Annotated in this window: 42 protein-coding genes and 1 pseudogene (1 of these 43 running past the window's edge); 21 read left to right on the top strand and 22 right to left on the bottom strand. The window is 70.4% G+C overall.

Features of this window, described 5'->3' with window-relative positions:
- On the top strand, positions 1 to 1,693 hold the 3' portion of the coding sequence (locus ACFYX0_RS28865; RefSeq protein WP_388974341.1) for a prolyl oligopeptidase family serine peptidase. 428 nt of this gene lie to the left of the window's left edge; only the last 1,693 of its 2,121 coding nucleotides appear in the window; the start codon falls outside the window, past its left edge; the stop codon is at positions 1,691 to 1,693.
- Positions 1,694 to 1,937: 244 nt separating this feature from the next.
- On the opposite strand, the gene ACFYX0_RS28860 is transcribed toward ACFYX0_RS28865, so the two are convergent.
- From ACFYX0_RS28860 to ACFYX0_RS28840, 5 genes are read right to left on the bottom strand one after another with little or no spacing between them, the layout of a single operon-like run.
- Complete coding sequence (locus ACFYX0_RS28860) at positions 1,938 to 3,041, bottom strand: ABC transporter ATP-binding protein (protein ID WP_388974339.1); 1,104 nt, start codon at positions 3,039 to 3,041, stop codon at positions 1,938 to 1,940.
- Positions 3,028 to 4,008, bottom strand: a complete 981-nt coding sequence (locus ACFYX0_RS28855; RefSeq protein WP_388974337.1) for an ABC transporter ATP-binding protein — start codon at positions 4,006 to 4,008, stop codon at positions 3,028 to 3,030. The genes ACFYX0_RS28860 and ACFYX0_RS28855 overlap by 14 nt, the downstream gene beginning before the upstream one ends.
- Positions 4,009 to 4,016: 8 nt before the next feature.
- A complete protein-coding gene (locus ACFYX0_RS28850; RefSeq protein WP_355909784.1) occupies positions 4,017 to 5,000 on the bottom strand; it encodes an ABC transporter permease in 984 nt (327 codons plus the stop codon).
- A complete protein-coding gene (locus tag ACFYX0_RS28845; RefSeq protein WP_388974335.1) occupies positions 4,993 to 5,916 on the bottom strand; it encodes an ABC transporter permease in 924 nt (307 codons plus the stop codon). Before ACFYX0_RS28845 ends, ACFYX0_RS28850 begins: the two co-directional genes overlap by 8 nt.
- A gap of 33 nt (positions 5,917 to 5,949) precedes the next feature.
- On the bottom strand, positions 5,950 to 7,560 hold the full coding sequence (locus ACFYX0_RS28840) for an ABC transporter substrate-binding protein (protein ID WP_355909778.1): 1,611 nt from the start codon (positions 7,558 to 7,560) through the stop codon (positions 5,950 to 5,952).
- 328 nt (positions 7,561 to 7,888) lie between these two features.
- Between ACFYX0_RS28840 and ACFYX0_RS28835 the strand changes: the two genes are divergently transcribed.
- The 6 genes from ACFYX0_RS28835 (at position 7,889) to ACFYX0_RS28810 (ending at position 14,650) form a co-directional block, all read left to right on the top strand.
- Complete coding sequence (locus tag ACFYX0_RS28835) at positions 7,889 to 8,425, top strand: hypothetical protein (protein WP_355909775.1); 537 nt, start codon at positions 7,889 to 7,891, stop codon at positions 8,423 to 8,425.
- Positions 8,426 to 8,786: 361 nt separating this feature from the next.
- Positions 8,787 to 10,634 carry an ABC transporter substrate-binding protein gene (locus tag ACFYX0_RS28830; RefSeq protein WP_388974333.1) on the top strand — a complete coding sequence of 616 codons (1,848 nt, stop codon included), beginning with the start codon at positions 8,787 to 8,789 and terminating at the stop codon, positions 10,632 to 10,634.
- A gap of 47 nt (positions 10,635 to 10,681) precedes the next feature.
- Positions 10,682 to 11,749: an ABC transporter permease gene (locus ACFYX0_RS28825; RefSeq protein WP_388974331.1), complete on the top strand. Its 1,068-nt coding sequence runs from the start codon at positions 10,682 to 10,684 to the stop codon at positions 11,747 to 11,749.
- Positions 11,746 to 12,669: an ABC transporter permease gene (locus ACFYX0_RS28820; RefSeq protein WP_388974329.1), complete on the top strand. Its 924-nt coding sequence runs from the start codon at positions 11,746 to 11,748 to the stop codon at positions 12,667 to 12,669. The genes ACFYX0_RS28825 and ACFYX0_RS28820 overlap by 4 nt, the downstream gene beginning before the upstream one ends.
- Positions 12,666 to 13,664: an ABC transporter ATP-binding protein gene (locus ACFYX0_RS28815; RefSeq protein WP_388974327.1), complete on the top strand. Its 999-nt coding sequence runs from the start codon at positions 12,666 to 12,668 to the stop codon at positions 13,662 to 13,664. The genes ACFYX0_RS28820 and ACFYX0_RS28815 overlap by 4 nt, the downstream gene beginning before the upstream one ends.
- Complete coding sequence (locus ACFYX0_RS28810) at positions 13,661 to 14,650, top strand: oligopeptide/dipeptide ABC transporter ATP-binding protein (protein WP_388974325.1); 990 nt, start codon at positions 13,661 to 13,663, stop codon at positions 14,648 to 14,650. The genes ACFYX0_RS28815 and ACFYX0_RS28810 overlap by 4 nt, the downstream gene beginning before the upstream one ends.
- Before the next feature lie 204 nt (positions 14,651 to 14,854).
- Here ACFYX0_RS28810 and ACFYX0_RS28805 read toward each other — a convergent pair whose 3' ends face one another.
- The 5 genes from ACFYX0_RS28805 to ACFYX0_RS28785 all read right to left on the bottom strand — a co-directional run bounded on the left by ACFYX0_RS28805 (position 14,855) and on the right by ACFYX0_RS28785 (position 20,687).
- Positions 14,855 to 15,985 (bottom strand): ABC transporter ATP-binding protein, encoded by a 1,131-nt coding sequence (locus ACFYX0_RS28805; protein ID WP_388974323.1) that lies wholly within the window; start codon positions 15,983 to 15,985, stop codon positions 14,855 to 14,857.
- Positions 15,978 to 17,039: an ABC transporter ATP-binding protein gene (locus tag ACFYX0_RS28800; protein WP_388974321.1), complete on the bottom strand. Its 1,062-nt coding sequence runs from the start codon at positions 17,037 to 17,039 to the stop codon at positions 15,978 to 15,980. Before ACFYX0_RS28800 ends, ACFYX0_RS28805 begins: the two co-directional genes overlap by 8 nt.
- A 12-nt stretch (positions 17,040 to 17,051) precedes the next feature.
- Positions 17,052 to 17,990, bottom strand: coding sequence for an ABC transporter permease (locus ACFYX0_RS28795; RefSeq protein ID WP_355909755.1), 939 nt, complete (start codon positions 17,988 to 17,990; stop codon positions 17,052 to 17,054).
- Entirely contained in the window at positions 17,983 to 18,909 is a 927-nt protein-coding gene (locus ACFYX0_RS28790) for an ABC transporter permease (protein ID WP_355909752.1), read from the bottom strand. Before ACFYX0_RS28790 ends, ACFYX0_RS28795 begins: the two co-directional genes overlap by 8 nt.
- Positions 18,910 to 19,061: 152 nt before the next feature.
- A complete protein-coding gene (locus tag ACFYX0_RS28785; RefSeq protein WP_388974319.1) occupies positions 19,062 to 20,687 on the bottom strand; it encodes an ABC transporter substrate-binding protein in 1,626 nt (541 codons plus the stop codon).
- 1,423 nt (positions 20,688 to 22,110) lie between these two features.
- Here ACFYX0_RS28785 and typA point away from each other — a divergent pair.
- Complete coding sequence (typA, locus tag ACFYX0_RS28780; protein ID WP_388974317.1) at positions 22,111 to 24,018, top strand: translational GTPase TypA; 1,908 nt, start codon at positions 22,111 to 22,113, stop codon at positions 24,016 to 24,018.
- Between the two features lie 81 nt (positions 24,019 to 24,099).
- Here the strand turns inward: typA and ACFYX0_RS28775 are convergent, their stop codons facing one another.
- Complete coding sequence (locus ACFYX0_RS28775; protein WP_388974315.1) at positions 24,100 to 26,217, bottom strand: ABC transporter family substrate-binding protein; 2,118 nt, start codon at positions 26,215 to 26,217, stop codon at positions 24,100 to 24,102.
- Between the two features lie 362 nt (positions 26,218 to 26,579).
- Between ACFYX0_RS28775 and ACFYX0_RS28770 the strand changes: the two genes are divergently transcribed.
- Genes ACFYX0_RS28770 through ACFYX0_RS28755 form a run of 4 tightly spaced genes read left to right on the top strand, consistent with a single transcriptional unit; the run spans position 26,580 to position 30,496 of the window.
- The gene (locus tag ACFYX0_RS28770) at positions 26,580 to 26,870 is read left to right on the top strand and encodes a hypothetical protein (RefSeq protein ID WP_311693162.1); all 291 of its coding nucleotides are present in this window, start codon (positions 26,580 to 26,582) and stop codon (positions 26,868 to 26,870) included.
- A 50-nt stretch (positions 26,871 to 26,920) separates the two neighbouring features.
- Positions 26,921 to 27,766, top strand: a complete 846-nt coding sequence (locus ACFYX0_RS28765; protein ID WP_355909739.1) for a hypothetical protein — start codon at positions 26,921 to 26,923, stop codon at positions 27,764 to 27,766.
- A 16-nt stretch (positions 27,767 to 27,782) separates the two neighbouring features.
- On the top strand, positions 27,783 to 29,723 hold the full coding sequence (locus tag ACFYX0_RS28760) for a fumarate reductase/succinate dehydrogenase flavoprotein subunit (RefSeq protein WP_388974313.1): 1,941 nt from the start codon (positions 27,783 to 27,785) through the stop codon (positions 29,721 to 29,723).
- Positions 29,720 to 30,496 (top strand): succinate dehydrogenase/fumarate reductase iron-sulfur subunit, encoded by a 777-nt coding sequence (locus tag ACFYX0_RS28755; RefSeq protein ID WP_355909733.1) that lies wholly within the window; start codon positions 29,720 to 29,722, stop codon positions 30,494 to 30,496. The genes ACFYX0_RS28760 and ACFYX0_RS28755 overlap by 4 nt, the downstream gene beginning before the upstream one ends.
- A 28-nt stretch (positions 30,497 to 30,524) precedes the next feature.
- On the opposite strand, the gene ACFYX0_RS28750 is transcribed toward ACFYX0_RS28755, so the two are convergent.
- Positions 30,525 to 30,830: a hypothetical protein gene (locus ACFYX0_RS28750; protein WP_388974311.1), complete on the bottom strand. Its 306-nt coding sequence runs from the start codon at positions 30,828 to 30,830 to the stop codon at positions 30,525 to 30,527.
- Positions 30,831 to 30,948: 118 nt separating this feature from the next.
- On the opposite strand from ACFYX0_RS28750, the gene ACFYX0_RS28745 reads away from it, so the two are divergent.
- On the top strand, positions 30,949 to 32,622 hold the full coding sequence (locus ACFYX0_RS28745; protein ID WP_388974309.1) for a TPM domain-containing protein: 1,674 nt from the start codon (positions 30,949 to 30,951) through the stop codon (positions 32,620 to 32,622).
- Here ACFYX0_RS28745 and ACFYX0_RS28740 read toward each other — a convergent pair.
- From ACFYX0_RS28740 to ACFYX0_RS28710, 7 genes are all read right to left on the bottom strand, one after another.
- A complete protein-coding gene (locus ACFYX0_RS28740) occupies positions 32,619 to 35,228 on the bottom strand; it encodes a SpoIIE family protein phosphatase (RefSeq protein WP_355909724.1) in 2,610 nt (869 codons plus the stop codon). The two genes, ACFYX0_RS28745 and ACFYX0_RS28740, sit on opposite strands and share 4 nt — an antisense overlap.
- A gap of 191 nt (positions 35,229 to 35,419) precedes the next feature.
- Positions 35,420 to 35,833: an ATP-binding protein gene (locus tag ACFYX0_RS28735; protein ID WP_311700768.1), complete on the bottom strand. Its 414-nt coding sequence runs from the start codon at positions 35,831 to 35,833 to the stop codon at positions 35,420 to 35,422.
- Positions 35,834 to 36,034: 201 nt separating this feature from the next.
- A complete protein-coding gene (locus ACFYX0_RS28730; protein WP_355909718.1) occupies positions 36,035 to 36,430 on the bottom strand; it encodes a (deoxy)nucleoside triphosphate pyrophosphohydrolase in 396 nt (131 codons plus the stop codon).
- A 30-nt stretch (positions 36,431 to 36,460) separates the two neighbouring features.
- Complete coding sequence (locus ACFYX0_RS28725; RefSeq protein WP_355909715.1) at positions 36,461 to 36,664, bottom strand: SPOR domain-containing protein; 204 nt, start codon at positions 36,662 to 36,664, stop codon at positions 36,461 to 36,463.
- 520 nt (positions 36,665 to 37,184) lie between these two features.
- Positions 37,185 to 37,937: a GntR family transcriptional regulator gene (locus ACFYX0_RS28720; RefSeq protein WP_355909712.1), complete on the bottom strand. Its 753-nt coding sequence runs from the start codon at positions 37,935 to 37,937 to the stop codon at positions 37,185 to 37,187.
- Positions 37,938 to 38,084: 147 nt separating this feature from the next.
- The gene (locus ACFYX0_RS28715) at positions 38,085 to 39,263 is read right to left on the bottom strand and encodes a DUF4190 domain-containing protein (protein WP_388974307.1); all 1,179 of its coding nucleotides are present in this window, start codon (positions 39,261 to 39,263) and stop codon (positions 38,085 to 38,087) included.
- An 87-nt stretch (positions 39,264 to 39,350) separates the two neighbouring features.
- The gene (locus tag ACFYX0_RS28710) at positions 39,351 to 40,925 is read right to left on the bottom strand and encodes a S8 family serine peptidase (RefSeq protein WP_388974305.1); all 1,575 of its coding nucleotides are present in this window, start codon (positions 40,923 to 40,925) and stop codon (positions 39,351 to 39,353) included.
- A 160-nt stretch (positions 40,926 to 41,085) separates the two neighbouring features.
- Here ACFYX0_RS28710 and ACFYX0_RS28705 point away from each other — a divergent pair, with 160 nt between their 5' ends.
- Entirely contained in the window at positions 41,086 to 42,231 is a 1,146-nt protein-coding gene (locus ACFYX0_RS28705) for a pyridoxal-phosphate dependent enzyme (protein ID WP_388974303.1), read from the top strand.
- A gap of 23 nt (positions 42,232 to 42,254) precedes the next feature.
- Here ACFYX0_RS28705 and ACFYX0_RS28700 read toward each other — a convergent pair whose 3' ends face one another.
- The gene (locus ACFYX0_RS28700) at positions 42,255 to 44,441 is read right to left on the bottom strand and encodes a DEAD/DEAH box helicase (RefSeq protein WP_388974301.1); all 2,187 of its coding nucleotides are present in this window, start codon (positions 44,439 to 44,441) and stop codon (positions 42,255 to 42,257) included.
- 276 nt (positions 44,442 to 44,717) lie between these two features.
- Here ACFYX0_RS28700 and ACFYX0_RS28695 point away from each other — a divergent pair, with 276 nt between their 5' ends.
- Positions 44,718 to 47,465, top strand: coding sequence for an amino acid permease (locus ACFYX0_RS28695; protein ID WP_388974299.1), 2,748 nt, complete (start codon positions 44,718 to 44,720; stop codon positions 47,463 to 47,465).
- Positions 47,466 to 47,533: 68 nt separating this feature from the next.
- On the opposite strand, the gene ACFYX0_RS28690 is transcribed toward ACFYX0_RS28695, so the two are convergent.
- Positions 47,534 to 48,562 carry an LPXTG cell wall anchor domain-containing protein gene (locus ACFYX0_RS28690; RefSeq protein ID WP_388974297.1) on the bottom strand — a complete coding sequence of 343 codons (1,029 nt, stop codon included), beginning with the start codon at positions 48,560 to 48,562 and terminating at the stop codon, positions 47,534 to 47,536.
- Positions 48,563 to 49,352: 790 nt separating this feature from the next.
- Between ACFYX0_RS28690 and ACFYX0_RS28685 the strand changes: the two genes are divergently transcribed.
- Both ACFYX0_RS28685 and ACFYX0_RS28680 read left to right on the top strand, forming a co-directional pair.
- Positions 49,353 to 49,601 carry a type II toxin-antitoxin system Phd/YefM family antitoxin gene (locus tag ACFYX0_RS28685; RefSeq protein ID WP_388974295.1) on the top strand — a complete coding sequence of 83 codons (249 nt, stop codon included), beginning with the start codon at positions 49,353 to 49,355 and terminating at the stop codon, positions 49,599 to 49,601.
- Entirely contained in the window at positions 49,594 to 49,857 is a 264-nt protein-coding gene (locus ACFYX0_RS28680) for a type II toxin-antitoxin system RelE/ParE family toxin (RefSeq protein ID WP_388974293.1), read from the top strand. The genes ACFYX0_RS28685 and ACFYX0_RS28680 overlap by 8 nt, the downstream gene beginning before the upstream one ends.
- Before the next feature lie 309 nt (positions 49,858 to 50,166).
- Here ACFYX0_RS28680 and ACFYX0_RS28675 read toward each other — a convergent pair whose 3' ends face one another.
- Positions 50,167 to 52,026 carry a phosphatidylglycerol lysyltransferase domain-containing protein gene (locus ACFYX0_RS28675; protein WP_388974291.1) on the bottom strand — a complete coding sequence of 620 codons (1,860 nt, stop codon included), beginning with the start codon at positions 52,024 to 52,026 and terminating at the stop codon, positions 50,167 to 50,169.
- 613 nt (positions 52,027 to 52,639) lie between these two features.
- Here ACFYX0_RS28675 and ACFYX0_RS28670 point away from each other — a divergent pair.
- The 4 genes and pseudogenes from ACFYX0_RS28670 to ACFYX0_RS28655 all read left to right on the top strand — a co-directional run.
- The gene (locus tag ACFYX0_RS28670) at positions 52,640 to 53,473 is read left to right on the top strand and encodes a chitosanase (protein ID WP_388974289.1); all 834 of its coding nucleotides are present in this window, start codon (positions 52,640 to 52,642) and stop codon (positions 53,471 to 53,473) included.
- A 208-nt stretch (positions 53,474 to 53,681) separates the two neighbouring features.
- Complete coding sequence (locus ACFYX0_RS28665; RefSeq protein WP_388974287.1) at positions 53,682 to 54,254, top strand: hypothetical protein; 573 nt, start codon at positions 53,682 to 53,684, stop codon at positions 54,252 to 54,254.
- 214 nt (positions 54,255 to 54,468) lie between these two features.
- Entirely contained in the window at positions 54,469 to 56,541 is a 2,073-nt protein-coding gene (locus ACFYX0_RS28660) for a bifunctional polysaccharide deacetylase/glycosyltransferase family 2 protein (protein WP_388974399.1), read from the top strand.
- Positions 56,542 to 56,689: 148 nt separating this feature from the next.
- Positions 56,690 to 57,243, top strand: a pseudogene (locus ACFYX0_RS28655) (integrase); the annotation flags it as partial.
- Between the last annotated feature and the right edge of the window lie 428 nt (positions 57,244 to 57,671).

Genomic DNA, 57,671 nt, shown 5'->3' with positions numbered 1-57,671 from the left:
ACGGCACATCGCCTACGTGGCCCAGGGCGCCCTGCGCGTCGTCGGGGCCGAGGGCGAGCACGACCGGGCGCTCGCCGAGCCGGAGTCGGAGGGGGTGTCCTACGGGCTCGCGGAGTTCGTCGCGGCCGAGGAGATGAGCCGTGCACGGGGCTTCTGGTGGGCGCCGGAGTCCGATCGGCTGCTGGTGGCGCGCGTGGACGACACGCCGGTGCGCCGCTGGTGGATCTCCGATCCGGCGCAGCCCGCACGGGAGCCGCAGCGGGTGGCGTACCCGGCGGCGGGCACCGACAACGCGGAGGTCCGACTGTTCGTCATCGGCCTCGACGGGGCGCGCACCGAGGTCTCCTGGGACCGGGCGAACTATCCGTATCTGGCGCGAGTGCACTGGTCAGCGGCGGGTGCGCCGCTGATCCTCGTACAGTCCCGCGACCAGCGCGGCCAGCTGTATCTGGCCGTCGACCCGGACTCCGGGGCGACGCGGATGGTGCACGCCGAGGAAGATCCATTTTGGCTGGAACTTTTCGCTGGGGTGCCGTGCTGGACCCCCTCCGGCCGGCTGGTGAGGATCGCCGACGAGGGCGGCGCGCGGGTGCTCGCGGTGGGCGAACGACCCCTGACCGCGGCGCAGTTGCAGCTACGGGCCGTGCTGGATGTGTCGGACGACGATGTACTCGTGTCGGCCTCGGCCGGCGATGAGGCCGAGGATCCGGAGATCGGCGAGATTCATGTGTACCGGGTGAATGAACTCGGTGTGGAGCGTGTGTCGCAGGAGCCCGGTGTGCACTCGGCGGTACGCGCCGGGGGCGTGACCGTGCTCGTCTCCTCGGTTCCGGGGCAGCCGGGCGCCCAGGTACAGGTGCTGCGGGACGGCAAGCGCATCGCGACCGTGGCCTCTCACGCCGAACCTCCCGGTATGTCCCCGCGTGTGACACTCGTTCAGGGGGGCGCACGGCGAATCCCGTGCGCCGTGCTTATGCCTAGGGACTACTCCGGTGACACCTCCCTGCCCGTCCTCCTGGACCCCTACGGCGGCCCGCACGGACAGCGGGTGGTGGCCGCGCACAACCCGCATCTGACCTCGCAATGGTTCGCCGACCAGGGCTTCGCGGTGATCGTCGCGGACGGCCGGGGCACCCCGGGCCGCTCCCCCGCCTGGGAGAAGGCGGTCCGGGACGATCTCGCGGACGTCGTGCTCCAGGACCAGGTCGACGCGCTGCACGCCCTGGCCGCCGACTTCCCGCTCGACCTGTCCCGGGTCGCCATCCGCGGCTGGTCCTTCGGCGGCTATCTGGCGGCCCTCGGCGTGCTGCGCCGCCCTGATGTGTTCCACGCGGCGGTGGTCGGCGCCCCGGTGACCGATCTGCGGCTGTACGACACCCACTACCAGGAACGCTATCTGGGGCACCCGGACGAGCAGCCCGAGGTCTACCGCCACAACTCCCTGATCGACGACGCGGGCCTGGTGGACGCCGCCGACCCGGCCCGCCCGATGATGATCATCCACGGCCTGGCGGACGACAACGTGGTGGTCGCCCACTCCCTGCGGCTGTCCTCCGCCCTGCTGGCCGCGGGTCGCCCGCACGAGGTGCTGCCGCTGTCCGGGGTGACCCATATGACCCCGCAGGAGGAGGTCGCGGAGAACCTGCTGCTGCTCCAGCGGGACTTCCTCAAGCGCGCCCTGGACCTGGGTTGAGCCGCAAAATCCGGCAGATCACCGCAACCATCAATTGAGGCACCACGACGAGGCGCCGGCCACCTCCGCGAGAGCGGCGCCGGTTTAGGCGCAAGAACAACGACGGGCCGGGATCACATGGCGGATCCCGGCCCGTCTACGGCACCCGCACGGCCGTACGCTGTTCACTCTCCTGCGTCCGTATATCGGAACCGCTTCGGTCAAGTTGCCTGCGTGTTAACGAACTTCCTCCGCATTCATGTGCTTATGCGGGTTCCTCGTGCGGCTGGTCCCCCTGCGCCGGAGGCTGTGCGGGCGGCCGGTTGCGGTCCGCCTGCTCCGGCGGCACCACCCGCTTCTCCTCCGCGAAGTGGCAGGCCGAGTCGTGCGCGGCCGGTCCGCCCGCCGCCCGGAACCGGTCGGGGACCGCGAGCGGCGGCACCTCCAGGGCGCACCGCTCCTGGGCCTTCCAGCAGCGGGTGCGGAAGCGGCAGCCGGAGGGGATGTCCGCCGGGGAGGGCACATCGCCGCTGAGGATGATCCGCTCCCGGCGCTCCCGTGCCTCCGGGTCGGGCACCGGCACGGCGGACAGCAGGGCCTGGGTGTAGGGGTGCGTGGGATGCTCGTAGATCTCCGTGTCCCGGCCGGTCTCCACGATCCGTCCGAGGTACATCACCGCGACCCGGTCGGAGATGTGCCGGACCACCGACAGATCATGGGCGATGAACACGTACGACAGCCCGAACTCGCCCTGGAGCCGCTCGAGCAGGTTGACCACCTGCGCCTGGACGGACACGTCGAGCGCGGAGACCGGCTCGTCGGCGACGACGATCTCCGGGCGCAGCGCCAGCGCCCGCGCGATGCCGATGCGCTGGCGCTGGCCGCCGGAGAACTGGTGGGGATAGCGGTTGATGTACTCGGGGTTGAGCCCCACCACGTCCAGCAGTTCCTGCACCCGCCGGCGCCGGTCCCCTCGGGGCGCGGCCTCGGGATGGATCTCGTACGGCTCCCCGATGATGTCGCCCACGGTCATCCGGGGGTTGAGGGAGGTGTACGGGTCCTGGAAGACCATCTGGATGTTGCGCCGCACCGCCTTCAGGGCGCGCCCGGACAGCCGGGTGATGTCCTCGCCCCGGTAGCGGATCGCGCCGGAGGTCGGCCGCTCCAGGGTGACCAGCATCCTGGCGAGCGTCGACTTGCCGCAGCCGGACTCGCCGACGATGCCGAGGGTCTCGCCCCGGCCCAGGGTGAAGTCGACGCCGTCGACGGCGCGGACCGCGCCGATCTGCTTCTTGAAGAGGATCCCCCGGGTGAGCGGATAGTGCTTGACCAGCCCGGTCACCTCCAGGATCGGTTCAGGACCGGCCATCCAGGCACTCCCTCCAGAAGTGGCAGGCGCTTCTGCGGTCCGCGGAGACCTCGTGGAGCGGCGGCACGTCGGTGAGGCACACGTCCCGGGCCAGCGGGCAGCGGGGGTGGAAGGCGCAGCCCGGCGGGATGTCCATCAGGTTCGGCGGCAGGCCCTTGATCGCGTACAGCTCCCGGCCCTTGCGGTCCAGCCGCGGGATGGAGTCGATCAGGCCCCGGGTGTAGGGATGGGCGGGCGCCTTGTAGAGGTCGTGGACGGGCGCGGTCTCCACGATCCGGCCCGCGTACATCACGGCGATGCGGTCGGCGACGTCCGCGACCACGCCGAGGTCGTGGGTGATGAGGACGAGGCCCATGCGGTACTCGCGTTGCAGCTCCGCGAGCAGATCCATGACCTGGGCCTGGACGGTGACGTCCAGGGCGGTGGTGGGCTCGTCAGCGATGATCAGGGCCGGTTCGAGCGCCAGCGCCATGGCGATCATGATGCGCTGGCGCATCCCGCCGGAGAACTGGTGCGGATAGTCGCGCACCCGCTGGGCGGCGGCCGGGATCCGTACCCTCTCCATCAGTTCGACGGCCCGGGCCCGGGCGTCCCTCCGCGACATCCCGCGGTGCACCACGAACATCTCGCCGAGCTGGTCGCCGACGGTGAGCACGGGATTGAGCGCGGACAGCGCGTCCTGGAAGATCATGGCCATGGCCGCGCCGCGGATCCTTCTGCGCTCCTCCTCCTTCAGGGCGAGCAGGTCCTGCCCCCGGAAGAGGACCTGGCCGCCGGTGATCCGGCCGGGCGGCACATCGAGGATGCCCATCACGGCCTGCGCGGTGACGGACTTCCCGGAGCCCGACTCGCCGAGCACCGCGAGGGTCTCCCCCGCGTCGACGCGATAGCTGACGCCGTTCACGGCCCGGGCGATGCCGTCCCGGGTCCGGAACTCCACGTGCAGATCCCGCACTTCGAGCAGCATGACGGCGCTCACCTCAGCTTGGGGTCGAGGGCGTCGCGGACCGCGTCGCCGAGCATGATGAACGCGAGCACGGTGATCGCGAGGGCACCGGAGGGCCACAGCAGCGCGTGCGGGGCGTTGCGGACGTAGGGGGAGGCGGCGGAGATGTCGATCCCCCAGGACACACTGGGCGGTCTCAGCCCCACCCCGAGGTACGACAGGGTCGCCTCCAGCGCGATGTAGGTGCCGAGCGCGATGGTCGCGACGACGATCACCGGGGCGACGGCGTTGGGCGCGATGTGCCGCAGCAGGATCCGGGCGGGGGAGGCGCCGAGCGCGCGGGCGGCCTGGACGTAGTCGTTCTGCCGGGCCGTGATGACCGAGCCGCGGGCGATGCGGGAGATCTGCGGCCAGCCGAGCAGCACCATGAACCCGACGACCGGCCAGACGGAGTTGCTGGTCACGACCGAGAGCAGGACCAAGCCGCCGAGCACGACGGGAATCGCGAAGAAGATGTCGGTGGTGCGGGAGAGGATCGCGTCCCAGCCCCCGCCGAAGAACCCGGCCAGCCCGCCGAGGACCGAGCCGAGGAGCGCGACGCCGAGGGTGGCGCAGACACCGACCGTGACCGAGGTACGGGCGCCGTGGACGGTCCGGGTGTACACGTCGCAGCCCTGCCCGTCGAACCCGAACGGATGCCCGGACTGCGAGCCCTCCTGAGCCTTGGACAGATCGCACTGGAGGGGGTTGCCGGGGGCGATCAGGGACGGCCAGAGCGAGATCAGGACGAGGAAGAGGATCACCAGCGCGGAGGCGAGGAAGACGGGGTTGCGCCGCAGATCGCGCCAGGCGTCGGACCACAGGCTCCGTGGCTTGCCCGCGGGGCCCGCGCCCCCTGGTGCGCCGGGTGGCCGCTCCAGCGTGGTCGCCTCGCTCGCGGCGAGGTCCATGGCGCCGCCCATCCCGGTTCCCGCGACGGCGCCCTCGGGCTCGTAGGGCTGCTGCTCAGGCATAGCGGATCCTCGGGTCGAGTACGGCGTACAGGAGGTCGACGAGCAGGTTGGCGGCCAGGAAGACCAGCACCAGCACGGTCACGAAGCCCACGACGGTCTGGGTGTTGTGGCGAAGGATGCCCTGGTAGAGCTGGTAGCCGACGCCGTGGATGTTGAAGATCCGCTCGGTGACGATGGCTCCGCCCATCAGGGCGCCGACGTCGGTGCCGATGAAGGTGACCACGGGGATGAGCGAGTTGCGCAGCAGATGCCGGGTGATCACCCGGCGGCGCGGCAGTCCCTTGGCGACGGCCGTACGGACGTAGTCGGACCGCCGGTTCTCGGCGATGGACGTCCGGGTCAGCCGGGTGACGTAGGCGAGCGAGACGGAGGCCAGGACGAGGCCGGGAACGATCAGCTCGTCGACGGGTGCCAGGGGGGAGACCGATGGTCTGACCCAGCCCCACTTGACCCCGAGCAGCAGTTGGAGCAGCAGACCGGTGACGAAGGTCGGCACCGAGATCACGACGAGGGTGAGCAGCAGCACCGAGGTGTCCACAGGCCGCCCGCGGCGCATACCGGTGACCACGCCGAGCGCGATCCCGATCAGGACCTCGAAGACGATCGCGACCACGGTCAGCCGGATGGTGACCGGGAAGGCCGTCCCCATCAGCTCGGTGACCGGCTGCCCGTTGAAGGCGGTGCCGAAGTCGCCGGTGAAGACATTGCCCATGTAGGTCGCGTATTGCTGCCACACGGGCTTGTCGAGGCCGAACTCCCGGCGCAGCTGCGCCGCCGTGGCGGGGTCGCACTGCCGCTCGCCGCACAGGCCCGCGATGGGGTCGCCCATCACGTTCACCATCAGGAAGATCAGCAGGGTGGCGCCGAGGAAGACCGGGATCATCTGCAGCAGACGCCGGATGACATACCGTCCCATGGGGCCTCCGGGGGTAGGGCGTGGCCGTGGGGCTCAGCCGACCTTGATCTCGTTGTAGACGGGGACGCTGAAGGGGTTGAGCGCCACGTGGGACAGCCGCTGCGCATAGCCGGCGCTGCCGTTCTGGTACCAGAGCGGGATGGCGGCCATGTTGTCCCGTACGACCCCCTCGGCCGACTGGAACAGCTTCACGGCTCGGGCCCGGTCCGCCTCCGCGTTCGCCTGGTCGACGAGCTTGTCGAAGCGCTTGTCGGACCACTTGCCGTCGTTCGAGGAGGCGCCCGTGTAGTAGAGCGGCTGAAGGAAGTTCTGGATGAGCGGGTAGTCCATCTGCCAGCCGGCCCGGAACGGGCCCGGCATCTTGTGCTGCCCGATCTGGTTGCGGAAGTCGGCGAAGGTGCCGATCGGGTTGCCGACGCACGCCTTGTCGTTGCCGAGGGCGTTGTCGATGGAGTGGCACACGGCGTCCACCCACTCCCCGTGGGAACCGGCGTCCGCGTTGTACGCGATCCTGACCTGGCCGCCGGGCAGTCCGCCGCCCTCCTGGACCAGCTTCTTGGCCTGGGCGGGGTCGTAGGTGCAGGCGCTGCCGCACAGCCCCGCCTGGAAGCCGCCCTCGACGCCGAGCACCGGGGAGGTCCAGTCGGAGGCCGGGGTGCGGGTGTCGTGGAAGATCGTGCGGGTGATCTGGTCGCGGTTGATGGCCATGGACAGGCCCGCGCGGACCTTCTGTGAGCCGGGCTTGTTCCACTGCGGGTCGTAGAACGGGAAGGCGAGGGTCTGGATGATGCCGGCCGGGGTGTTGATGTACCGGCCCTGAAGGTCCGCCTTGACGTTCTTGAGCTGGGCGGCGGGCACGTCGTCGACGAGGTCGAGGTTGCCGGACAGCAGATCGGTGTAGGCGGTGTTGCCGTCCGTGTAGACCTTCAGGTCCACGCCGTTGTTCCGCGCCGGGTCCGGTCCGGGATAGCGGTCCCACTTCCGCAGGGACATCATGAAGCCCCTGGCGTAGGACTTGACCAGGTACGGGCCGTTGCCGACGGGCTGCTTCAGCCAGTCCGCGTGGTGGTCGAAGAACGCCCGGGGCAGCGGGGCGAAGGCCGAGTAGCCGAGGGTGTCCGGGAACGTCGAGAACTTCTGGCTGAGCCTGATGGTGAAGGTACGGGGGCCGGTCACCCTGAGCCCGGAGAGGGTGTCGGCGCTCTGGGTGCCGTTCTCGGGGTGCACCTTGTCGTAGCCGTCGATGTATCCGAAGAAGTACGCGTTCTTCTGGTTGTTCTTCAGGCCGGCGCCGTAGTTCCAGGCGTCGACGAAGGACCTGGCGGTGACTGGCTCGCCGTTGCTGAACGTCCAGCCGTTCCTGACGGTGACCGCGAAGTTCTGCGAGTCGGAGGTCTCGATCTTCTCGGCGAGCATGTTCTCGGCCGCGCCGGTTCTCGGGTTGTAGCGCTTGAGCCCGCGGAAGAGCATGTCGAGGACCTTGCCGCCCTGCACCTCGTTGGTGTTGGCCGGTTCCAGCGGGTTCGGCGGGTCGCTCCAGGAAGCGCTGAGCACCCCGGGGCCACCCTCCACGTCGCCCCCGCCGCAAGCCGCCACCGAGAGGGCCGCCACCATCGCCCATCCGGCGTGCCTGGCTCCGCGCATGGGGTGCCTCCTCGTGACCGACCGCTTCCGACCGGCGCCGTGCCGCTGACGTCGGAGCACTGATCCACTATCGGCCACTACCGGCCCATAACGGACGAGGCACGCAGCCCCCGACCCGTCCGGACCGACCGTCCCCCGTCTGGCGGCATCCGTGCGCGACCCCGCCTCCGGGGGATGCCCTCGTCCGCCCGCCGGTCACGGTACGAAGCTCAAGCGTCACTCAAATAGCTTTCGTCACAGCCGAGTTGGCTGGAAAGATCTGTCGTGTATCGAACAAGGGGGCCGGGCGGAACGCCATGTCACCCCTTCCCTCCACCGAAAGGTGATCATGAAGCGTGCCATGAGTGCGGTCCTGTCGACCGCGCTGCTCAGTGCCGGTGCCGTGGCGATGTCCGCTCCGACGGCGTCCGCGGGCGTCAGGTGCGACGACAACCCCATCTACACCATCGGTGACAAGAAGACGGTGTGGGAGCCGACCAACGTCCACAGCGACTGGGCGAGACCCGGCGTGACCATCAGCTACGCCAAGAACAAGACGGGCAGCTGGTCGGCCACGGGCACCGTGCAGCTCGGCACCGAGGCCGGCGTCATCTTCGCCAAGGCCTCGACCTCGTTCAGCGTCTCGGTCGGCAAGACCTGGTCCAAGTCCGACACCTGGACCTACTCGGCCAAGGTCGAGAACAAGAGGGGCAAGACCAAGGGCCGCCTCATGATGTACCACGAGGCCAAGGGCTTCAGCGTCACCAAGTACCACCTGGAGCCCAACGGCCGCCAGCAGTGCGTCAAGCACAAGATCTGGAAGAAGACGGGCATCATCGCGCCGGCCAAGCGCAACAACAACCTGTGGGGCATCCAGTACGGATGACAGGTGGCCCGACGGGCATGACGTCCGTCGGATCCTTCCCATGAGGGAACCGCTGTACACGGAGGACATCGGTTCCCCGCTCCGCCCCGCCGGACTTCACCGGCGGGGCGTCGTGCTGCCCGGGGGCCGACGGCATGGGAAGTTCCGGCGCCATGCCTCCACCAGCGAGACTTCACCGGTGTGGACCAATGACCGCACACACGTGCGTCAACTCGGCTTTTCCGCAGGCCAGAAGGGGTGCATGCGCCGTTGACGCACGCAGACGGCCGCTGATAGACACACCTTCACCCGCCAGGCCGACCGATTTCGATCAAGCGGTACAGCAAGCCGTCCTGCCCGAGCGATGAGGCGAGGTCGATCGATGAGCACGCACGAACTGCACGACAGCAAACACCCTCGCCCGGCCGGACCACGGCTTCGCGTCCCCCGGGTCCTGGCCGCCGTCCTGACACTCGCGACGGCCCTCGCGACCACCCTCGCTCCCGCGCCGCAGCGGGCCGAGGCGCAGCAGAAGAAGGTCCTCACCGTGGCGGTCGCGCAGAGCGTCGACTCGCTGAACCCGTTCCTCGCGACACGTCTGGTCAGCACGAGCATCCACCGGCTGATGTACGAGTACCTGACCGACTACGACCCCGGGGACGCCCACGCCGTCCCGGGCCTGGCCACCGCGTGGAAGCCGTCGCCGGACAAGCTGACCTGGACGTACACCATCCGCTCCGATGCCAAGTGGTCGGACGGCCGGCAGGTCACCGCCGAGGACGCGGCCTGGACGTTCCAGAAGATGATGACCGACGAGGGCGCCGCCACCGCCAACGGCAGCTTCGTCGGGAACTTCTCGAAGGTCACCGCGCCGAGCCCCACCAAGCTGGTCATCGAACTGAAGAAGCCCCAGGCCACGATGACCGCGCTGGATGTGCCGATCGTCCCCAAGCACATCTGGGAGAAGGTCAAGGACATCTCGAAGTTCACCAACGACAAGACGTTTCCCATCGTCGGCGACGGGCCGTTCGTGCTCACCGGCTACAAGGCCGACAGCTATGTGCGCCTCGAACCCAACAAGACCTTCTGGCGCGGGGCTCCGAAGTTCGACGAGCTGGTCTTCAAGTACTACAAGGACGGTGACGCGGCGGTCGCGGCCCTGCAGAAGGGCGAGGTGTCCTTCGTCAGCGGTCTGACGCCCGCGCAGACCACCGCGCTCCGCGGGCAGTCGGACATCAAGGTGAACGAGGCGCCGGGCCGCCGCTTCTACGCACTGGCCACCAACCCCGGCGCGCAGGCCAGGAACGGCCAGAAGTTCGGCGACGGGGATCCCTCCCTGCTGGACGAGCGCGTACGGCACGCCCTGTTCATGGCGGTCGACCGCAGCACCCTCCTCGACAAGGTCTTCCAGGACCACGCGGTCGAGGGCGAGGGGTACATACCGCCTCGGTTCTCCACGTACTTCTGGAAGCCGTCGGCGGCCCAGGAACTCTCCTACGACCCGGCCAAGGCCGCCCAGCTCCTCGACGAGGCGGGCTACCGGACCAACGGTGACGGCAAGCGCACGGGCAAGAACGGCAAACCGCTCACCTACCGCGTGCTGTGCCACGCCACCGACCCGAACGACAAGGCGGTCGGCCAGTACCTCAAGGAGTGGTGGGGCAAGCTGGGCATCGGGATGACGCTCGACTGCCTGGACAACGTGACCGACCCCTGGCTCGCGGGCAAGTACGACCTCGCGATCGACGGCTGGTCCGTCAACCCCGACCCGGACTTCGTCCTCTCCATCCACACCTGCGCCGCACTCCCCGCGACCCCCAAGGACACCGGCGCGACCGACAACTTCATCTGCGACAAGAAGTACGACGAGCTGTACGCGCAGCAGCTCGCGGAGTACGACCCCGTCAAACGGGCGGACCTCGTCAAGCAGATGGAGGCACGGCTGTACGACCTCGGGTACATGAACGTCATGGCGTATCCGAACGCGATGGAGGCCTACCGCACGGACCAGATCGAGTCGATCACCACCATGCCGGAGAAGAGCGGCAACATCTACGGCCAGGACGGCTACTGGAGTTGGTGGTCGGCGGTTCCGGCCGCCCACCGTGGCACAACCGACAACAGCTCGACCGGCATAGTGCTCTGGATCTGTGCGGGTGTCGTGCTCCTCGGCGGTGCCGGGCTCCTCCTCACGACGCGCCGCCGAGCCTCCGCAGACGACCGCGAGTAGCCCATGAACCGACCCACCGCACCGGTCCCCCGCCCGGCAGGAACCTCATGACCGCCGAAGCGGCGTCCGCGCCCACCGCCGGGCCGGACGCCCCGCCCCCGGGCCCGCCGCCGGACCGCGGCCCGCGGGCGCACGGCGGAACCGCCTATCTGCACTACGCGGCGGGGAAGGCGGCCGGCGCCGTCGTCTCCCTGCTGGCCGTCCTCGTCACCGGCTTCTTCCTGTTCCGGCTGATCCCCGGCGACCCGGTCAAGTTCATGACGGGCGGCCGTCCGGTGTCGGCCCAGCAACTGGCCGTCTACCGCAGGGAGTTCGGCCTCGATCTGCCGATGTGGCAGCAGTTCACGGACTACTGCGGCAAGGCGCTCACGGGGGACCTCGGCACCTCGTACCAGTTCAGGGCACCCGTCATCGACAAGATCATCGAAGCGCTCCCGAACACCCTGCTGCTCACCGGGACCGCGTTCGTGCTGTACAGCGCCCTGGGCATCGTCCTCGGCACCCGGTCGGCATGGCGCCACGGAAGCATCGGCGACCGGCTGAACACCGGACTGGCGCTCACCCTCTACTCCGTCCCCTCGTTCTGGCTGGGTCTGCTGCTCATCATCGTGTTCGCGGTGGGCGCGGGACCCGTCCCCGGCCTCTTCCCCACGGGAGGCATGGAATCGGGCGGCGAGGAGGGGCTCGCCCACGCCGTCGACGTCGCGCACCACCTCGTACTGCCGGTGCTCACGCTGATCGCGGTGCAGTACGGGGAGACCCTGCTCGTCACCCGCTCGGCGCTGCTCGACGAGATGGGCAGCGACTACCTCACCACCGCGCGCGCCAAGGGCCTCCGGGACGACCTGGTCCGACGCAGGCACGCCGTACCCAACGCGCTGCTGCCGACCGTGACGCTGATCTTCGTCAACCTCGGCCGGACCGTCGCCGGTGTGATCCTCGTCGAGACCGTGTTCTCCTGGCCCGGCCTCGGCGGACTCTTCTACCAGGCCCTGAGCGTGCCCGATCTGCCCCTGGTGCAGGGGCTGTTCTTCGTCTTCGCCGCGGCGGTGATCGTGATGAACACACTGGCCGACCTCCTCTATCCCCTGCTCGACCCCCGGGTGGGCCGATGACGACCGAGACCACTTCCCCGACGGCCCGGCCCGGCGTCCGGGCGCTCGCCTGGCAGCGCCGCCGGCACTCCGCCGTCCGGTTCTGGCAGCAGTACCGCACCCATCGCGCCGGTGTCCTCGGCCTGGCCACCCTCGTCCTGTTCGCCCTGGTCGCGGTGACCGCGCCGCTGACGGTCGGCTCGGACGTGTCGAGCGTGACCGCGGCGCCGGGCCGCCCCCTTGAGGGGCCGAGCGGGCATCTCCTTCTCGGCGCCGACCGGTTCGGACGCGATCTGCTGGGCCTGCTGGTGTGGGGCGCACGGGTGTCGCTGCTGGTCGGGCTGCTGGCGGCGGTGCTGTCCGTGGCCATCGGCACCCTGGCCGGGATCACGGCCGGGCACTTCCGCGGCGCCTACGCCACCGTGATGATGCGCATCACGGACTGGTTCCTGGTGATGCCGACCCTGGTCCTCGCCATCGCGCTCGCCACCGTCATGTCCCGCTCCCTCGGCACCGTGATCCTGGCGATCGGGGTGACCACCTGGCCGACCACGGCCCGGCTGGTGCGGGCGCAGACACTGGCGGTGGAGTCCCGGCCGTACATCGAACGGGCCCGGGCGCTCGGCGGCGGGCACGGGCACATCATGGTCCGCCATGTGCTGCCCAACGTCATGCCGCTGGTGCTGGCCCAGACGACCCTGATGATCTCCTCGTCGATCCTCGCCGAGGCCACGCTCGCCTTCCTCGGTCTCGGCGACCCCACGGTCGTGTCGTGGGGCGGACTGCTCCAGGACGCCCGCGAGGCGGGCGCGGTCAGCTCCGGGGACTGGTGGTACCTGGTGCCGCCCGGCATCGCCATCGCCGTGGTCGCCCTGGCGTTCACCCTGTGCGGCCGCGCGGTGGAGTCCGTTCTCAACCCCAGGCTGGGGGTGGCACGTTGACCCTGCTGGAAGTCCGGAACCTCGAGGTGACCTACCCGGGCGGCGCGGCCGCGGTGCGGCGCGTGGACCTGTCGCTGGACGCGGGCCGCAAGCTCGGCATCGCGGGCGAGTCGGGCTGCGGCAAGTCCTCGCTGGCGCTCGCACTGCTCCGACTGCTGCCGGCCGGCACCCGGATCACCGGGGAGGTCCTGCTGGACGGCGAGGACGTGCTCACCATGCACTGGGGACGGGTGCGGGCGGTCCGCTGGGCGGGCGCCTCGATCGTCTTCCAGGGCGCGATGCACTCCCTCAACGCCGTGCACCGGATCGGCGACCAGATCGCCGAGCCGATCCTGCTGCACCGGAAGACCACCGCGGCCGCGGCCAGAAGGCGGGCCGGGGAACTGCTGGAGCAGGTGGGCCTGCCGGCCGCGCGGGCAGCGGCGTATCCGCACGAACTGTCGGGCGGGCAGCGCCAACGGGTCATGATCGCCATGGCGTTGGCCTGCGATCCCCGGCTGGTCATCGCCGATGAACCCACCACCGCCCTGGACGTGATGGTCCAGGCACAGATCCTGCGGCTGATCGGGGACCTCGTCGCCGAGCAGGACGTGGGCCTGATCATGATCAGTCACGATCTGGCCGTGCTCGCCGACACCTGCGACCGGCTCGCGGTGATGTACGCGGGCCGCGTGGTGGAGGAGGGGGCCGCCAGGGCGGTCTACGAGAACGCCCGCCACCCCTATGGCAAGGCCCTGTCGGCCGCGTTCCCGCGCATCGGCGACCCGGCCTCCCGGTTCGCCCCGCGCGGACTGGCCGGGGACCCCCCGGACCCGTTCGCCCTGCCCTCCGGCTGCGCCTTCCATCCGCGCTGTCCTGAGGCACTAAAGCTGTGCGCGACCCAGGACCAGGCGCTGCGGGACCTGGGGCAGGAGCGGCGAGCGGCCTGTGTGCACGTGGCGGACGCCGACTCCGGCACGGCGGCCGCGGCCGAGGACACGAGGAGCACGGCATGACGACACCACCGCCCCTGCTCAGCGCACGGGGACTGCACGTGGCCTTTCCCGGGCGGCGCGGCGGTCCGCCGAGCCGGGCCGTGGACGGCGTCGAACTCGACATCCGGGCCGGGGAGATCGTGGCGCTCGTCGGCGAGTCGGGCTGCGGCAAGACGACCCTGGCCCGGGCGCTGCTCGGCCTGGTGCGGCCGACCGCGGGGCACATCGGCTTCGGCGGGAAGCCGCTGGAGTACACCTCGCGGTTTCTGAAGGCCTACCGCAGACGCGTCCAACTGGTGCTCCAGGACCCGAGCGGATCGCTGAACCCGCGGCACACGGTGTACGACGCGGTGGCCGAAGGGCTGCGGATCCACGGGTACGCGGGGGACGAACGGGCGGCGGTCGCCGAGGCCCTCGCCAAGGCGGGACTGCGGCCGCCCGAACGGTTCTTCCTGCGCTATCCGCACGAGTTGTCGGGCGGCCAGCGGCAGCGCGTGGTGATCGCGGGAGCGCTCGTCCTGGAACCCGAACTCATCGTCGCCGACGAGCCGGTGGCCTCGCTCGACGCGTCCGTGCGCGGTGAGATCCTCGCGCTGCTCCTGCGCCTGCGGACCGAGTTCGGCCTCGCCGCCCTGGTGGTGACCCATGATCTGGGCCTGGCGTGGAACATCGCCGACCGGGTCGCGGTGATGTACCTGGGCCGGATCGTGGAGACGGGCCCGGTCGAACAGGTGCTGACCGCGCCCCGGCATCCGTACACCCGGGCCCTGCTCTCCGTGCTGCCGGAGACGCCGGGCGAACCCGTGGTGCTGACCGGGGAGCCCCCGGACCCCTCCCGCATCCCCGCGGGCTGCCGCTTCCACGTGCGCTGCCAGGTCCTGGCGAGCGGCGAGGCGGAGCAGGCCGGTGTCGCAGGCGCGTGCCGGGGCCAGGACCTGGAGATACTCGACGGCGGCAGCGGGGAACAGGTGGCGTGCCACTGGGCCGGGGCCCAGGTGGTCGGATGAGGTCGGCGGTCGTCTCCGCGGAAACGCTGCGAATTCCCGCTCCGACGGACCCGGAGATCATCACCCGTCCGGCTGTCCCGAGTTCCTGATACCCATGTCCCGAAGATGTCCCGGTTTCATCACGCCCGCCCGCCCAAAAAGAGACCGGTCCCCGGCACCCCCGTGGATGAGGTTGCCGGGAACCGGTCGTAGCCCGAGAGGCCGTCAGGCCGCGTGAACCACGTCCTTCTCCTCGGCGAAGTGGCAGGCCGACTCGTGGGCCGCCGGCGAGTCCGAGTCCTTGAAGCGCTCGGGAATCGCGAGGAGCGGGACCTCCACGGCGCACTTGTCCTGGGCCTTCCAGCAACGGGTGCGGAAACGGCAGCCCGAGGGCGGGTTGGCCGGGGACGGCACGTCGCCGGTGAGGATGATCCGCTCGCGGTGCTCGCGGGCATCCGGGTCCGGCACCGGGACCGCCGACAGCAGCGCCTGGGTGTAGGGGTGCGTCGGGTGCTCGTAGATCTGCTCGTCCGAGCCGACCTCGGCCAGCTTGCCGAGGTACATCACGCCCACCCGGTCGGAGATGTGGCGGACGATCGACAGGTCGTGGGCGATGAAGATGTACGACAGGTTGAACTCGTTCTGCAGCCGCTCCATCAGGTTGATGACCTGCGCCTGGACCGACACGTCGAGCGCGGAGACCGGCTCGTCGCAGATGATGACCTCGGGGTTGAGCGCGAGGCCTCGGGCGATGCCGATGCGCTGGCGCTGACCGCCCGAGAACTGGTGCGGGTAGCGGTTGATGTACTCCGGGTTGAGGCCGACGACGTCCAGCAGCTCCTGGACCCTGCGGCGCCGGTCGCCCTTCGGGGCCACCTCGGGGTGGATGTCGAAGGGCTCACCGATGATGTCGCCCACCGTCATACGGGGGTTGAGCGACGTGTACGGGTCCTGGAAGATCATCTGGATGTTGCGGCGGACCGTCTTCAGGGCGCGTCCGGACAGCTTGGTGATGTCCTGGCCCTTGTAGAAGATCTCGCCGGCCGTGGCCCGCTCCAGGTTCATCAGGAGCTTGGCCACCGTCGACTTGCCGCAGCCGGACTCACCCACGATGCCCAGGGTCTCGCCCTGGTACAGGTCGAAGGAGACGCCGTCGACGGCCTTCACCGCACCGATCTGCCGCTTGATGACAATGCCCTGCGTCAGCGGGAAGTGCTTGACGAGGTTGCGGACCTGGAGGATCGGCTCGCCCCGCTCGACCTGTGCGCCCAGGGCGGCGACCGCCTCCTCCTCGGAGTGCACGTCGGCGACCTCAACGTCGGAGACGTTCGGCGTCGCGTCCGTCGGCTCAGCCATGGATCGTCTCCTTCCAGAAGTGGCACGCGCTCGCGCGGCCCGGCAGTTCGGAGCCGTCCCGCTCGGTCACCTGGACCAGCGGGGGGCGCTCGGTACGGCAGATGTCCTGCGCCTTCTCGCAGCGCGGGTTGAAGGCGCAGCCAGTCGGCACCTTCAGCAGGTTGGGCGGCAGACCCTTGATCGCGTAGAGGTCCTGGCCCTTCTGGTCCAGGCGCGGGATCGAGTCGAGCAGACCGCGGGTGTAGGGGTGGGCCGGGCGCTTGTACAGCTCGTGCACCGGCGCCGTCTCCACGATACGGCCCGCGTACATCACCGCGATCTTGTCGGCGACGTCCGCCACGACACCGAGGTCGTGGGTGATGAGGATCAGACCCATCCGGTACTCGCGCTGGAGTTCCGCGAGCAGGTCCATCACCTGGGCCTGCACCGTCACGTCGAGAGCCGTGGTGGGCTCGTCGGCGATGATCAGGTCCGGCTCCAGGGCGAGCGCCATGGCGATCATAATGCGCTGGCGCATACCCCCGGAGAACTGGTGCGGGTAGTCGTTCACGCGGGTGGCAGCGGCCGGGATCTTCACCCGGTCCATCAGCTCGATCGCCTTGGCCTTGGCCGCCTTGCGGGACAGGCCCTGGTGGACACGGAACATCTCACCGAGCTGGTAGCCCACGCTGAGCACCGGGTTGAGCGAGGACAGCGCGTCCTGGAAGATCATCGCGATCCGCGCGCCGCGCAGCTTGCGCCGCTCCTCGCCGGACATCTTCAGCATGTCCTGGCCGTAGAAGCGGATCTCCCCCTGGGGGATGCGCGCCGGCGGCATGTCGAGGATGCCCATGATCGCCTGAGCGGTCACGGACTTGCCGGAGCCGGACTCGCCGAGCACGGCGAGCGTCTCCCCGGAGTCCACGGAGTAGTTGACGCCGTTGACGGCCTTCACCAGGCCCTCGCGGGTCTGGAACTCGACGTGCAGGTTTCGCACTTCGAGCAGCGGGCCGGTCTTCTCGGCGTCGCCGGGTCGCGGAGCCGGAACGGCGTCCGTCTGGTCGATGGTGGTCACGTACGCCTCCCTTTAGCGCGTCTTCGGGTCGAAGGCGTCGCGGACGACGTCGCCGAGCATGATGAACGCCAGCACGGTGAGGCTCAGGGCGCCGGCCGGGAAGAGCAGCGCGTGCGGCGAGGTCAGGAACCGGTCCTGGGCGTCACTGATCATCAGACCCCAGGAGATGTTGGGGTACTGGATGCCGATGCCGAGGTAGGACAGGGCGGCCTCGGCGGCGATGTAGACGCCGAGGTTCATCGTGGTGATGACGATGACGGGAGCGAGCGTGTTCGGCAGGATGTGCCGGAACGCGATCCGCCCCGAACCCGCGCCGAGCGCGCGGGCGGCCATCACGTAGTCGTTGTACTTGTTCGCGATGACCTCGCCGCGCATGATGCGGAAGACCTGCGGCCAGCCGAGGATCGCCATGATGAACGCGACCGACCACACATCGCCGCCGCCCCAGATCGACATGATCAGCAGACCACCGACGATGAGCGGCAGGGCCGAGAACACCTCGGTGATGCGGGACAGCAGCGCGTCCACCCAGCCGCCGACCAGACCGGCCAGCATGCCGAGCAGGCCGCCGATCAGGGTGGTGACGATGGTGGTCAGCACACCGACGACGATCGAGTTGCGGGTGCCGTACACGGTCCGCGTGTAGATGTCGCAGCCCTGCACGTCGAAGCCGAACAGGTGCCCGGAGGACGGCCCGTTCATGGAGTTCTGCAGCTGGCAGAAGCCGTCCGAGAACGGCGAGCGTGCCGTGAACAGGCTGGGTGCGATCGCCAGCGCGAGCAGAACCAGGATGACGAAGCCGGTCACGATGAACATGGGCCGCTTGCGCAGGTCCGCCCAGCCGTCCTTGAGCAGGCTCGCCTGCCGCGCCGCCGCCTTCTCCTCGGCCTCGATCTCCTTGGCGAGGGCGGCCTCGTCGGTGGTGGGCCTCTCTATCGTCTTCTCACTCATAGCGGATCCTCGGGTCGAGCACGGCGTACATCAGGTCTACGAGGAGGTTGGCGGCCAGGTAGATCAGCACCAGCAGGGTCACCAGACCGACGACGACGGGCCGCTCGCGCAGATATACGGACTGAGCCAGCTGACCACCGATGCCGGGCATGTTGAACACGCGCTCGGTGATGATGGCGCCACCCATCAGGGCGCCGAGGTCGAAGCCCAGGAAGGTGACGACCGGGATCAGGGAGTTGCGCATCGCGTGCAGGCCGATGACCCGGCGCCGCGGCAGGCCCTTGGCGACCGCGGTGCGAACGTAGTCGGCCCGGATCGACTCCGTCAGGCTCGTCCGCACCAGTCGTGCGATGTACGCCATCGAGGTCGAGGCGAGCACGATGGCCGGGAGGATGTAGCTCTGCGGCCAGCCCTTCTCGATGCCGGCGACGGGCGTGATCTTGAGGTTCACGCCGGCCTCCAGCTGGAGGACGCTACCGAGAACGAAGACCGGGATCGAGATCAGCACGAGCGTGGCGACCAGCACCACGTTGTCGATGAACTTGCCCTTCTTCAGCGCGGACATGATGCCCGCCAGGATGCCGATGATGGCCTCGATGGCGAAGGAGGTCAGACCGAGCTTCAGCGTGACGGGGAACCTCTGAGCGACGATGTCCGAGATGGAGCGACCGTTGTAGGTCTCACCGAGGTCACCGGTGAAGACGCCGCTGATGTAGTGCCAGTACTGCTGGTAGAGCGGTTCGTTGAGGTGATAGTGATCGCGGAGGATCGCTGCGATGTTCGGGTCGGCGCGCTTGTCGCCGGCCAGTGCCTGGATCGGGTCGCCGGGCAGTGCGAAGACCAGGCAGAAGATGATGAACGTGACGCCGATGACCACAGGGATCACCTGCAGCAGGCGGCGCACGACGTATCGGCCCATGGGTACTCCAGAGGGGGGTGCTGGACCCGCCCGCGGCCGGGACGGCGGCGCGGTCGGACGGGAGACGGCAGAAGGGGTGAGCAGGGGAAGGCTTGTCCTTCCTCCCCCTGCTCACCCGGTTCCGCTGTATGTCGGAACTACTCAGGGCGTGCTCAGCTGAGCTTGACCGAGTCCCACAGAATCAGGTGGTTACCGGCGACCTTCATCGACTTGACCTTGTCGCTGTAGCCCGAGTTCAGGGTGTAGAAGTACACCGGGATGTACGGCAGGTCCTTGAGGAGGACGTCGTCGGCCTGCTGGTAGGTCTTGACGGCTTCCTCGTGCGTCGGAGCCTTGTCGCCCTGGACGAGCAGCTTCTCGAACTGGTCGTTGACGTAACCGGAGTAGTTCGAGCCGTTGGCGATGGCGTCCTTGGAGAACACCGGGCGGAGGTAGTCCTCCATGTCCGGGTAGTCCATGCTCCAGGCCATACGGAAGGCGCCCTGGTACTTCTTGGCGTCCAGGTCGTTGAGGATGGTCTGGAACTGCTCGAACGGCTTGGCCGTCACCTGCAGGCCCAGGTTCTGCTGGAGCTGGTTGGCGACTGCCTCGACCCACTCCTTGTGGCCGCCGTCCGCGTTGTAGCCGATCTCCAGCTTGTTGCCGGGCAGCCCGCCGCTCTTCTTGTAGAGCTCCTTGGCCTTGGCCACGTTCAGGGTGCAGGCGTCGCCGCAGGCGCCCTTGCGGTAGCCGTCGATGATGGGGCTGACGTAGTCGTCCGCCGGCGTACGGGCGCCGAGGAAGACCTTGTCGGCGATCGTCTTCCGGTCGATCGCCATGGAGATGGCCTTGCGGAGGTCCGCGTTCTGGAAGGCCTTGTTGTACTTGATCGGGAAGCCGATGTAACCGACCGCGGAGTCGGGCTGGTCGATCGTGCGGCCCGGCAGGTCCTTCTTGTACGTCGGCAGGCCCGAGTTCGGGACGACGAGCTGGATGTCGAGGTTGCCCGCGACGAGGTCCTTGTAGGCCGTGTCCAGGTTCGAGTAGATCTTGAAGTCGACGCCCTTGGGCTGGATGTTCGCCGCCCCGGGGTACTTGTCGTACTTCGTGGTGTTGATGGCCTCGTTGTGCTGGAACTTGCCCTGCATCTTGAAGGGGCCGTTGCCGATCGGGGCGTCGCCGAAGCCCTTCGGGTCCTTGAAGAACACCTGGGGCAGCGGAACGAACGCCGTGAAGGACAGCTGCGCCGGGAACGCCGCGAACGGGGCGGTCAGGGTGACCTGGAGGGTGTCGTCGCTGACGGCCTTCAGACCCGACATCTTGTCGGTCGAGGGCTTCTTGCCCTCGCCCGGGTTCAGGTCGCTGTAGCCCTGGATGTGGCTGAACAGCGGGTTGGTCTGCTGGGCGTTCGTCTGGTTGGCGCCGTAGTTCCAGGCGTCGACGAAGGACTGGGCCGTCACCTTCTCGCCGTTGTGGAACGTGTAGCCCGACTTCAGCTTGATCGTCCAGACCTTGTTGTCCTTGGTCTCGATCGACTGCGCCATGGCGTTGACGACCTTGTTGTTGGCGTCAAGCTCGGTCAGACCCGTGAAGAGGGCGTTGATGACCTGGCCGCCCTCGGTCTCGTACGTGTTGGTGGGAACCAGGCCGTTCTGCGGCTCACCGATCTCCACCGATACGACGCCGTTGCCCTTGCCACTGCCCGAGCTGCCGTTGTCCCCGCCACCGCCACAGGCCGTCGCGCCCAGCGCCACAACCGCAGCTATCGCAACCCACTTGGCGCTCTTGGCACCACGCATGGGGCTCCTCCTCATGAGTCCAATGGTTCACCGCACAGGGGAGCACAAGACACATCACCGTCACCGGTGCCTGAAACAGTCAGGTGCTTCCCGCCGCTCGTGAGTCGGCGCCGCCTGCAGCGCGTGACCCGTTCGTCCGAGCTCTACGCGCCTAACTATCTGCCAAAGGCAGAGGTCGAACCACACCCATAAGGTCTCGGTTCGATCACACCTACCGCGTACATCTTCCAAAATCCGGACAAAGGGTTTGCTGAAAGATCACTGCGAAACGGACTTGTTACACATCTATCGGTTTGAAGTGTCCGCATTCCGGACACCTGGCCGGAGAAAACCCCTTGAGGGGATGGCCGGCTCTGTGCAGCGGATGTGCTAATGCACCGACCCGCGGCGCTCGGCGCGCCGTCGGCCTCAGCGCGCGGCGTTCGAGCAGCCGGACTGTCGCCCTTCCGACGGCCCTGGCCAGGCAGGGAACGTACGGCGTAGGCGGAAGCACACTAGTGCGGAACTATCGGTTTTCGCCCCGACCGGTCGCGGATGCAGGGTTTTCCCTATATCCCTGACGCGCCGTGCCGGGACTGTCGCGTGGCACACACCTATTTCTCGCCAGCCGGCATCTGGATCCGACCTCTGACGGCGCGGCACACACCAGCCGGGCACAGGCCGTGGTGAGCGCCCGCGAAGCGCGGGGCAGACCGATCCGGGACCAGGACATTTTCGGGGCACACGAACCATGCGTCCGGGACAGCGGACGGCGGATGGCCCCTCTCGACCACCGGTGCCTCTTGAGGCGCGCGCATCACCACGAAACGGAGGGACATCTCACCGTGCAGAAGATTCGCCGGAGCAGGGCTGACGCTCGTCACGCGCCGGCTTTCTCGGGCAGCGCCCTGACCGTGGCGGCCCCCGCTTCCGCCGGCGAGCAGTGCAACCCCCAGGTCGACGCAGTTCACCGTCAGCAAGTCCGTGACCTTCACGAAGGGACGCAGCACCACCATCGGTGGGCCCGCACTCCACCGTGCACTACAAGATCGGCGTGAAGAAGCGCCATTTCCTGGTGACGAAGAAGCGCATCTACTCCAACTGCAGGGTGGACACCTCGCACGGAACGGCCGTCTCGCCTGACCGCACCACCGAGACCGGCTAGGCGCTCATGCACCCGTCGGGCATCCGCACCATCGCGCGGGCCGATGAACATTTGTTCGATGTCGTGGCCGACCGAATCCGGGACAGCACCCGGCGTGGCCGGACCGGTGGTTGCGCTGCCATGGCCGTCCGGAGACCGTCCTCCACATATCCCTCAGCATCCGTCTTCGCTCAGGGCCCCGTACCATGGGGTGAGGCCGTGGCATGTTCAGCCCGGCAGGGCCCGCGTAACACAGACGTACGCGCAGGCCGTCCTCACCACTCGGGAGTACTGCGCAATATGGCCACGCGCCACGACATCCGCAACGTCGCCATCGTCGCCCACGTCGACCACGGGAAGACGACCATCGTCGACGGCATGCTGAAGCAGGCCGGTGCCTTCGCCGCCCACCAGCTCGACCAGGTCGACGACCGGGTCATGGACTCGAACGACCTGGAGCGTGAGAAGGGCATCACGATCCTCGCCAAGAACACGGCGGTGAAGTATCACCCCAAGGACGGCGGGGAGCCCATCACGATCAACATCATCGACACCCCCGGCCACGCCGACTTCGGCGGCGAGGTCGAGCGCGGTCTGTCGATGGTCGACGGTGTCGTGCTGCTCGTCGACGCCTCCGAGGGCCCGCTGCCCCAGACCCGCTTCGTGCTGCGCAAGGCGCTCCAGGCCAAGCTGCCCGTCATCCTGTGCATCAACAAGACGGACCGCCCCGACGCCCGTATCGACGAGGTCGTGAACGAGACGTACGACCTCTTCCTCGACGTCGACGCCGACGAGGACCAGATCGAGTTCCCGATCGTCTACGCGTGCGGCCGTGACGGCATCGCCTCCCTCACCAAGCCGGAGAACGGCACGGTCCCGGCCGACAGCGACAGCCTGGAGCCGTTCTTCTCCACCATCCTGGACCACATCCCGGCCCCGACCTACGACGAGGACGCCCCGCTCCAGGCGCACGTGACCAACCTGGACGCCGACAACTTCCTCGGCCGTATCGCGCTGCTCCGCGTCGAGCAGGGCGAGCTGCGCAAGGGCCAGACCGTCGCCTGGATCAAGCGCGACGGCACGACCAGCAACGTCCGCATCAGCGAGCTGATGATGACCGAGGCCCTCACCCGCAAGCCCGCCGAGAAGGCCGGCCCGGGTGACATCTGCGCCGTCGCCGGTATCCCCGAGATCATGATCGGCGAGACCCTGGCCGACACGGAGAACCCGGTCGCCCTGCCGCTGATCACGGTGGACGAGCCCGCGATCTCCATGGTGATCGGTACCAACACCTCGCCGCTGGTCGGCCGAGGCGGCACCGGCAAGGGCGCCAACGCCAAGGCCACCGTCAAGGACCGCAAGGTCACCGCCCGCCAGGTCAAGGACCGCCTCGACCGCGAGCTGATCGGTAACGTCTCGCTGCGCGTCCTCGACACCGACCGGCCCGACGCCTGGGAGGTGCAGGGCCGCGGTGAGCTGGCGCTGGCCATCCTGGTGGAGACCATGCGCCGCGAGGGCTACGAGCTGACGGTCGGCAAGCCGCAGGTCGTCACCAAGGACGTCGACGGCAAGGTCCACGAGCCGGTCGAGCGCATGACGATCGACGTGCCCGAGGAGCACATGGGCGCCGTCACCCAGCTCATGGGTGTCCGCAAGGGCCGGATGGACAACATGTCCAACCACGGCTCGGGCTGGGTCCGCATGGAGTTCGTCGTGCCGTCGCGCGGTCTGATCGGCTTCCGTACGGAGTTCCTGACCGGCACCCGCGGCACGGGTATCGCCCACTCCATCCACGAGGGCCACGAGCCCTGGTTCGGCCCGCTGCAGACCCGTAACAACGGCTCCCTGGTCGCCGACCGCTCCGGCAGCGTCACCGCGTTCGCGATGACGAACCTCCAGGAGCGCGGCACGCTCTTCATCGAGCCGGGCACCGAGGTGTACGAGGGCATGATCGTCGGCGAGAACTCCCGCGCCGACGACATGGACGTCAACATCACCAAGGAGAAGAAGCTCACCAACATCCGGTCGGCCACGTCGGACATCGCCGAGTCGATCGTGCCGCCGCGCAAGCTGTCGCTGGAGCAGTCCCTGGAGTTCTGCCGCGACGACGAGTGCGTCGAGGTGACGCCGGAGGCCGTCCGCATCCGCAAGGTCGTCCTCGACCAGCGTGAGCGGGCCCGCTCCGCGAGCCGCGCCAAGCACAGCTGATCGCGGAAGCACCCCGCCGGATCCCACCGAGGCCCGGCCGCCCCGGGCGGCCGGGCCTCGGCCTTGGTACCTGTCGGAGCCCTAGTGCGACGGGGACGGGCTGCCGGACGGCTTCCCGCCCTTCTTCAGGAAGCCCATGTCCTCGTAGACCGGGGTCTGGAAGCCGAAGGCGCCCGCGTTGGCCAGGTCGGCACGGGTCACCGTGAGCTCGGGGCGCTGGTAGAGGGGGATCGAGCCGGCGGCGGCCCAGATGTGGGAGTCGGCCTTGCGCACCAGGTCCCGCTCCTCGCCCTCGTCCAGCGTGGCGATGGCCTGGTCGAAGAGCTGGTCCACCTGGTCGGTGCCGACCCGGGTGTAGTTCTGCTCCACGGTCAGCGAGCCGTCCGCCGCCGGCACCGGCTTGGCGTAGATCGGCCGGGCGTCGGTCGCCGGGAATGCGGTCGCCGGCCAGGAGTACAGCGCCAGGTCGTAGTCGCCGGACGCGACGTGGTCCTTGAAGAAGGCGTCGTCGGGGACCTTGGTGATCTCCGTACGGATCCCGATCTTGTCCAGCATGCGGGCAATACGGTCCCCCACGGTCTGCAGGGACCGCGAGCCGGGCCCCGACGGCAGCACGAACTTCAGCTGCAGCGGCTTGCCGTTCTTGGCGAGCAACCCGGCCGCGGCGCCGCCCGGAGCGGCGGTGCCCTTGGGCGCGTAGGCCCCCGGCGGGGGTCCACCCTGCTGGGCGGGCTCCCGGACGAGGTGACGGGGCTTGTCGTCCCCACCCGAGTCGCCGCGCCGGTCCGTGCCCCCCGCGCCCCGCGTCCTGCCCCCGTCCCCCGAGTTCTTGTCGCCCTCGGAGCCGGCCGCCTTCGCCTTGGCCGAGCCGTTCACCCAGCCCGCCTCGGCCAGCAGCTTCTGCGCCTCCTTGGTGTCCTGGTTGCCGATGGCGCCGCTGCCGTCGGCGTACGCGTCCTGCCCCGCGAGCGCGAGATGGCTGCCGACCGGGACCGCGGGCAGCCCGAGCGGCTTGAGCACGAGTCCGGCCAGCTGGGCGCGGTCCAGGGAGCGGGCCACGGCCCGGCGCACCCGCTCGTCGGAGAGCGGGCCCCGGCCGCCGTTCAGGGCGAGCTGGGTGTAGGCGGGCTCCAGGGACCTGCGGAGCACGAAGCCGTTCAGCGTCTGCTGGTTGTGGGGGCCCGCCGCGCCCGGCGAGGCGCTCCCGTCCGACTCCACGCCCGGCGAGGCGCTCCTGCTCGACTTGGACCCCGGTGAGGCGCTCCCGCTCGACTCCGACCTCGGCGAGGAGCCCCGCAGGGGGGTGCCACCCTTGTCGCGCGCGGCGAGCGTGATCCGGTCGGCCTCCTCCGGGTCGACCTCCGCCATGTCGAGCTTCCCGTCGGCGAGCGCGGCGGCCCGCTGATCGCGCGGGACGGCCACGAGGTCGATCTCGGACAGCTTGGCCGGCCGGCCCCACCAGCGCGGGTTGCGGGTGAGGGTGACGGTGCCGTGGTCCCGGTCGACCGACTGGATGCCGAACGGGCCGGAGGTGACCTTCAGGCCGCCTCGCGCCGCGTCGTTGAAGCTCGCCGGAGTACCCATGACGTCCTTCGGGTACAGCGGCGAGAACAGCGACCTCCAGTCGGCGTACGGCTTGGCGAAGGTGACCTTGACCTCGAGGTTGTTCGCGCCGCGCTCGATCTTCTGGATCCGGTCGTAGCCGGCGTTGCGGGCGGTCCAGTACTTGTGGTCCTTGCCGGACAGGGCGCGCCACTGGGCGGCGAAGTCGTCGGCGCCGATCTCCCGGCCGTCGCTCCAGACGGCCTGCTGGTTCAGGCGGTAGACGACGGCCTGCTTGGGCTCGGTCGAGACGACCTTGGCCGACTCCAGATAGGCGGAGTTCACCTGCGGCCGTCCGTTCACGTCGAGCCGGAACATCGAGGGCAGCACGGCGCCCGCGATCCGGCTGGTCGCGGCGTCGGCGTCGGCCTGGAAGGCGTTCAGGGTCCCGGGCACGTCGTCGACCGCCCAGCGCAGGGTGCCGCCGTCGCTGACGAGGTTGCGGCCGGCCGGGGCGATGTCCTGCCCGGCGGCCGGTGTGCTCGCCTTCTTCTCGTCGGAGCTGCAGGCGGCGAGCGCGGTCACCGCGAGGGCTCCCGCGGTGAGGAATGTGACCGAGCGCAGCACCGCGCTCCGTCCGACGCCGTCGTGGGACATCACGTCTACCTCCGGGAGCCACTTCACGAATGAGCGGGCGTTATGGTCTGGTTTGTTGCTATTTGGAGTTGATCAGATGTATGGGCCCACTGAAGTGGAAGGGACTCGGCGGAATGCGGCGACACGGCGAAAGAGGCCGGGAATCCCACCCGATCGGCGCAACCATCGCCCGGCCCCCCGGCGCTGGGGCCCCGCATTTGGGACGATGGGTGGCGGGAGGCTCGAATCCGGTGCGCACGCCCCCCTGTGCGTCGGCCAATCACTGCACGTCCCTTCACACCGGCAGGTGTGACGCGCAACACTCGCAGGCGCATGAACGTCACCACCTCGGGCCACTCGTGCCCTGGAAGTGAGGTCGCGTCATGTCCGTGCACGACGAACTGACGTCGGTCCAGCGGTGCCTCGACGACCTGTACCGGTCGGTGGGACGCCTGGAACAGCAGCTGGGCGGCGGTGGACTCGAGATACGCCGGGTCCGCACCGACGCCGACCATCTGCGCGAGAGTGTGTCCCTGCTGCGCGAGGCGGCCGACGCCTCCCGCGCGGCCCCGCGTGTCGAGCTGGTGACGATCTCCGACGCCCCGTACGACAGCAGTCTGTGGACGGACTCGGACGACGAGGGCCTCGGCGCCCGGGACCGGCACGCACCCTGACCCCCGGCGCGCCCCGGAGGCGACCCACCCACGAGAGAGGTGCGCTTTCCTTGAGCACTGGGACCACTGGCACGGAACCCCCCGACACCGAACCCCGGCCGCCCGGCGACGGAGTGCGCACCGGCACCCGCGCCGCGATCGGCGTCCCGCACCTGCGCACCGACCGCTGGTGGCTCGCGCCCGCGGCCACCGCCGCCGGGCTGCTGGCGTTCGTCGTGTACTCGACCTGGCGGGCCTTCGCCGACGCGGACTACTACGCGGCGCCGTACGTCTCGCCCTTCTACTCGCCCTGTCTCGCCGAGCGCTGCCGGACCATGCACGCGGGCCCCAACGCCGATCTCTTCGGCAGCTGGTGGGCGATCTCCCCGGCGATCATCATCCTGATCTTCCCGCTCGGCTTTCGCCTGACCTGCTACTACTACCGCAAGGCCTACTACCGCGGCTTCTGGCTGTCACCGCCGGCCTGCGCGGTGGCGGAACCGCACCGGACGTACACGGGCGAGACCCGCTTCCCGCTGGTCCTGCAGAACATCCACCGGTACTTCTTCTACGCGGCCCTACTGGTGGCGGGCGTCCTCACCTACGACACCGTGCTCGCCTTCCGCGACAGCCACTACCGCTGGGGACACATGGGGCTCGGCACCGTGGTGTTCCTGGTGAACATCGTGCTGATCTGGGCGTACACCCTCTCCTGTCACTCCTGCCGGCACATCGTCGGCGGCAGGCTCAAACACTTCTCCCGGCACCCCGTGCGCTACCGGATGTGGGGCTTCGTCAGCAGGCTGAACGCCCGTCACATGCTGCTGGCCTGGGCGTCGCTGGTCAGCGTGGCGCTCGCCGACTTCTACGTGTACCTGGTGGCGTCCGGTGCCTTCGACGATCCGCGCTTCTTCTAGTGAGTGGGGCCTTGTGATGTCCGTGGTCGACCGGCAGGAGTGGGACGTCGTCGTGGTCGGGGCCGGCGGGGCCGGCCTCCGGGCCGCCATCGAGGCCCGGGAACGCGGCGCCCGTACGGCCGTGATCTGCAAGTCGCTGTTCGGCAAGGCGCACACCGTGATGGCGGAGGGCGGCATCGCGGCGGCGATGGGCAACGCCAACCCGCACGACAACTGGCAGGTGCACTTCCGCGACACCCTGCGCGGCGGGAAGTTCCTCAACCAGTGGCGGATGGCCGAGCTGCACGCGCGCGAGGCCCCCGAGCGGGTCTGGGAACTGGAGACCTGGGGCGCCCTGTTCGACCGTACGAAGGACGGCCGCATCTCCCAGCGCAACTTCGGCGGTCATGAGTACCCGCGCCTCGCGCATGTCGGCGACCGTACGGGCCTGGAGCTGATCCGCACGCTCCAGCAGAAGATCGTCGCGCTCCAGCAGGAGGACGAGAAGGAGACCGGGGACTACGAGTCCCGGCTGAAGGTCTTCCAGGAGTGCACGGTCACCCGGATCCTCAAGTCCGGGGACCGGGTGTCCGGGGTCTTCGCCTACGAGCGGGAGTCCGGCCGGTTCTTCGTGCTGGAGGCGCCCGCCGTGGTGATCGCGACGGGCGGCATCGGCAAGTCCTTCAAGGTGACGTCGAACTCCTGGGAGTACACGGGCGACGGACACGCGCTGGCCCTGCTCGCCGGGGCGCCGCTGCTGAACATGGAGTTCGTGCAGTTCCACCCGACGGGCATGGTCTGGCCGCCGTCGGTGAAGGGCATCCTCGTCACCGAGTCGGTGCGCGGCGACGGCGGGGTGCTCAGGAACTCGGACGGCAAGCGGTTCATGTTCGACTACGTCCCGGACGTCTTCAAGGAGAAGTACGCGCAGACCGAGGACGAGGCCGACCGCTGGTACGAGGACCCGGACAACAACCGGCGCCCACCGGACCTGCTCCCCCGTGACGAGGTCGCGCGCGCCATCAACGCCGAGGTGAAGGCGGGCCGCGGCTCCCCGCACGGCGGTGTCTTCCTCGACGTCTCCACCCGGATGCCCGCCGAGGTCATCCGGCGCCGGCTGCCGTCCATGTACCACCAGTTCAAGGAGCTGGCGGACGTCGACATCACCGCCGAGGCGATGGAGGTCGGGCCGACCTGCCACTACGTGATGGGCGGCATCGCGGTCGACTCGGACACGGCGGCGGCCCGCGGGGTCCCGGGGCTGTACGCGGCCGGTGAGGTGGCCGGCGGGATGCACGGCTCCAACCGGCTGGGCGGCAACTCGCTCTCCGACCTGCTGGTCTTCGGGCGGCGGGCGGGCCTGCACGCGGCACAGTACGCGACCAAGGCCGCCGAACGCCCCACGGTCGACGACGCCCAGGTGGACACCGCCGCGGCGGAGGCCCTGCGCCCGTTCTCGGCGGAGGGGCCGGCACCCGGCGAGGAGACCGGACGCCCGCCGGAGAACCCGTACACCCTGCACCAGGAACTCCAGCAGACCATGAACGACCTGGTCGGGATCATCCGCCGGGACGCGGAGATGCGGCAGGCGCTGCAGAAGCTGGGAGAGCTGCGGGCGCGGGCGCGCCGGGCGGGTGTCGAGGGACACCGCCAGTTCAACCCGGGCTGGCACCTCGCCCTGGATCTGCGGAACATGCTGCTGGTCAGCGAGTGCGTGGCCCGGGCCGCCCTGGAGCGGACGGAGTCGCGCGGCGGGCACACCCGGGAGGACTTCCCGTCGATGGACCGCGCCTGGCGCCGCGTCAATCTGCTGTGCCGGCTGGCCGACCCCACGGGCGGTCTGGCGGCGACGGACCCGGCCCGCGGCCAGATCACCCTGGCCCGCGAGACCACCGAACCCATCCGCACCGACCTGCTCGCCCTCTTCGAGAAGGAGGAGCTGGTCAAGTACCTGGCCGAAGAGGAGCTGTACGAATGAGCGGCTACGAGGCCCGATTCAAGGTGTGGCGGGGCGATCCGGAGGGCGGCGGCCTGAAGGACTTCACGGTCGAGGTCCACGAGGGCGAGGTGGTGCTGGACATCGTGCACCGCCTCCAGGCCACCCAGGCGCCCGACCTCGCGGTGCGCTGGAACTGCAAGGCGGGCAAGTGCGGTTCGTGCTCGGCGGAGATCAACGGGCGGCCCCGGCTGATGTGCATGACGCGGATGTCGGTGTTCGAGCGGGACGAGACGATCACGGTGACCCCGATGCGCGGCTTCCCGGTGATCCGCGACCTCGTGACGGACGTGGGCTTCAACTACCGCAAGGCGCGTGAGATCCCGTCCTTCGTGCCGCCCCCGGGCGTCGCCCCCGGCGAGTACCGCATGACGCAGGAGGACGTGGACCGGTCGCAGGAGTTCCGCAAGTGCATCGAGTGCTTCCTGTGCCAGGACACCTGTCATGTGGTCCGCGACCACGAGGAGAACAAGCAGGTGTTCGCGGGTCCGCGCTTTCTGATGCGGGTGGCCGAGCTGGACATGCACCCTCTGGACGCGGCCTCGGAGACGGGTCTGGACCGCAGGCGCACGGCGCAGGACGAGCACGGCCTCGGCTACTGCAACATCACCAAGTGCTGCACGGAGGTGTGCCCCGAGGGCATCAAGATCACGGACAACGCGCTGATCCCGATGAAGGAGCGGGCGGCCGACCGCAAGTACGACCCGCTGGTGTGGCTCGGGTCGAAGATCAGGAAGCGTCCGGCGGCCGGGTGAGCGCCTGTTCGCGGCCGTAGGAGGCCCGTCAGACGCGTACGCGACCGGGGTGCCGCCCGAGGATCTGCAGCACCACGCCGGCCACCATCAGAACGAACCCGCAGGGGGCCACGAGTTCGAGGATGGTCGTACCGCCGCCGGGGACGACGAACCTGAACAGCGCCATCCCCGCGACGAAGGCCAGGGCCCCGGAGCCCCACAGCCGGGGCCGCAGCACATATCCGCGCTGCCACACCGGCACGAGCACCCGGCCGGTGATGAGGGCGGTGCCACCGATGACGCCGTAGAGAACGACGATCAGCGCGAAAACGATCTGCGATATGAGGTGAAACATCGGGCCCCCGGTGTGTGGTGCCCCGATCATGGCACCACCGCCCGCGCATGCCCAGATCCGCCCCCGCACCGGCACACTCCACTCGCGGTGCCGCTTCATCGGTCCTACGCTCCGGAATGTGACGCCGCCCACCCGTCGGCGCCGGTCGCGCCGGGCCGCCGCGTTCCGAGCCGTGCGACGGGCCCCTGTCGCGTTCGGGGCGGTGCTGGTGGCGGTCGTGCTGGGGGCGGTGGCCGGGGCCGGACGTGACCGGGCCGCCACCGGTGATCTGGCGCTGCCGCTGATCGCCGCGGTCGCCGCCGTGGCGGTCGCGGTGTACACGTCGGTGCGGCGCAGACGGCGTACGAGGACGCGTACGACGCCCGGCGGACGGGGGCCCACCGTCGTATCGCTGGACGAACTCGACCGGCGGGCACGGCGGTTGCTCGTCGAGACCGACGACTGTGTGCGCACCAGCCGGGAGGAGCTGCGGTGGGCCGCCGCGCAGCTCGGGGACGAGGCGATACGGGGGTACGCCCAGGCGCTGGAGGACGCCGCGTCCGAACTCGCGGCGGCCTTCGGGATGCGGCAGCGGCTCGACGAGGGGGAGGGCGGGGCGCGGGCGCTGCTGGAGGAGATCGTGGCGCGGTGCGGGGCGGCCGGGCGGAGGCTGGACGCCCAGGCGCCCGGGTTCGACGGGGCGCGGGCGCTGGAGCGGACCGCGCGGGAGGCGCTGGAGCGTGCCGAGGCACGGTCACGGGAGTCGGTGGCGCGGGTCGCGCAGACGGACGACACGCTCACCGGGCTGCGCGAGCGGTACGCGCTGTCGGCGTGTCTGCCGGTGGCGGGCCATCAGGACGTGGCCGAGGACCGGCTGTCCTTCGCCACGTCCTGCCTTCACCAGGGCCGCCGGGCCGCGGAGCGCGGGGAGACGGGGGTCGCGACGGCTCTGCTGCGCGCGGCCGAGGCCGCCGTCGGCCAGGCGGACCTGCTGGCGGCGGGCGTCGCACGGCTGGTCTCGGCCCTGACGGCGGCGGCGGACGCGCTGCCCGGCGCCCTGACGGCGATGGAGACCGACCTCGCGCAGGCCGCCTCGGAACCCGCCCGCACGGATCTGCGGACCCGGACCGCCCAGGGCAGGGTGCTGGTGGCCGAACTGCGGCGGGAGCCGGGCCGGGAGGGCGTCGCCGACGGCAAGGACGCCTCCGGCGACCGGAAGGCGGCCGCGGAGCGCGAGGCGGAGGATCGAGAGGCGGCGGACCGGGGAGTGCTCGATCCGGTCGGGGCGCTGCGGCGGATCGAGGAGGTGACCGCCGGGCTGGACCGGGCGTCACAGCGGCGGCCGGAGGGGGCGCCGGCCCTCGACCGGCTGGACCGTGCCCTGCTCGTCGCCCGGGGCAGCGTCGGTGCCGCGGCGGACTACGTGACCACGCATCGCGGAGCGGTCGGCTGCGAGGCCCGCACCCGGCTCGCGGAGGCGGAGCGACGGCTGCACGCGGCGGAGCGCGCGGGCACTCCCGGGTCCGCCGCCCCGGCCCCCGCCGCGGCCCTCAGCGACGCGCGGGAGGCGGACGCGTTCGGCCGCCAGGCCCGGCAGCTCGCGGAGAGGGACGTACGGACGTACGGGACGCCGTACGGCGAAGGCCTGTGGACGGGTGGCGCCGTGCTCGGCGGGATCCTGCTCGACGCCCCGGTCCGCCCGGGCGGACCGGGCGACGGTGGGCCCGCGAGCTACGGCGGACCGGCCACACGGGCGCGCAGGGGCGGCGGGGACCTCTTCCGGCGCCGGAAGAAGGCGGACGACCGGATCTAGAACAGGCTCAGCAGGGCCTCCGCCGGGTCCACGATCCCGTGCTCGCCGTCCGGGAGCGGGAGTTCGAACCAGACCGTCTTGCCGCGCGGTGTACGCCGCGAGCCCCAGGCCGCGGAGAGCAGTCCGACCAGTTGCAGACCGCGGCCTCCCTCGTCGGTGTCCCGGGCGCGCCGGCGGCGGGGCTGGACCAGGCCCGCGTCCCACACCTCGCACACCAGCGTCCGGTCGAGCAGCAGCCGTAGTCTGATCTCGCCCTCGCCGTACCGCAGGGCATTCGTCACCAACTCGCTGACCAGCAGCTCCGTGGTGTCCACCAGGGGCTCCAGGTCCCAGGCGAGCAGCTGGCCGCGCGCGTACTCCCGGGCCCGGCCCACGCTGCGCGGTTCCCGCGGCAGCGTCCAGTCACCGACGGACTCGGCCGGCAGTCCCTGGACACGTGCCATCAGCAGCGCGATGTCGTCCTCGCCGTGATGCGAGTCCAGGGTGTTGAGGACGTGGTCGCAGACGTCCTCCAGGGGCTGGGAGGGGTCCGTGAGCGCGCCCACGAACGCCTGGAGACCCTCGTCCAGCGGATGGTCCCGGGACTCGACGAGACCGTCCGTGTAGAGCGCGAGGAGGGCGCCCTCGGGCAGTTCGACCTCCACCTCCTCGAAGGGCTCGCCGCCCACGCCGAGCGGCATTCCGGGCGGCACGTCCAGCATCAGCGCGGGCTGGCCCGGTTCCACGACCACCGGCGGGAGATGGCCCGCGTTGGCGAAGGTGCAACGGCGCGTGACCGAGTCGTAGACCGCGTAGACACAGGTCGCGAGGTACACCTCGGACAGGTCGGCCTCGCGCGGCCGGCGGGCGGCGCGGGTGGCCTGCTGGACGCCTCCGGGGGCGCCGAGGTTGCGGGCGATCTCGTCGAGCTGGGCGAGGACTTCGGCCGGTTCGAGGTCGAGCTGCGCCAACGTGCGGACGGCCGTGCGCAGTTCGCCCATGGCGACGGCGGCGCGCAGGCCGCGCCCCATGACGTCGCCGACGACCAGGGCCGTGCGATGGCCGGGCAGTTCGATGACGTCGAACCAGTCGCCGCCGACCTCGCTCGGGCGGCCGGTGGCCGCGTTGCCGGGCAGATAGCGGCAGGCGATGTCGAGGCCGGAGGCCTCCGGGTCGCCGGGCGGCAGCAGGGAGCGTTGCAGTATCAGCGCGCGTTCGTGCTCGCGGCGGTACAGGCGCGCGTTGTCGATGCAGACCGCGGCGCGCGCGGCCAGTTCGACGGCGAGCGCGTGGTCGCGTTCGCCGAACGGCTCGCTGCCCTTGGTGCGGGAGAACTTGGCGAGGCCGACCACGGTGTCGTGGGCGACCATCGGAACGGCGAGCGTGGACTGGATCAGGCCACCGTCCTCGGCGGGGATGTGCCGGGGCCGGGCGGCCCGCAGGGCGTCCGCGTAAGGGGAGTTGAAGGCGTAGTGGTGGACGGCGCCGACGGCGACGGGCTCGGTCCCGCCGGCGAAGGGCAGGTCCGCGACGGCGCTGGAGAACGCGACGCGGCGCATCTCGGCGCTGCCGTCGGCCAGCCCCGCCGGGGTCTCGTCGCCGGCCAGGAGGCCCTGGTAGAGGTCGACGGTGGCGAGGTCGCAGAAGCCGGGCACGACCACGTCGAGGAGTTCCCGGGCGGTGGTCTCCAGGTCGAGGGAGTTGCCTATGCGGGCGCCCGCCTCGTTCAGGAGGGCGAGGTTGCGGCGGGCGGCGGCGGCCTCGCGGGCGGCGGCGCGGCGGGCGGTGACGTCGATGCCGAGCCAGGCGACGCCGATGGGGCGCCCGCTGCCGCTGTGCACGCGGTAGAGGTTCACGGACCAGTGCTTGCGCTCCTCGGAGCCCGGGATGAATCCCGTGACATGCATGTCCGTGATCGAGTCGCCGGTCTCCAGGACACGGCGCAGGGTGGCCGCGACGCGCTCCGCCTCCGGGGACTGCAGATAGTCGTGGACGCTGCGGCCGCGGTGGCGGTCGGGGGTGCCGCCGAAGGTCGAGGCGAACCGTTCGTTGGCGCGCCGTACCCGCAGATCCGGGTCGATCAGTAGGAAGCCGAAGGGAGATTGGCCGAAAATCGCCTGCGAGGCGGCGAGATCGGTCTCGATGCTACGGAGCGTGCGGACGTCGACGATGATGCACACGGCGGCCCGGTCGCCGTCCTCCGTGACGGTGGGCATCACATAGACCTCGGCGAGCCCCTCGGTCCGGCGCGCGTCGGGCGCCCGGAAGGGGATGACGCCGGTCCACTCCCGGCCGTCGAGGATCTCGGCCATCTTGCGCTGGCCGCGCTCGCGCAGTTCGGGGGCGACGAACGCCTCGATGGGGTCCATCCCCACGGCCCGTTCGCGGGGGATGCCGAAGAGCTGCTCGGCCCGCAGGCTCCACTGGTCGACGTGTCCGTCGGGGCCGATGGAGAAGGAGGCGACCTTGATGTAGTCGTAGATGGAGCCGGGGGGGTTGCTCTGCCACAGAAGACCGCTCGCCGCGTCGCGCACTTCGACGGCCACGGCGGAATCCACCGCGGCCCCGTCCCTCGCGCCGCCCGACGGGTCCTCGGACTCCGTGGCCTTCGCTGGTATCTCGCTCACGCGAACCGTCCCCTCCAGCTCACCGCATCCGGCACCGGTCACCGGGGGCGGCTGCCCGCAGTATCCAGCACTACGGTGCCGCACAACACGGTGTTCACGATCACAGCACGGTCCCGATGCTTTTTGGACCGGCCGGGCCATACTCCCAGTCTTCTAACCAGGTGAAGCCCGGTCGAACCCCCTGGCACGGCCTATGACCGGCCGGGAACCGCCAGCTCGAACCAGACCGTCTTGCCGGTGTCCGCCGGGCGGGTCCCCCAGCGCCGCGAGGAGTGGGCGACCAGCTGGAGGCCGCGGCCGTCCTCGGACTCGGCGTCGGCGGAGCGTGCGCGGGGCGGGTCGGGAAGGGTGTCGGAGACCTCGACGCGCAGACTGGGGGAGGCACCGCCGGAGCGCACGAGACGGAGCCCTATGGGACCGGGGGCGTGCCGCAGCGCATTGGTCACCAGCTCGCTGACCAGCAGTGCGGCGACATCGCTGATCTCGTCGAGTCCCCAGGCGCGCAGCTGGCCCCGGACAACGGCACGAGCGGTCCGAACCGCACCGGGGTCTGCGTGGAACGTCCACTCGGCGCTGGTGCCTTCGGTGTCGAGCACGCCGATCACTTCCCGGGCCAGATACTCATCATGTCCGGTTTCGGGGGCTAATTGGCACATACCCGGTATCCGGAGTGCCTTACCGCGCGCCCGGGCGTACTGTGGCACGGACGGCGTACGGGCCGCCGAACCTGGCGCACCATGCGCCTCGGCAGCCTCCACCCTCCCCCGCGGGGGAGGGCGAGCCGGTGAACCTTTCCGGTCGGGGGACTACCGATTCCACACGGTCAGCACGGCCTTGACCGCTGCCACGTCCTGGTCGAGCCAGTCCACGTCCCAGATCTCATCGGGGGTCAGCCAGCGCAGCTCGTCGTGGTCCTGGAGGGGCTCGGGGCGGCCGGCGAGCAGGCGCGCGGTCCACACGCGCAGGACGTACCCCGCCTTCAGGGGCCACTCCCCCGGCACGCGCCCGACCGGCTCCGCTGTCACCCCGAGCTCCTCCCGCAGCTCGCGCGCCAGGGCGTGCTCGGGGGTCTCGCCCGGTTCGACCTTGCCGCCGGGCAGCTCCCAGCGACCTGCGAGCTCCGGGGGCGCACTACGGCGCGCGGCCAGCAGGCGGTCGCCGTGCAGCAGGGCGGCGCCGACCACCACGATCGGTTGCGTCATGCGCCGGAGCCTACGGGAGCGCGCGGCGGATCACATGCCGGACCGCTCCCCCCGCCGGGCGCCACCCTGGCCGATGCGCTCGACCCAGTAGAGCTGCTTGTGCCCGCGGTCGTCGAGGCTGTCCACGATCTTCTGGGCCTCGGCGCGGGTGGCGTACCTGCCCACGCTGTAGCGATTGCCGTTGTCGTCCTGCCGTATGACGAGCCAGGGAAGAGTGACCGTGCCGTCGCTCATCGCGCCCCTCCACTTCCCGTCCCCGGCTCCCGCCGCGCCCCACCCACCAAGGAAACCGCACTGCGCATATGCCCGAGCCTACGCCTAACCTTTACGCAGCGAATACGTCTTTTCACGAAGAGGTACGCAACCAGCCATGTCACAGGGGGCGCACGCCGTCGTTTGCGCCGTCACACGCGCCTCGCGCGCATGCAGAACAGTCCGAAACACCGGCGGATCGCGAGGCGGCGGACGCGAAGAAACGACCGGATTGCGACCGCGCTGGGAGCCGGGGCGGTCACGTCTGCGATTCGGCTCAACTTCCTGTGAATTCAAGCTACTTGAACGACCGCACCCATGACCGCCCGCACCGCGGGCGAGCGGCGGGGGCGCGGGCCGGGGGCGTGCGGCGCCGGGGGAGAGAGGGGCCGAGTGTCGGACGGAAGCGGTCCGAACCCCAGGCGGAGGGGACTCACACGTCGGCCGGAGGGCGCACCCGAGCCCTCGCGCGCCCCCTGCCGCCCCGGCAGGTGCTACGCCGCTACTTCACCGGCAGGTGGTACGACACCCGGTAGCGGTCCGCCGGCACCACCACGTCCGCCGTCTCCACCGGGCGGCCCGAGGCGTAGTAGGTCCGCTGGACGACCAGCACGACATGGCCGGGGACGCCGCCCAGCGCGAGCAGTTCCTCCGCGAGGCCGGGACGGGCGCCGACCTCCTCCGTGACGTTGTCCACGACCACGTCGATGGCCGCCATGCGCTCGACGACCCCCATGCCGCCGAGCGGCCCCTCCTCGGGGAGCATCACGGGGGTGCGGCCGGTCAGCGCGAGGGGCTCCCAGGACGTGGAGAGCATCATCGCCTCGCCCGCCTCCCGGAAGACGTACTTCGTGCGCATCACGCGGTCGCCCGGCTGGATGCCGAGCCGTTCGGCGATGGCGCCGCTCGCCTCCCGCTGCTCGCTGCGCGACTCCCAGGTGCCGCGCACGGAGGCGTCCGTCTGCTCCTGACGGAAGGGGGTGGCACCGCTCTCCGGCCGGAACCCCGAGCGGGCCACCCGGCGCGGCACCGGCCGCTCCCGGACATAGGTGCCGGACCCGGAGCGGCCCTCGACGAGCCCCTCGGCCATCAGGACCTTGCGCGCCTCCAGGGCGACCGTGTCCGAGACGCCGTACTCCTCGCGGATGCGGGCCTGGGAGGGGAGGCGTGTGTGGGGCGGCAGCAGTCCGTCCACGATCTTCTTACGGAGATCACCCGCGACACGCAGATACGCCGGCTGCTCACCGAAAGTCACTGGCCGCTCCCATCAGCTTGTACAGACAGCAACAGCCTGGCAACCGTGGGTTGTGCCGCGCAAGTAGTGGCCAGAGAATCACTCGAAGTGATGACCCGGTTCTTCCGATGGCTTTACGCAGGCATTTTCTGCCCGGTATGGCGGCCGTCACACCTGCTTTCCACCGCCCGAGGCACCTCCGGAGCCCGAGCCGCCCTCCGTGTCGCGTGCCGGAGGAGTGGTGGCCAGGCCCAGAGCCTTGCGCGCGGTGACTGCCGTCCGGCCCTCCAGAAGCGCGCTGCCCCGGCCGTAGTGGACGTAGAAGGCGTCGGCGTCCGTGGCGGCGGCCGCCGTGCCCCACTCCTCGCGGGCCCGGTCCAGGTCCGCCGCCCGCCCGGCGACCGGCTCCCGGGCGCCGTCCGGCCAGTCGTGGGCCCGCAGCCGCCGGGTCTGGTCGGCGAGCGCCGTGGCGACCCGCGCCGCCCATCTGCGGTGGCCCGGCAGGTCGTCCTCGACGTACGCGGCGTCGGGAGCGGTGTCCAGGGCGGTGTACAGCACCGCGTCCGCGCGCAGATAGGCGAGTTGGTCGTCGGTGAGGGTGGTGGCGTCGCGGCGCAGCGTGCCGGTGAGGGTGCCCCGCCCGTCGGTGTTGCCGAACATGCAGGTCACCTGGCGGTCGCCGGAGCCCCAACTGTCCCGGGTGGGGGTGAAGTAGTAGACGTCGACATCGTCGGGGATCGCCCAGGAGTCCATGGCGTACGTACCGCGAAGCGCGTAGCACCGGTCGCCGGCCTTCTCGTTGATCGCGCCGTCGCCCGGGAAACGGCCGCCCGGGAGCGCGAAGTTCGCGAAGGCCTCGGCCTGGTGCCGTCCGGAGCAGGGCACCTTGTCCACGTCGTACGCCTCGCCCTCGAGCGAGCCGCCCGGCGCGTCGAAGCACTCGCCCTTCCGCACGGAGAACGCCGCGCCGTCGCCGCGCGCCCCGTCCCTGACGCCCTCCCAGACGTCGTGCGCGCCGCCCGTCGCGAAGGCGGCCACGAACAGGGCGAGCCCGAGCGAGGACATCACGACGCCGCCGATCGCGAGCCCCCGGCCGCGTTCGCCGCGCCGCCGGATCTGCACGAGCGCGATCAGTCCGAGGACCAGCCCGAGGGCCGGCAGGAAGCAGAGGACGCCGAGGACGAGCGCGGCGATCGCGAGCCCGTTGACGGGCGCCGGCCGGTTGTACGGGGAGTACCCCTGCCCCCAGGGCTGATACGGCAGCCCGGGTCCGTACGGCTGCTGGTACGGACCCTGCGGGTACGGGCCCCCGGGCTGCTGGGGCCCGGGGGGCGGGGGTATGGCCACGGGTACCGCTCCTCGTCCGACATGCGCGCAGAACAGATGTACGACGCGCATGGTAGGTGCGGGCAGCGGGATCCTCCTGGCCGGGGATCAGAACTGGAGCGCCCAGGAGTCGATCTTCCCGGTGTCGAACATCCCGAAGTCGCCGACCCTCAGCCGCCAGGTGCCGTTCGCCGTCCGGGACGCGGCGTTCACGGTGTACGTGGTGTTGATGTCGTGCGTACTGCCGCCGGCTCCCACGGGCTTGAGCAGATGCGCGATGCCGTCCGGCGCGACCAGCTGGATCTGCAGGTCACCGATGTAGGTGTGCTGGATGTGCACCTCGACGGCGAGGTTCGCGGGGGCCTTGCCGGGGACCCCGGTGACCGTGATCGGCGAGTCGACGGTGGAGAAGTCGCGGATCGGGTAGTCCGTGGTGTTCACGAAACGGGGCCGGGTCGGGGGCGGCGGAACGGGCGTGCCGGTGCCGCCGCCGACGTCGAGCAGCCGGTTGGGCGAGCCGGTTCCCGGGGCGGCGACGACACCGGTGGTCGCGGCGGCCGTCAGCGCGGCGGCGACCTGCGCGGGCGTGGCCGTCGGATGGCCCCCCAGATAGAGGGCGGCCGCCCCCGTCACATGCGGTGTCGCCATCGACGTGCCGGACAGCGTGTTCGTGGCCGTGTCGCTGGAGTTCCAGAGGGACCTGACCGAGGAACCCGGCGCGAACAGGTCCAGCACCGAACCGTAGTTGGAGTAACTGGCGCGCCCGTCGCCCTGCTGGATGGCGCCGACGGTGATCGCCTCGGCCACCCGGGCCGGCGAGTAGCCGGAGGCGTCGTCGTCGCTGTTGCCCGCGGCGACCGCGAAGGTGACGCCGGAGGCGATGGTGTTGCGGACGGCGGTGTCGAGCACGCTGTCGGCGGGGCCGCCGAGGGACATGTTGGCCACGGACGGGCCGCTGTGGTGCTGGGCCACCCAGTCGAGGCCCGCGACGACCTCGTCGGTGGTGCCCGAGCCCGAGTTGTCCAGGACGCGGACCGCGACGACCTTCGCCTTCTTGGCGACGCCGTACGCGCCCCCGGCGACCGTGCCCGCGACATGGGTGCCGTGCCCGTTGCCGTCCTGGGCGACGTTGTCGTTGTCGACGGCGTCGTAGCCGTAGGAGGCGCGCCCGCCGAAGTCGTTGTGGGTGACACGGACCCCGGTGTCGATGATGTACGCCGTCACCCCCTGGCCCGCCGAGTCGGGGTAGGTGTATCTGCCGTCGAGGGGCAGGGTCTTCTGGTCGATGCGGTCCAGCCCCCAGGAGGGCGGATTGTTCTGCGTCGACGCGATGCGGAAGACATGGCTCTGGACGACGGAGGCGACGGCCGGGTCGGCGGCGAACCGCCTCGCGGCCGACGCGGTGGCGTGGATCGCGTAGCCGTTGATCGCCTTGACGTAGGTGTGCCCGATGGTGCAGGCGTACTTCCGGGCGAGGGCCCTGCCGTCGTCGGAGTCGGCCCGTACGCCGTCCTTGAGAAGGACGATGTAGCTGCCCGGGACGGTGTTCACCGCGCCCTCGTACCGGACCGTGCCCTGGGCAGCGGGCGTGGCGTGCGTGGGAGCGGCGGAGACGAGGCCGACGAGCAGGGCCGCCGTGCCGATCCCGGCCAGTCGCCGCCGAGCATGCCGCATCACTGGCATCCGAGAGTCCTCCTCATCGGTGGAACGCTGATGACGCCTCGGTCGGTGGTACGGGTGCGCGAGGCGTACGACGGTGCGGGCGCGACGCATGCGCGCCCAACACGGGCACCAGGCGGCGATCATGACATACCGTTACGAACCGGACAACTACCCTGGCCGCATGACACTGTTGCCGGACTGTTTCTGCCCGGCGGACGGCACCCGCGTGACCGCGGAGTCGCTCGCCTGGTGCTGTCCCGTCTGCCGAGGTCCGCTCGACCTGGACTTCGCGCCGACCCCCGCATCGCTCAAATCCCTCAAGGGACGGGTGAACTCCCTGTGGCGGTACGCCGAGACCCTGCCGCTGGCCGCCCCCTCGATCAGCCTCGGCGAGGGCCGTACACCGCTCGTGGAGCTGAGGGAGGGCATCTGCGCCAAGCTCGACTTCCTGATGCCGACCCTGTCCTTCAAGGACCGCGGCGCGGTCCTGCTCATCGGGCTGGCGCAGCGGCTGGGCCCGCGGCAGGTGGTCTCCGACAGCAGCGGCAACGCGGGCACCTCGATCGCCGCGTACTGCGCCCGGGCCGGACTGCCGTGCACGGTGTACGTGCCGGAGGGCACCTCCGCCGAGAAGCGGGAACACATCCGCGCGCACGGGGCCCGGGTGCACCTGGTCGACGGCGACCGGGAGGCGGCGGCGCAGGCCGCCCGTGAGGCGGCGGACGAGCCGGGGGTGTTCTACGCCTCGCACGCCTACAACCCGTACTTCCTGCACGGCACCAAGACCTGTGTGCACGAGCTGTGGGAGGACTTCGGGGGCCGGCTGCCGGACGTGCTCGTACTGCCCGTCGGCAACGGCACCCTGCTGCTCGGCGCGGCCCTGGCCGTCGCCGAGCTGTTCGGGGCGGGCCTGATCGACCGCCGTCCGGCGCTGTACGCGGTGCAGGCGGCGGCGGTCGCGCCGCTGGCGCACGCCTGGGAGGAGGGCGCCGAGGACCTGACGGGCCCCATCCCCATGGCCCCCACCTTCGCCGAGGGCATCGCGATCCCCCGCCCTCCGCGGGCCCGCCAGATCCTGCGCGCGGTACGCGACTCGGGCGGCCGCTTCCTGACCGTGACGGAGGATCAGATCCGGCACGCCCAGCAGGATCTGGCGTCCCAGGGCCTGTACGTCGAGCCGACGGCGGCGGCCGGCTGGGCGGCGGCGCGGGAGGGACTGCTCGAGTCGATCCCGCCGTCCCGGCTGCGCTCGAACGGGGGGATCGCCCCGGTGATGGTGCCGCTGTGCGGGGCCGGACTGAAGACGGGACCGGCCCGGAGCACCTGACCGGCGGGGGCGTACGGGGCCGGTCAGGCCGGTTCGGCGGCCAGCCTGAGCTGCTCCTCCTCGACGATGCGGCGGGCCAGGGACGCGTCCGAGACGTCGACGGCGTCCGGGGTGGCCTCCGCGACCTCGCTGCGCCGGGCGTAGACGTCGAAGAGGCGGTCCTTGTTCCGCAGGATGCGCAGCAGCCGGTCGTCCACCGTGTCCGTCGCCAGCAGACGGTGCACCTGGACCGTGCGGACCTGGCCCATGCGATGGGCGCGGGCCACGGCCTGGTGCTCCAGCGTCGGCTTGAGCTGCGGCTCGCACAGGATCACCACGGAGGCCGCCTGGAGGTTGAGGCCGGTGCCGCACGCCTCGATCTGGGCCAGCAGCACCGCGTGCCCGTCGGCCGCCGCGAAGTCGTCCACCAGCCGCTGCCGGCGGGCGGCGGGCACGTCCCCCGAGACGGACCCGACGACCCCGTCCCCGAGAACGCCGCGCACCGTCGCGAGCACCTCGCGGAAGTACGAGAACACCACCACCTTCAGCCCGTTCTCCGCGGCCTCCCGCACCAGCTCGCGCAGTCGGCGCAGCTTGGCGGAGTGCTCGGCGTCGGCGTACGCGGCCCGGCGCATCGCCATGAAGTTCCCCTCGGAGACCGCCTTGCGGTAGGCCTCCCGGTCCCCGGGGCTCGGCTCCTCCCAGGCGTCGACCTGTACCAGCGCGGGCAGCTCGGTGAGCACGTCCTGCTGGTTGCGGCGCAAATAGACGGGGGCGATCGCCGCGCGGAAGGCCCCCGGCCCGCCGGTACCGCCGCCCTGGTGGTCCTCGGGCAGCAGATCGGGGCGGAGCCGGCGGACCAGGGTGCGGAACTCGTGCACCCGGTTCTCCATGGGCGTGCCGGTCAGGAACAGGACGCGGTCGCAGGCCTCGGTCCACACCGTGACGGCCCGGGCCCGCCGGGTGGCGGGGTTCTTCACGTAGTGCGCCTCGTCCACGACGAGCATCCCGGGGGGTGCGCCGTCGGGCGCGGGCAGGGTGTGCAGCGTGTCGTACGTCGTGACCGCGACCCCGCCGCGCTCGCGCCACTCCTCGTAGGCCTCCGCGCGGTCCGGCCCGTGCACCAGCATCGCGCGCAGGGTGCTGCGGGCGCCGATCTCCCGGGTCCAGTTGATCAGTACGCCCGCCGGGCAGACCACGAGAAAGTGGCGGTGTCCCTCGGCCGCGAGATGGGCGAGCGCGGCGATGGCCTGGACGGTCTTGCCGAGCCCCATCTCGTCGCCGAGCACGACCCGGCGCTGGGCGAGGGCGAACCGGGCGCCGAAGGACTGGTAGCCGCGCAGGGAGACCCGACGGTGGGTGTCGTCGAGCGGCTGGGCGCGCACCCGCTCGGCCACCTCGGCCGGCAGCGCGCCCTCGCCGGCCGCCGTGGCGGGGCCCCGGGCGCAGACCTCGGTGAGCAGTCCGTAGTACTCCGCGGACCGCACCTCGAAGTCGACCAGGGCCTCCAGATCGGAGACGGGGCCGCGCAGCAGGTCGGCACCGGCCTGCGCGAGCAGCAGCGGCACCCCGCGGGCGGCGGCGTCGGCCAGCACGTCCCCGATCCCGGCGACCGCGTCGAGCACCTCCTGACGTCTGCGCCGCCCGAGGAGCGCGAGGCGCAGCCGTACGCCGGCGGTCCGGGCCGCGGGCAGCAGGGTGCCGAGCCGCTCGTCGAGCCGCGTGGCGGCGTCCACGGCCCGGTGCAGCTCGGGCCCGGCCTCGACCAGCGGGTACAGGGCACCGAGGAGGGCGAGCGTGCGGGGGCCGGGGTCGTCCACATCCAGGCGGACCGTGACCGTCTCCTCCACGGCCGCCGCGATCTGCCCGGCGGCGGCGAGCGCGCGGTCGGCGGTCTGCTGCCCCACGCCGGGCAGCCGGCGCAGCTCATGGCGGCGGGCCTCGTACACGGACCGCACGGTCGCGAACCCGGCGGCCTCGATCGCCGTGATCCGCAGCCGCCCCTCCGTGGCGTCCTTCAGCCGGGCGACCGGGATGCCCTCCAGCTCCCCCGCGACGACTTCGGCGCGCAGCGGCGCCAGGGCCGTCCGCACCGCCTCCACCGCACGGGCGTGGTCGTCGAGCAGCGAACGCGCGGCGTCGTGCAGCCGCGCCGCCTCGGCCGACAGCTCCCGCGCCCTGCGCCCCACCGGCGCCGCGCCGCCGCCCCCGGCCGTCCCGACAGCCCCCATGTCGCCCCTCGTGTGCACTCCCACCCCGATGCGCGCACATCCTTCCACGGGGTACCGACAGGACGACTTCGCGGGGAAGCGTGCGTCTCCCCCGGGCTCGCACAGGAGAGCGACCGCCGCCCGGACCCCGAGGAGGGGCGAAAGCCACTTCTGTTGTTAATCCCGAACAGGAGGGGCAGGGTGGGTGACAGTGCCGCACAGTCGACCTTGACCGACACAGGTGATAGTCGCGCCTGGAGGGATCATGCCCCACGCACGAACAGGTGGCCGGATCCCGTGCGACAGCGTGCGTACCACCCGGACCGTCGGGCGAACGGCGGGCGGGCCCGCCCTCCGGCTGCCTTCGGCGACCGGCTCGCGCCGCCCGCCCCGGCTCCGAAGCGGGCAGCGGGCGTGAGGCCCCCCGGTGGCGCCACGTCCGCCAGCCGCCCCGCTCCCGGCTCCGGGGTGGGCCGGAAGGGGCTGAAGACCGGCGCGCTGGGCATGTTCTCCTCGGTCGTGATGGGCCTGGCCTCCGCCGGACCCGCCTACAGCCTCGCGGCCACCCTGGGCCTCATCGTGGCGGGGGTCGGGCTCCAGGCCCCGATCATCACCATCATGGCGTTCGTACCGATGCTGCTGATCGCGTACGCCTACCGGGAACTGAACGCCAGCAACGCCGACTGCGGCACCGCCTTCACCTGGGCGACCCGCGCCTTCGGGCCACGCGTGGGCTGGATGGGCGGCTGGGGGATCATCGTCGCCGACATCCTCTTCATGACCAACGTCGCCGAGATCGCCGGGATCTACGGCTTCCGGCTGCTCGGCTACGAGTCGCTGGCGCACGACCGGATGTGGACGACCCTTGCGGGCATCGTCTGGATCGCCGTGATGACCGCGATCTGCTACATCGGCATCGAGCTCTCGGCCGCCGTACAGCGCTGGCTGCTGTGCCTGGAGGTCGTGGTGCTCGTCCTCTTCGCGGTCACCGCGCTGGTCAGGGCGTACACCAACGCTGCCCCGACGGCCATGCACGTGTCCGCCTCCTGGTTCAACCCCTTCGAGGTGCCCTCGCCGAGGGCACTGACCGCGGGCCTCCTCGCCGCGGTCTTCCTCTACTGGGGCTGGGACACCGCCGCCTCCGTCAACGAGGAGACCGTGGACAGCGCGCGCACTCCCGGGCGCGCCGTGATCGTCTCCATCACGCTGCTCCTCGTCACCTACGGGCTGGTGTCCACCTCGGCGCAGGCGTTCGCCGGGGTCGGGACCTCGGGCATCGGGCTGGGCAACCGCGACAACGCGGGCGACGTGCTGTCCGGCCTGGGCAACGCCGTCTTCGGCGGCACCGGCGCGGGACCGTTTCTGTCGAGAGTGCTGATCCTCATGGTGCTGACCTCGGCGGTGGCCTGCACCCAGACCAGCATCCTGCCCCTGGCCCGCACCGTCTTCTCCATGGCGGCCCACAAGGCCGTCCCCTCCCCGCTGGCCCGGGTGCACCGCAGGTTTCTCACGCCGAGCTGGGCGACCGTCGCCATGGGCGCGCTCTCGATCGCCGTCCTGGTCCTGCTGACCTCGTTCAGCCGGAACATCCTGGCCGACTCGATCGACGCGGTCGGCCTCGCGATCACGTTCTACTACGGGCTGACCGGCTTCGCCTGCGTCTGGTACCACCGCAGGGTCCTCGGCCGCAGCGCCCGTGACCTCGTCTTCAAGGGCGTGTTGCCGGGACTGGGCGGGCTGATCATGCTCTTCCTGTTCCTCTACGCCGCCTTCGACGTGGACGCCAACCCCCGGTACGACGCGACCGTCATCGATCTGCCGCTGATCGGACGCACGGGCGGGGCCACGGTGGTGGGTCTCGGCGCCCTGCTGCTCGGCTTCCTGCTGATGCTGGTGGTCACCCGGGACCACTCCGCGACCCTGAAACTCCAGCGGAGCCTGCTCCCGCGCGCCCTGCCCCCGATGACCGGTCTGGAGGCACAGAGCCGCTATCTCCCCGCGGACAGCGGGTCCGGTGTGGGCGGCGACTGGTTCGACGTCATCCCCCTGTCCGGGACCCGGGTCGCCCTGGTCGTCGGGGACGTGCTCGGGGGCGGTCTGCGGGCCGCCGCCACTATGGGGCGCCTGCGCACGGGCGTCCAGGTCCTGGCCCGGCTGGACCTGGCCCCGGACGAGCTGCTCACGCGTCTCGACGACCTGGTCGAGCAGACCGCGAACGAACCGGTGACGGCCCACGAGCGGGGCCGTACCAAGGCGCAGACCGATGCGGCCAGGGGGGTGACCTGTCTGTACGCGGTGTACGACCCGGTCTCGGGCCGGTGCCGCCTGGCACACGCGGGCCAGTCGCTGCTGATGGTCGTCGAACCGCACACCGGGGCCGCCGACTGCCCCCGGCTGCCGCCCGGCCCGCCGCTGGGGGTGGCCGGACCGCCGTACGAGAGCACCGAACTCCAGCTGCGGCCGGGCAGTCTCCTCGCCCTGTTCTCGGGCGGCCTCCTCCAGACGGCGGGCAGCACCGAGGCGGGGCTCGCCGAGCTCGCCCGGATCCTCGGCGACCACCGGCGGCCCCTGCGCGAGCTCAGCGACCAGGTGGTGGCCACGCTACTGCCAGGCCCGGTGGACGAGGACGCCACACTGCTGCTGGCGCGCACCCGGATGCTCGACCCGAGGCAGTTCGCCCAGTGGGAGCTGCCCGCGGACCCGGCGGCGGTCGGCGCCGTCCGCACCACCGTCGGCAAGCAGCTCGACGAGTGGGGGCTGGAGGAGCTGGTCTTCACGACCGAGCTGGTCCTCAGCGAGCTGGTCACCAACGCCATCCGCTACGTCGGAGGGCCCATCCAGGTACGGCTGATCCGCGACCAGGCCCTGATCTGCGAGGTCTCCGACACCGGGCACAGCGCCCCCAACCTGCACCACGCCGCCAGCGACGACGAAGGGGGCCGGGGCCTGTTCATCATCGCCCAGATGACCCATCGCTGGGGGACGCGCTACACACCCACCGGCAAGACCATCTGGGCGGAGCAGATCCTGCCCCCCGGACAGTGAGCACCCACGCGTGGGGGGCCGCGGCGCGCCCGGCGCCGCGGCCCCCTACGACGGGATCAGCGGATCGGTCAGACGGTGGCGTCCGTGCCGGCGGTCCGGCGGCGGCGCACCACGAACACGGCTCCGGCGCCGACGGCGACCGCGGCACCGCCCACCAGGGCGATGGTCGGGAGCGCCGAGCTGGAACCGGTCGACGCGAGCCGGCCCGTGGGGTCGATCTGCTTGTCGCCGGCCGGCTTGGCCGGCAGCGGCTTGCTGCCGCCCTGCGGCTTGGCGTCGTTGACGTCGCCGGGGGCGGAACCGGGCTTCAGGATCTCGAACTCGTAGTAGCTGTCGTCACCTGAGGCGACGCAGTTCCCCTCGTCGTCGGCGTACATGCCGATGCTGATGGCGAACCCGAGACCGGCCGGGGCCTTCGCGTCCACGGCGAGCCGCAGGTCGATGGAGAAGGACTCCTTGGCCTTGATGTCGGTGTAGCCGAGGTAGCCCGCGCCCTCGTCCTCGTCGTCCAGGGAGATGCCGGTCCACTTGCCGGTGTCCGGGTCCTTGTACTGCAGGGTGAGGTGGCTGGTGTCGACGAAGAAGTCGTCCTCGTCGACCTGGGCGGCGAACACACCGAGGTCGACGCGCTGGTAGGCGTGGCTGCCGGAGTTCTTCACGTTCAGCTTGAACCCGTGGAAGCCGCTGCCCGCGACGATCTTCGACGGCAGGCCGGAGAGGCTGGTCTGCAGGTTGTCGTCGAACTTGGGGTTCTGGTCGTCGCACTGCACCGGCCCCGAGGGAGACGGCGAGGCGGAGGCGGACGCGGAGGTGGACGCGGAGGCCGACGCCGACGCGGACGAAGAGGCCGGGGCCGAAGCCGACGGGGTCGCGTCGTCGGCCGCCGGGGTGGTCTCGTTCGCGGCCGGGGTCGTGTCGGCGGCCGCAGGGGTGGTGTCCGTGGGGTCGGGCGTCGGCGTCCCGTCCGTCGTGGTGGTCTCCTCGACCGTCGGCGACGGGCTGCCGTCGGACGCGTGGGCGACGGGGGCCACGAGCAGGACGGCCGGGGCGAGTGCGGCGCTCGCGGCCGCGAGGGCCAGGGAACGGCGAAGTCTCATGCGAACCTCGAGGACAGAAGTGGTTGTAGTTTTCGCAAAGAGGACTGCCGAATCCGACCAAGAGTTGCCCAAGTCGGCGTGCCTTTATTGAGTGACCTACGTCACATCACTGACGGATGTGGCGCCGGAACCCGCGAGCGCACACGCCCCACGATCTTGGTGTGACACCGATCGCACGCATGCGCTATAGTCGATCTTGCGCCGGCTACCGGAACTCCGGGGAACCGGCCGCGCGTTGGTGGTCCAAGGAAAGACGCCCCGCTTCCTGCGGGGAAATGCAGGTGCAAGGCCTGCCCGGCGCTCGAACACGATCCCCACTCGCTGATGCGGGTGGGGATCGTTGCGTTGCGCCCAAGGGTCGACGGGTCAACGCCAAAACCGATCAAGGGCAGGCCCGTCACGGGGAATGAACGGACCTGCCCCTGATGCAAGCCGCCCGCGTACCTCCCCCCGGAGAGCAGGCGGCCCGACCCCGCCCGGGTCACTACTTTCAGCGCGCCCTGATGATCAAGTGTCACGGGCGACGGCGGATCGTCGCGAGGTCGGCACATCTGTGCGCCCCGGCACCCGGCTCCGCCACAAGTCGCGTACGGCACAGCCGCGCACCGGCCGCACGACAGAGGCCGCCCGGCCTGCCCCAGCGCAGGTCGGGCGGCCTTTCGCCGGTCGTGTCAGACGTTGCGGCGGAACGTCAGCCACGACGCTGCGACCTGCGGAAACACGCCTCCCCGAAGTCGCATCCAGCACAGATCCAGCACCCTGACGGTTTACCCGGCATCCCAGAGCAGTCATGAGCATTCGCGATGTCCGGGCACACCTCGCCGAGGTCGTGGAGCGAGCCGACCGGGACGACGTACCCACCGTGATCACCCGACGCGGCAGGCAGGTCGTCGCCGTCGTCTCCATCGAAGTGCTGCGCAAGTACCAGGAGTGGGAAGAGCGCGAGATCAACCGGATCATCGACGAGCGCATGGCCAACCCGGCACCCGGCATCCCGATCGAGGACGTCATGAGGGAGACGCTGGCGCGCAGTGAGTGAATACCGCACCGTCTTCCGACCCGAGGCTCAGGCCGAGCTGCGCAAGGTCCCGCGGGACATGGCCCTCCGCGTTCTGGCCAAGCTGGCCGAGTTGGAGACCGACCCGCTGGGGTTCAACACCACAACCCTCGTCTCCCAGCCCGACCGCCGCCGCCTACCGGTGGGCGACCATCGCGTGATCTATACGATCGACAACGGCGAGCTGGTCGTGTGGGTGGTACACGTCGGACATCGCTCCACCGTCTACGGCGCCTGAACGCTCCTGACGTCAAGTCAGAATACCCGGCACCAATCGGGCACGGGATCGGCGAAGGGGTCGGGCCCCCAGGAGCCCGACCCCTTCTGACCAGCATGTTTGCCACGTCTGCGACGTGGTGTCATCTCATCCGCTCACACGCTGAAGCGGAATGTCTGCAGCCCCATCCTGACCTGCTACGGAGCCCCGGCTCTGTGGCTGGCCGTGGCCTCCTCGCGCGCGGACACCGGCGACCGGCAAGTGCGTATGGCGTCGGCAGGTGCCGTCGTTATTTCAGGTGACGCCATATGAACCAGCTCAACGGTCATGTCATGCGGGGAACTTGACCGTCTTGTCGACGGACTCGGCCGGCCCCTCCCGGCGGCGCTTGAGGGACGGCAGCGCGGGCGGGGTGAGAAAGCCCTCGGCACGCGCGCTGGCGATGCCGATGCGCGGGAGGTCGCTGCTTTTGGCGAACAGCAGGAAGCGGGGCTCCCAGACCGGCCGGTACTTGGCGTTGGCGCGGTAGAGGGACTCGATCTGCCACCAACGTGAGAAGAAGGTGAGGATGGAACGCCACAGCCGCAGGAAGGGCCCGGCACCGAGGCGGGCGCCGCGCTCGAAGACCGATCGGAACATCGCGAAGTTCAGGGACACCCGCTCGACGCCGAGCTCTTGGGCTCGCAGTAGCAGCTCGACGACCATGAACTCCATCAGGCCGTTCTCGGAGTCGCGGTCCCGGCGCATCAGGTCCAGGGACAGGCCCTGCTCGCCCCACGGCACGAAGCTGAGCAGCGCCCGTGGCCGGTCGTCGCCGTCCCGGCACTCCAGCATTGCGCAGCGCCCGTCGCCCGGGTCGCCGAGGCGGCCCAGCGCCATGGAGAAACCGCGCTCGGTCGCACCGTCGCGCCACTGGTCGGCAAGCTCGATCAGGGTTGCCATCTCGTCGTCCGGGATGTCCTCGTGGCGGCGGATGCGCACCGTGTAACCGGCTCGGCGGACCCGGTTGTGAGCCTGCCGTACGACGCGCATCGCGCGGCCTTCGAGGGTGAAGTCGGCGACGTCGACGATGGCCTCGTCACCCAGCTCCAGGGCGTCGAGGCCGTGCCGGGCGTAGATCGTGCCGGCCTCCTCGCCGGCACCCATCACGGCCGGCGTCCAGGCGTGCCGGCGGGCCTCGGCGAGCCAGGCGTCGATGGCGCCGGGCCAGGCCTCGGGGTCGCCGATCGGGTCGCCGGAGGCGAGGCTGACCGCGCCGACGGCGCGGTAGGTGATGGCGGCCTTGCCGGTCGGGGACCAGATGACGGCTTTGTCGCGGCGCAGCGCGAAGTAGCCGAGCGAGTCACGGGCACCGTGCTTGTCGAGCAGGGCGCGCAGCCGCTGCTCGTCCTCGGCGGTCTGCAGCTCGCGGCCGCGCGGGGAGCGGAAGCAGGCGTACAGGACGAGCAGGAAGGTCGCGGCGATCAGGACGTTGATGACGATGTCCACCCAGCGGGGGGCGTGGACGGCGTCGACGCGGTCGGCGAGGGGGCCGACGCTGACGCCGCGCAGCAGCGTGTAGGCAATCTTGTCGAACAGCGTGGCGTCGTGCATCTTGTTGGTGGCGCTGACCAGCAGGGTGCCGATGGTGCCGCTCACCAGGATGCCGCCCGCGAAGACCGCCACCGCCAGCTTCGGGTTGGTCCGGTCGCCGACGGCGATGAACTCCTGGCGCCCGATCAGCAGCGCGGCCACGAACAGGCCGGTGAGCAGGGCGGAGACCCAGTTGAAGACGTGCTTGTTGTAAGGGTCCTGGGTGAGCGCGAGGACGTACAGCGCGAACAGCGGCCCCGCGAGGCACAAGTTGAGGACCCAAGCGGCCCGTTTCCTGCGTCGCATCACCAGGGCGAAGAAAATGGCGAGCACGGCTGACACGAGGCCCGCGGTGGTCAGGTACGGCGTGAAGAACGCCCCCGCGTGGTGCAGGTGGTGCCGTTGCCCTGCGTAGATCCGGCCGGTGTTGTGCTCGTTCACCTCCCGCCTGAACGGCACCGACAGCACCGCGACTATGTTGAGCACGGCGACCAGCCGCAGGTACCACACAGTGGCCGCGGCGGCGCGGGCGCGCAGCTTCGGCCCCGGTGTGGGGAGCGGCCATTCACGGCGCGGGCCGCGCTGCGGGGGGATGAGGACGGACTGCTGAGCGGGCATGGTGACACGTCACCTTGAGGTCTGCCGGTGGGACCGGCGCGGTCGGGAACGGGCAGCCGGACGCGCGGTACGTCGCGGGCCTTCGTCGCTGACCCTATGACCTGTAGGGTAACTGAACCCGAAGACGCACTGGAATGCGCGTGCGAAGGCTTACTCCGGTCTTACTCGGGCGGGGGCGTACGGCCTGGATCGAAGCCCCCGGACTTGTCCCAGGACCCTGGTCTCGCCCTCGTTTCGACGCGATTGGAATTCCTCCCGCAGCGCCCACAACGACCGGCACTTGGCCGGCACGGCCTGCACTGGTTCTCCCCCTGTAGTGCGCCCCCGTTTTCCCCCTGTAGTGCGCCCCCGGAGGGCCTACCTCCATCACTTGCACAGCACCGCATCCGGGAGCTCCTGTATCGACGCCCCTTCAGCGTTCGTGACACACGAACAGCGGAAACCCAGCTCCCCAAAGTCCCCGAAAAGCCCCAGGGCAAGAGGAAGCAAGCGGTAATTGATCAAACCTCGCGCTCGCGGTTTCTCCACGAGCAGGAGGCTCTACAGTGAACTGGCGCAGTCAGCAAGGAACAGGCCGGAGCGGTTCGTGGAGTTGACCAGAATACGTCGCACCATGCTCGTCGTCCTCGGTGCGGTGCTCACCGTGGGTGGCTGCACGTCCGGTACGGCAGGCAAAGCCGGTGGTACGGCCGGTGCTCCGACGGCGCCCGCGGCAGGTCCGGCGGCGATCCCGACGATGGACGACATCACCGCGGTGTTCGAGAACAGTGCCACCGTTCCGCAATACGCCTACATCACCGATCTGCACGACGGCTGTGGCTACACAGCGGGGTGGATCGGATTCTGCAGTCAAAGCGGCGACATGCTCGCGTTGGTCAAGTCGTACGACGCCGCCGCACCCCACAACGTGCTCGCGAAATACACCACCGTCCTTCAGCGACTGGCCGACTCGGGAAGCGATGACACCGGCGCGCTGGGCGAGGCGTTCGTGCGGGACTGGAAGAAAGCCGCCCTGGACCCGGCCTTCCGGAGGCTACAGATCCAGGTGGGACACGACACGTACCTCACCCCAGCCATGAAGCTGAGTGCACAGGAGGGGGTGAAGAGCGAACTGGGTCTGGAAGACCTCTTCGACACCGCCCTGATGATGGGCCCGGCTCCCGACGACTGCGACGGCATGGTGAAAATCGCCCATGAAACCGACAAGACACTCGGGGGCAACCCGGCCTCCGGTGTGAAAGAGGCGAAGTGGCTAGCCCGGTACAACACCGTCCGCCAGAAGCACATGAAGCACCCCTGCACTCCCGGCCGCGAGAACGACTGGCCGCAGGCGGTAGACCGGTCACAGGCTCTGCAGGAGCTCGCGGACCGCGACGAGTGGGATCTGAAGGCTCCGCTGACCGTGGGCGCCGACTTCAAAATGACCATCAGCAGTCCGCAGGACTGACACACTCCGAGCCACCCACCGCGCCGACCCGATCATCTGCTTTGCGGACTTTTTTCGCGAGCTTCAACGGCTCCTGTACCGCCCGCAGATTCTCAGCCATTAGTGTCCGGATCTTGTGCAGACCATTCCGGAGGGCCAGGCGCCCGCCGGGGACGAAGTGACGCCTGATGCGTCCGCGTCTCCCGATGTTCCCTTTCAGGGGCCTACCGTGGCTGGTTCCCCGACCGAGCCCTCCGGGGACACACTGCGTCTGCGTGGCCTGCCGATACGGCGCCCCACTCCCAAACCCATCTTCGTCGACACCTCGGGAGGCCGCCGCAGGCGGCTCCGCATCCTGGTGGCCGCGCTGGTGACTCCGGCAGTGGCTTACGTCGCACTGCTCGCCAGCACTCTCCTGGGCGGCCCGACCCTGCCGGCGCTGCTTCCGCACCCGATACTGCCGGACCCGACGCCGAAGCCGGGCGCGGGCGTCTTCGCCACGCACGCGCCCGGGACGTCCCGGGCTCGGACATCCCCGACGGCCGCAGCTGCCGACACCGCCCAGCGGCATCGAAGCCCGAGCCGGGCGATAACGGTGTCGAAGGCCAGCGTCGGCGCGTCCGCCAAGGCGAAGTCACCCTCGACGGCGACACCGTCCCCCACCGCGAAACCGTCCCCGAGCCTGAAGTCGTCCCCGAGCCCGAAGCCGTCCGAGAGCCACAAGCCGTTCCCGCACCCGAGGCGGACCCCGACCGCGACGCCCTCCGTCCTGCCCACCCACGGCGCGCGCGAGCTGGCCTGACGGGCCGTCAGAAAAAGGGCCCCTGTCCGGCGCCCGCAGGTCCCCACCGACTCCTTGCAGCGCCGCGCAGCCCTTCCTCGGCGCTTCCCTGACAAGCCGACCAGTTCCAGAACTCGTCACTCATCCAGAAATCACCGATGTGACCGCTTCCCCACAGCGTGGCCCCACCGCCCGCGAAACGCCAGTACGCACCCACTGGGTGCTGCTGGTGGCCATGGTGCTGACCCTCACCCTCACGCTGCTCATCGAGGGCTACACGCAGCACATGTTCGGCTTCCAGGACGATGGCGGGAACCCTCCGCAGGGACCTGTCGACCACGTGCCGCCCTCGGTCGCCAACGGCGGCCCGGTGATCTCCTCAGGCGGATCCACGCCGGTCTCGCTCACCCCACCGGCACACACCGTGGTGCTCACCTTCGACGACGGCCCGGACCCGACCTGGACCCCCAAGGTCCTGGCGGCGCTGGAACGGCACCACGTGCCCGCAACCTTCTTCCTCGTGGGCACGGGCGTGGCCACGCACCCCGAGCTGGTCGCGCGGATGGCGAAGGATCACGACGAACTCGGCCTGCACAGCTTCACCCACCCCTATCTGCCCAGCCTGCCCAGCTGGCAGCGCACGCTGGAGATGCGGGAGGACCAACTCGCGGTGGCCGGCGCCGCGGGGGTCACCAGCAGCCTGTTCCGCCCGCCGTACTCGTCCAGCGCCGACGCGGTGGGCAACGCCGACTGGTCCGTGATGCGACAGCTCGGCCGGCAGGGCTACCTGACCGTGCTCGTCACCCAGGACAGCGAGGACTGGCAGAAGCCCGGCGTGCAGAGGATCGTCCGCAACGCGACCCCTCCCGGGTCCACCGGCCAAGTGATTCTCTTCCACGACGCCGGCGGTAACCGCGCACAGACCGTGGCCGCGCTGGACACACTGATCCCGCGCCTCGAGGCACGCGGCTACCGCTTCCAGACGGTCAGCCAGGCCTTCCACCTCACCGACGCCAACCGTCCGGCCTCCGCCGGCCAGCACCTGCTCGGCCTCGGGCTGCTGTGGCTGCTCAAGGGGGCGGTCTGGGGTCTCGACGGACTCGACATGCTGCTGCTTGTCGCCGGATTGCTGGGCATCCTGCGCGCGGTGATCTCCATGATCGCCGCAAGCAGGCACCGGCGACATGCCAGGGAGGTGTGGGGACCGCCGGTCACCGAACCGGTGTCGGTGATCGTCCCGGCCTACAACGAGTCGGCCGGCATCGAGGCGACAGTGCGGTCGCTGATCGCATCCGACCACCCGGTCGAGGTCATCGTCGTGGACGACGGCTCCACCGACGGCACCGCCGACATCGTCGAGGCACTCAGGCTGCCGGGCGTACAGGTGATCCGCCAGCGCAACGCGGGCAAGCCCGCCGCGCTCAACACGGGGATCGCCGCCGCCTCGTACGAGATCGTGGTGATGATGGACGGCGACACGGTCTTTGAGCCGGACGCGGTCCGCCATCTGGTGCAGCCGTTCTCCGACCCACGGATCGGCGCGGTCTCCGGCAACGCCAAGGTCGTCAACCGGGGCGGCCTGTTGGGCCGTTGGCAGCACATCGAGTACGTCGTCGGCTTCAACCTGGACCGGCGGCTCTTCGACTTGGCCCGGTGCATGCCCACGGTGCCGGGCGCGATCGGCGCCTGGCGCCGGGCCGCACTGGTGCGCGTGGGCGGGGTCTCCGAGGCGACACTCGCCGAGGACACCGACCTCACCATGGCGATCTGGCGTGACGGCTGGCACGTGGTCTACGAGGAGAAAGCCATCGCCTGGACCGAGGCTCCCGCTTCCCTCGGCGCCCTGTGGCGGCAGCGTTACCGCTGGTGCTACGGGACCCTGCAGGCGATGTGGAAGCACCGCGGCGCCGTCCGCCAGAGCGGCTCAGCCGGCACGTTCGGCCGTCGCGGGCTGCTCTTCCTCCTCCTTTTCCAGGTGCTGCTGCCGTTGTTCGCACCCTTGGTCGATGTGCTGAGCGTGTACGGGCTGATCTTCCTCAACCCCGTCCACGTACTGCTGCTGTGGTGCTCGTTCCTGCTCATCCAGGTCGTCACCGGGGCCTATGCGTTCCACCTCGACGGCGAACGGTTCGTACCGCTGTGGAGCCTGCCGTTCCAGCAGTTCGTCTACCGCCAGTTGATGTACCTCGTGGTGGTCCAGTCGGTCGCCACGGCCCTGTCCGGCAGTCGTCTGCGCTGGCAGCGCATGGAGCGCTACGGCTCCCACCAGGAACCACCGCTGTCACCGGCAACGGGGGCCCGGGGCTGACTGACGGCAGGGGTTGCCCTGCCGTCACCCTGCCTTTGCCGAAGACCTTATCCGCCCTGGCGGGAGCCGGACTGCGGGGCCCATGGGGTCTTGCGCCCGAATGATTCCTCTCGCCCGGTCGGCGACCACCGCGCCGTGGTCGTTGGCCATGCTGCTGCGCCTGGCTCACCTGACCGTGACGAACGCGTTCGCCATGCTGCGCCTGCTGCCGATGAGCGACCAGGCCAAAGACACGGGAATCCCCGCTCTGCGCCATCAGGTCACGGTGCTGGAGCGCCAGCTCGGCAACGCCCGGGTCCGGTTCTCTCCGAGCGATCGTGCGTTCTTGGCGGCGTTGCTGCAAGCCTCTGCTCGTCCTCCAGATCAAGGTGGCCGCATCTACCGTCTGGGAGAATCTCAAGGAGGCCGGGGTCGACCCGGCACGCGAGCGCGCTACGAGCACGTGGGCGGACTTCCTGCGCCCAGGCCGACGCCCTGCCGGCGTGCGACTTCCTGGAAACGGTCACCATATCCGGAGCGTGGCTGTATGTATTCGCGGTGATCGAGCACGCCAGCAGACGGATCCGGATCCTCGGCGCCATCGCGCACCCCACCGCCTCCTGGATGACGCAAACCGCGAAGACCCGCGTCATGGACCTCGAAGACGCCCGATGCCGGACGCGGCTTCTGATCCGGGACCGGGACGGAAAGTTCCCCGCCCTGTAGCACGGATCCAGCGACGGATACAGCGACGGGGCCGGCCCCGGATGGGATCGACCCCGCCTGACCTGCAGATTTACCAGATCAACGCGTCGACGCTACCGCGGCGACTAGACGTTGAAGCGGAACGTCGACGACTGGGCTGTCACCTGCGGTGATCGCCCGATCCGCGAGGGAATCCAGCGTCGATCCAGCACCCCCATCGGATACGCGCAAGCGGCCAGGTGCCTCAATGCCCGAACCCAAGCCGCTGTCAGCGGTGACTCCACACGCTGAAGGGCGGTCCACTCGACCCGCTGTGCACACCGTTGCCCGCCGAATCCATCTTCCGTAGAGGTCAGCCCACCGGCACGAGCGGGACTTCGTCGTGCAGACCCTTGGCGTCCACGCCGGTGAACAAGCTGACGTGCCCGTCGCTCCAGCGAACGATG

Source organism: Streptomyces sp. NPDC002573, from assembly GCF_042889625.1.
GTDB classification, from domain to species: domain Bacteria; phylum Actinomycetota; class Actinomycetes; order Streptomycetales; family Streptomycetaceae; genus Streptomyces; species Streptomyces gibsoniae.
Note: the sequence above shows the minus strand (reverse complement) of the source record. Positions and strands in the feature narration are given on the sequence as shown.

Bases quoted from the DNA above. Each gene is read 5' to 3' on its own strand.
- ACFYX0_RS28860 (WP_388974339.1), bottom strand. From the start codon at position 3,041: ATGGCCGGTCCTGAACCGATCCTGGAGGTGACCGGGCTGGTCAAGCAC.
- ACFYX0_RS28855 (WP_388974337.1), bottom strand. From the start codon at position 4,008: ATGCTGCTCGAAGTGCGGGATCTGCACGTGGAGTTCCGGACCCGGGAC.
- ACFYX0_RS28850 (WP_355909784.1), bottom strand. From the start codon at position 5,000: ATGCCTGAGCAGCAGCCCTACGAGCCCGAGGGCGCCGTCGCGGGAACC.
- ACFYX0_RS28845 (WP_388974335.1), bottom strand. From the start codon at position 5,916: ATGGGACGGTATGTCATCCGGCGTCTGCTGCAGATGATCCCGGTCTTC.
- ACFYX0_RS28840 (WP_355909778.1), bottom strand. From the start codon at position 7,560: ATGCGCGGAGCCAGGCACGCCGGATGGGCGATGGTGGCGGCCCTCTCG.
- ACFYX0_RS28835 (WP_355909775.1), top strand. From the start codon at position 7,889: ATGAAGCGTGCCATGAGTGCGGTCCTGTCGACCGCGCTGCTCAGTGCC.
- ACFYX0_RS28830 (WP_388974333.1), top strand. From the start codon at position 8,787: ATGAGCACGCACGAACTGCACGACAGCAAACACCCTCGCCCGGCCGGA.
- ACFYX0_RS28825 (WP_388974331.1), top strand. From the start codon at position 10,682: ATGACCGCCGAAGCGGCGTCCGCGCCCACCGCCGGGCCGGACGCCCCG.
- ACFYX0_RS28820 (WP_388974329.1), top strand. From the start codon at position 11,746: ATGACGACCGAGACCACTTCCCCGACGGCCCGGCCCGGCGTCCGGGCG.
- ACFYX0_RS28810 (WP_388974325.1), top strand. From the start codon at position 13,661: ATGACGACACCACCGCCCCTGCTCAGCGCACGGGGACTGCACGTGGCC.
- ACFYX0_RS28805 (WP_388974323.1), bottom strand. From the start codon at position 15,985: ATGGCTGAGCCGACGGACGCGACGCCGAACGTCTCCGACGTTGAGGTC.
- ACFYX0_RS28795 (WP_355909755.1), bottom strand. From the start codon at position 17,990: ATGAGTGAGAAGACGATAGAGAGGCCCACCACCGACGAGGCCGCCCTC.
- ACFYX0_RS28790 (WP_355909752.1), bottom strand. From the start codon at position 18,909: ATGGGCCGATACGTCGTGCGCCGCCTGCTGCAGGTGATCCCTGTGGTC.
- ACFYX0_RS28785 (WP_388974319.1), bottom strand. From the start codon at position 20,687: ATGCGTGGTGCCAAGAGCGCCAAGTGGGTTGCGATAGCTGCGGTTGTG.
- typA (WP_388974317.1), top strand. From the start codon at position 22,111: ATGGCCACGCGCCACGACATCCGCAACGTCGCCATCGTCGCCCACGTC.
- ACFYX0_RS28775 (WP_388974315.1), bottom strand. From the start codon at position 26,217: ATGTCCCACGACGGCGTCGGACGGAGCGCGGTGCTGCGCTCGGTCACA.
- ACFYX0_RS28770 (WP_311693162.1), top strand. From the start codon at position 26,580: ATGTCCGTGCACGACGAACTGACGTCGGTCCAGCGGTGCCTCGACGAC.
- ACFYX0_RS28760 (WP_388974313.1), top strand. From the start codon at position 27,783: ATGTCCGTGGTCGACCGGCAGGAGTGGGACGTCGTCGTGGTCGGGGCC.
- ACFYX0_RS28755 (WP_355909733.1), top strand. From the start codon at position 29,720: ATGAGCGGCTACGAGGCCCGATTCAAGGTGTGGCGGGGCGATCCGGAG.
- ACFYX0_RS28750 (WP_388974311.1), bottom strand. From the start codon at position 30,830: ATGTTTCACCTCATATCGCAGATCGTTTTCGCGCTGATCGTCGTTCTC.
- ACFYX0_RS28730 (WP_355909718.1), bottom strand. From the start codon at position 36,430: ATGACGCAACCGATCGTGGTGGTCGGCGCCGCCCTGCTGCACGGCGAC.
- ACFYX0_RS28725 (WP_355909715.1), bottom strand. From the start codon at position 36,664: ATGAGCGACGGCACGGTCACTCTTCCCTGGCTCGTCATACGGCAGGAC.
- ACFYX0_RS28710 (WP_388974305.1), bottom strand. From the start codon at position 40,925: ATGCCAGTGATGCGGCATGCTCGGCGGCGACTGGCCGGGATCGGCACG.
- ACFYX0_RS28705 (WP_388974303.1), top strand. From the start codon at position 41,086: ATGACACTGTTGCCGGACTGTTTCTGCCCGGCGGACGGCACCCGCGTG.
- ACFYX0_RS28700 (WP_388974301.1), bottom strand. From the start codon at position 44,441: ATGGGGGCTGTCGGGACGGCCGGGGGCGGCGGCGCGGCGCCGGTGGGG.
- ACFYX0_RS28690 (WP_388974297.1), bottom strand. From the start codon at position 48,562: ATGAGACTTCGCCGTTCCCTGGCCCTCGCGGCCGCGAGCGCCGCACTC.
- ACFYX0_RS28685 (WP_388974295.1), top strand. From the start codon at position 49,353: ATGAGCATTCGCGATGTCCGGGCACACCTCGCCGAGGTCGTGGAGCGA.
- ACFYX0_RS28675 (WP_388974291.1), bottom strand. From the start codon at position 52,026: ATGCCCGCTCAGCAGTCCGTCCTCATCCCCCCGCAGCGCGGCCCGCGC.
- ACFYX0_RS28670 (WP_388974289.1), top strand. From the start codon at position 52,640: ATGCTCGTCGTCCTCGGTGCGGTGCTCACCGTGGGTGGCTGCACGTCC.
- ACFYX0_RS28660 (WP_388974399.1), top strand. From the start codon at position 54,469: ATGGTGCTGACCCTCACCCTCACGCTGCTCATCGAGGGCTACACGCAG.